We start from the raw sequence: 57,671 nt of genomic DNA on the forward strand, positions 1-57,671 counted from the left end.
CAGACCCGCGGTGGCATTATTGGCCACGGGCGACGAGTTGGTCATGCCCGGTGAAGCCCCGAACGATGACCAAATCATCGCGTCGAACACCTTTGGCCTTGCAGCAATGTTGGAGGCCGCGGGCGCCACCGCCCGTATGTTGCCGATCGCGCGCGATAATGAGGCGTCCTTGCGCCAGTCGTTCGATCTGGCGCGCGGTGCCGATCTGATCGTGACTGTGGGTGGCGCCTCTGTTGGGGATCATGATCTGGTGGCCGCTGTGGCCGCTGACATGGGACTTGAACGTGCGTTTTACAAAGTCGCCATGCGCCCGGGCAAACCACTTATGGCCGGTCAAATAAACGGGTTGGCAATGCTGGGCCTGCCTGGAAACCCCGTGTCAGCCATGGTTTGCGGTGAGATATTTCTTAAGCCATTGATTGATCAGATGCTAGGTCTGCCCGCTACAACACGCGCGACAATCACGGCACCAACCAACAAAATCATTCCTGCAAATGGTCCGCGCGAACACTATATGCGAGGGCGTTACCGTGACGGCACCGTCAAAGTATTTGCTCGCCAAGACAGCAGCTTACTCAAAGTTCTTCACGTCGCGAACTGCCTGATCAAACGCGCGCCACACGCCCCTGAGCTGCCCGTAGGTGCGCCTGTTGAGATCATTTTGATCTAAAGATTGACACAAAACAGGAACATCGATAGAACATCTGTAAACAAAACGATTACAGGGGTGCATTATGCTGACTAAAAAACAGTTGGATTTACTTGAGTTCATTCAAGCACGTGTTCAAAAAGATGGCGTCCCCCCCAGTTTTGATGAGATGAAAGAAGCGCTCGATCTGCGGTCAAAGTCGGGCATTCACCGCTTAATCACCGCTCTTGAAGAGCGCGGTTTTATCCGCCGCTTGGCCCATAAAGCCCGTGCGTTGGAAATTGTGAAACTTCCAGAAAACATGGGCGGCGCCCCTACTGCCGGCTTCACCCCCAAAGTTATTGATGGTGACCGACCTGATCAGACGCCACCACGGGCACAATCTGTGCAAATTCAAGCAGTTGAATTGCCTGTGATGGGTAAAATTGCAGCCGGTGTACCGATTGAAGCGATCCAACATGCCTCACACAACGTGGCTGTTCCCGGAACAATGCTATCGGGAAACTGTCATCACTATGCGCTTGAAGTTAAAGGCGATTCAATGATCGACGCGGGCATTAACGACGGTGACGTAGTCGTGATCCGCGAGACATCTACCGCAGACGACGGAGACATTGTTGTGGCCTTGGTGGAAGATCAAGAAGCAACCCTGAAGCGCCTGCGCAAAAACGGTGCCTCAATCGGACTGGAGGCGGCAAACCCCGCGTATGAAACACGCATTTTGCCCGCTGATCAGGTGAAAATTCAGGGGCGCTTGGTGGGTTTGATCCGCAGCTACTGATCAATTCGCCAAAGGTTCTTGCCGCGTAGGTCGGCTGCAATTTGAGCATACACATTCGCTAGCTCCGCGGGATCGTGCGCGCTCCAAGGCCTATTTCCAGAGACCCCGTTTGCGGTTTGAATGCGCCAGCTTACAGACGCACTTTGTAAAGTGGTTCTGCTGAGTTTCTCCGTTTGGTGCGCATAAATTGCGACACTACCAGTCATTCGCAGCATGTCTTGCCCCCAAATCGCGCAGTCACTGCTCTCAACTGGTTGCACTTTCACAACATAAACAACCTCAGGATCACAGGCTTTCAGCAGGCCGAGTTGTCTTTTCCCAACTAAATTAAGGATTACACTCTTGGGTAGGTTATCTGCCAAGTCGCCGCATCAAACGACAATACCCCATCGTTTTCAAGCCAGTTTTTAGCGGCAAATCCCTCCCCCTTCTCACGGCTTAACCGCCGTGTCCCGTCGTGCATAAAACCCACTAAGCCACCGGAACTCGCGATTAACACATCCGGTCGTTCTGAATTGCCCCACCCAAACAATGCGCAGCACATTGCTACCACCCCTGCCCATTTCCCACGCCCTATCCAAAGCACGGCGATCACCCCACCAATGCCGATCAGCAGCAAGACCCACAACGGCGGCGACGGAACACCAGACACGGCACCGTTCAGTGACGCAAAAAACGCGGCCACCTGCAGGATCCACCAACAGCCAACCGACATTACTTTAAGCCCGATCCACCCCACCCCGATCGGGGCCAAAAGGGCGCTTAGTACCGCGCCAGGGATTACAATGGCGCCCATCACAGGGACGGCGATCAGGTTGGTAAACAGGCCCACATGGACAAATTGATTGAAATGCGCAGCCGCCACCGGCGCTGTGGCCAAGCCCGCCACCGCAGAAGTTATCACCACCCCCGCCACGGATTTCACAAAGCGCGACCGCCGTTCGAGCCATGCAATCGGGCGATCTTTTAGCACCCGAAACGCCACCACAAGGGCAATGGTCGCCGCAAACGACATCTGAAATCCGGGCCCAACCAATGCTTCTGGGCGCAGCACCAACACGATCAGCGCGGCTGTGGCAACGGACCGAAGGCTTAGGACACGTTGGTCCAAAACGACGGCCAACAGCATTACCAACGCCCGTTCTGTCGCGACCGAGCCACCAGAAATTGCCAGATAAACCGCCCCCGCTACCATTGCGACAACTGCCGCGATTTTCTTTGTCGGCAGCCGCAGCGCGAGGCTTGGCACCAAAGCCAGCCCCCCGCGCACCAACGCAAACACAAACCCCGTCAGCAACCCCATATGCACGCAAGAAATCGCCAAAAGATGTGCCAAATTCGTGCGGCGAAGATTTTGCAGAACCTCTTGGGGCATCGCAGAACGGTCACCCGTGGTCACCGCAGTTGCAAAAGCACCCAGCTCTGGCGCCATATCCCGCTGCACGGCTTGGGAAATTTCCTGCCGTAACGAAGACGTAAATAGCGCCACTCCGCTTCGTTTAGCAGGCGACAACGTCAGCACTTCGGTGCGGGTATAGCCAAAGCCGCCCAGCTTCAAAAACCACGCGTGCCGGCGAAAATCAAAACCCTCGGGCTCAACGGGGCCATTGGTGGGCGACATATTTGCAGTCAGCAGAACCGTCTGACCAATCTCTAACGCGCTATGCTCTGTGCCCTGCTGAGCCGCGTCACCGTGCAGACTGACCCGAACGCGGCGTGGTGTGTCCTCAGGGGGCAGTCGCTCCATCACAACCCGGTCCAGTGTCAGCCGCTTGGCATCGGACGCGCTTTTATCCATATGGATAATGCGGCCCTGCACACTGCCGTAGCTACGCCATTCAAGCACGGGGCCCGCCACAAAATGCGACCGCGACGCGGCAGTCAAAAAGCCGGATAAAATGACAACAGTCAGCACAAGAAATGGCGCAAACCTTGGGGTCAATAACGCTGCGCCAGCGAGCGTTACAACAGAAGCCGCCACCAGACCAATCAGCATAGAACCCGGCTCAAACAGCAGGCTAAAATACGCACCGATACCGCCCGCAAAGGCCAGGGGCACCCACAGAAAGACCCGTTCACGCTGAACTGCGAATGCTTCAACCATAAGGGCCGCTGCCGCCACTTGTCACCGCCTTCCCGCCAGATTAGACCGATGCGCAACTGCTCGCCTATTCTCTTGCTCAAAGGTTAATTCCACATGGCCGTCGTGACCCGTTTCGCCCCATCGCCCACTGGTTATCTGCACATTGGTGGCGCGCGGACTGCGCTGTTTAACTGGCTTTACGCGCGTGGCCGTGGTGGCAAATTCTTGCTGCGGATCGAAGACACAGACCGCGCCCGTTCAACACCCGAAGCGACTGCGGCTATCTTGCAAGGGATGGCATGGCTTGGCCTCGACCACGACGGCGACGTCATCAGCCAGTTTGAGCGCGCAGACAGACATGCAGAAATCGCCAATACTCTGCTGGCCGCAGGCAAGGCCTATAGATGCTTTGCCACACAAGATGAAATTTCCGCGTTCCGTGATGCGGCCCGTGCTGAGGGGAAAAGCACGCTGTACCGTAGCCCGTGGCGTGATGCCCCTGCGGATCAGCACCCCGATGCACCCTTTGTGGTCCGCATCAAGGCCCCTCAAGATGGCGCCACAGTAATCCGCGATGAGGTCCAAGGCGACGTCAGCATTCATAACGACCAGCTTGATGACATGATCTTGCTGCGCAGTGATGGCACACCCGTCTACATGTTGGCGGTCGTTGTGGATGACCATGATATGGGCGTGACGCATGTTATTCGCGGGGACGATCACCTTAATAACGCGGCGCGGCAGATGATGATCTATAACGCCATGGGGTGGCCGGTGCCTACATATGCGCACATCCCCCTGATCCACGGTCCCGACGGTAAAAAGCTGTCCAAGCGCCACGGTGCGCTTGGCGTTGAGGAATATCAGGTCATGGGCTACCCGGCCGCCGGTATGCGTAACTATCTCGCCCGTCTGGGATGGAGCCATGGCGATGACGAGGTCTTCACAGACGCCCAAGCGCGCGAGTGGTTCGACCTTAGTGGTATTGGCAAAAGCCCTGCGCGGCTGGACTTTAAGAAACTGGAATCAATCTGTGGCGCGCAGATAGCGATGGGCGATGACGCCGCATTGCGGCAAGAAGCAGAGGCATTTCTGGCCGCAGCAGGGCTTCCCACGCTTACTGACGCGCAGTCAACTACATTTGAGCGGGCGATGTATTGCCTGAAAGAACGTGCTAAGACCTTCCCGCAACTTATTGAAAAAGCACACTTTGGACTTAGTGCGCGGCCCTTGGATATAGAAGAGAAAGCGGCTAAGGCCCTTGATACGGTATCCATTGGTATACTGAAAGAATTGACGCCGCAGTTGCAAGCTGCTAGCTGGGAGCGTGACCAACTGGAGGCCGTGGCCAACGCGCTTGCGGCATCGCACGACATAGGTTTTGGCAAGCTTGCAGCGCCGCTGCGTGCCGCCGTTGCCGGACGTGCGGCCACACCATCGGTCTTTGATATGATGCTGGTTTTGGGCCGCGAAGAAACTCTCGCGCGCTTGGGTGACGCAACACAATAATAGACGGAGTCGTTTACAAATCTGTAACGAAGCCCGCGCAACATACGAAAATGGCGCACCGCGCCGCTGCTGGATAATGAGGGAACATATGGCCGAAACGACAAAGAACGCGACGCTTACTATTGGCGACAAAACAATCGAACTGCCGGTTTACTCGCCTACTGCGGGTCCTGACGTGCTCGATATCCGCAAGCTTTACGCGCAAGGCGACGTGTTCACCTACGATCCCGGCTTCACCTCAACTGCAGCGTGCGACAGCACCATTACATTTATCGATGGCGCCAAGGGCGAGCTGCTGCACCGCGGCTATCCTATTGATCAGCTTGCGGAAAAATCACACTACCTCGAAGTGTGCTATGTACTGTTGTACGGCGAACTTCCTTCTGCAGCCGAGTTGGAAACGTTTGAGAGCATGGTGACAAACCATACCATGCTGCACGAGCAGATGATTAACTTCTTCCGCGGTTTCCGCCGTGACGCGCACCCAATGGCCATCATGACCGGCGTTGTTGGTGCAATGTCTGCGTTCTATCACGACAGTACCGACATCACCGACCCACACCAGCGCGAAGTGGCAACGATCCGTTTGATCGCCAAAATGCCAACAATTGCAGCGATGGCGTTCAAATATACTGTCGGCCAGCCATTCGTGTATCCGCGCAACGATCTGGATTATGCGTCGAACTTCCTGCGCATGTGCTTTGCAGTGCCTGCTGAAGATTACGTAGTGAACCCGATTCTGAGCCGTGCAATGGACCGTATTCTCACATTGCACGCAGACCATGAGCAAAACGCATCAACATCAACTGTGCGTTTGGCATCATCTTCTGGCGCGAACCCGTTTGCCTGTATCGCGGCCGGTATTGCGTGTCTTTGGGGCCCTGCCCACGGTGGTGCGAACCAAGCATGCCTCGAAATGCTGAAGGAAATCGGAAGCGTTGATCGCATTCCTGAATTCATCGCCCGTGCGAAAGACAAAGACGACCCCTTCCGCCTGATGGGCTTTGGTCACCGCGTTTACAAAAACTTTGATCCCCGTGCGAAAGTTCTGAAACAATCTGCGGATGAAGTTCTGGATCTGCTTGGTGTAGAGAACAACCCGATCCTTCAAGTCGCCAAAGAGCTTGAAAAACAAGCGTTGGCCGATCCGTATTTTGCAGACAAGAAACTGTTCCCGAACGTGGATTTCTACTCGGGCATTATTCTTGAAGCGATGGGCTTCCCCACATCGATGTTCACGCCGATCTTCGCACTGGCCCGTACAGTTGGTTGGATTTCACAGTGGAAAGAGCAGATCAGCGATCCGGCGCTCAAGATCGGTCGCCCTCGCCAACTGTACCAAGGCGAAACTCTGCGCGATTACGTCGACATCGAAAAACGCTAAGCTTTCTGGCAGGCAGACACAAAAAAACGCCGCCGAGGGACATCCTTAGGTGGCGTTTTTATTTGAGTATTTTTTACCAAAGCGAAGACAGCCCACAGTCATTTTATCGGACGAACTTGCATTAGAGGGCTGAGTGCATATTCTGTGCAGGTGTTATGTTTCCAGGTTAACTGCCATGTTGGCCCTTGCTCTTTTGCTTCTTATCCCTCTTGCCCTTGATGTGGCGCTTCTTGATCAGTCGCTTGATGCTCTGCGTGGTGATGATGACACGGGCAGCAGATCTGAGGACGAGACCGTTGATGACCCCTCTCAGACGGCAAGCGACACAATTCGTCTTGGCGATCAGCCTAACGATTTTGAAGGCAGCTTTCGGGGTGAGACGATTTTCGGCAATTTAGGTGATGATAAGATCGACGGGCGCGGCGGCGACGACACGCTTTTTGGGGGATCTGGGAACGGTCTCTTTGACGGCGGCGCAGGTGATGACGCCCTAAACAGCAATGTAAACGACGACATCCTAGCTGGTGGTCCGGGGGCAGACACGCTGCGGGGCGGCAACAACGATGACACTCTGTTTGGGGATAGCGGTTCTGACCTGCTGCTCGGTGAAACCGGCGACGACGTGTTGATTGGCGGCGTAAATACCGACGTTCTTAATGGCTGCGGCGGAACAGATGTGCTGTGGGGTGGCGCCATTTTTGACAGTGATACACTTGAGACGGACAACCTTTCAGCGCTGCAATCCGGACCACCGCTAATCACCCGTCCGGAGGGTGAAACACCCACTTGGGGCGGGAATTTCCGTGATGACGGTGTGGAAGACAAGCTGACCGGCGGGGCTGGCACGGACACGCTGTTTTTGGCGCGAGATGATATCGGCACAGGTGGCGGTGACGCGGATGAGTTTGTCTAGCTTCTTGATCCAAGTAGCGATGATGCCATCGCCGGCGAGACAGGCACGCGCGTCACTGATTTTTCAAACGACGATGTTTTGATGATTGCTACGCGAACTGTCGCGCCCAACCCTGAGGTGAGCGTTACCCAAGCAGATACAGTTGTGACTGTATTCGCCGATGATTTCAAAGTTGCGGAGGTGCAGCTTGGACCTCAATTTGACCAAAACGTACAGCCCTTTGAGAACTATATCCAGTTGGTTAAATACAGCACGCCTGTCGTACTTGCGACGCTGGTCTAATCCCTACCGGCCTTCGAACTTTGCAGGACGCTTTTCAAGGAACGACAGCACGCCTTCTTTGAAATCACGCGTTTCACCACAAGCACCCTGAAGCGATGCCTCAAGGCCCAATTGCGTCTCAAGGTCATTGCCAAAACTTGCCCGAAGCGCAGATTTCACATGCTCATAGGCAACTGTCGGACCTTTGGCCAAATGCGCGGCACGGGCGCGCCAATGCGCATCAAATTCTGTATCGGGCACGGCTTCCCAGATCATGCCCCAATCACTGGCTTGCTGCGCAGAAATACTCTCACCAAAAAGTGCGGCTCCCATGGCTTTGGCCAACCCCATTTGGCGCGGCAGATAGTATGTACCACCCGCGTCAGGAATAAGCCCAATACGCGTAAAAGCTTGGACAAAAACAGCCTTTTGCGACGCAATCACCACATCGGCAACCAGTGCCAGATTTGCACCTGCGCCCGCTGCCGCGCCGTTTACAGCCGCAATCGTCGGAACAGGACACTCAATAATCGTGCGAAGCATCGGGACGTATTCATCGCGCAAGGTGCGCTCAAGATCAAGCTGGGCCGCTGAACCGCCGTCGCCCAAATCTTGGCCCGAACAAAACGCATCCCCCGCCCCTGTCAGCACAACAACACGGGCCTCGGTCCCAGCTTTCTTCACGGCATGGGTGATCTCGGCGCGCATCTGACCGTTCAAAGCGTTCTTTACCTTGGGGCGGTTCAAAGTGAGCGTCGCAACACCGTCGTTTAGCTCATAGTCCAGCGCGTCATACATCATGGGAGCATCCTCATTAATCCGTTTGTTAGAAGGCACAATAGGGCCATGTGCCAGAGTTGCCAGCGGAACTGAACACCACGCGCAAGAACGTCACGACACCGCTTTTGTGCCAGCCTATTTATTCAGCAGTTCAGTGAGGCGTTTTGTTTCATCCGCACTCAGCTCATCCGCAGGTACAGGTGCCGCGCGCCCGCGCAAATAGGCCGCGGCCCCAATGCCCCCAATCAAAAGCATCGCAGGCCCCGCCAACCACAAAATCAAGGTTGAGCCTTTTGCAGGTGGGTTGAGCAAAACAAACTCGCCGTACCGCGCAACAATGAACGAGAGCGCCTCGTCGTTGCTATCCCCCGCCGAGACACGTTCACGGACCAGCAGGCGTAGATCACGCGCCACTTCCGCGTGGGATTCATCAATGCTTTCGTTCTGGCACACAGGGCAGCGCAATTCTTTGCTGATAACCCGCGCGCGCGCCTCAAGGGCAGGATCATCCAAGACCTCGTCGGGCTGCACGGCAAACGCAGGCATAGCCATCAAAACGATCAGCCCAACTAATCCGCAAATGCGGGAAGCAACTGCTGTCATGATGTAACCGCCTTTGAACGCTGACCACCCGCAACACGCATCCGCCGATCCGTCAGCGACAACGTACCACCAAGCGCCATGATGATTGCGCCCGCCCAAATCCAGTTAGCGAACGGCTTAATATATGTGCGCACCGCCCAGCCACCGTCATTTTGCGGATCACCAATCACAACGTATAGGTCACGCAAGATACCATTTGAGATTGCCGCCTCAGTTGTGGGCATATTCGCCACCGGGTAGACACGTTTTTCAGGGAACAAATGGGCCACTACACGCCCACCGCGGTACAGCTTCATCTCGGCCATGGTTGATATGTAATTTGGCCCTTCGACCTCATGCACGTCGATTAGCTCAACCTGATGTTGGCCAACTTCAAAGCGGTCACCAATCTGTGCGATACGGATATCCTCGATCTGCCAAGCAAGCATCGCTGCAATCCCGAACGTGGTAATTCCCATGCCTGCGTGAGCCACGGCCTTGCCCCAATCGGCGCGAGGCAAGCCTTTGAGGCGCGCGATCTTATTGGCTTTGCCTGCCCTCTGCCAGATTTCAAACGCAGCCCCCAAGACAAGCCATGCGCCAAGGATCACACCAATTGGCCCCAAAGCAGAACCGCCAGTTTGGACGGCAAAGGCCAACCCACCCAAGGCCACCGACACCACCAAAACAGGCATCAACGAAACAGTAATACGTTTAAGCTTGGCCCGCTTCCACGACATCAGCGCACCGACTGGCAAGATCACGGACAAAGCGACCATGAAGGGCGTAAACGCTGCATCGAAAAACGGAGGACCAACGCTGAGTTTGCGGTCAAAGAACAACTCAGCCACGAGGGGCCAGATGGTACCGATGAAGACGACGAAACATGCAACCGCCAACAAAATGTTATTGGCGACCAACGCGCTTTCACGGCTTACGACAGAAAAGACGCCCTTGGCCGCCATCCGTTCCGCGCGCAGGGCATAGAGCGCCAGCGCGCCACCCATGAAGATACCGGTAATCAGCAATAGGTAAACGCCGCGTTCAGGGTCTGTGGCAAACGCATGGACAGAAGTCAGAACGCCCGAGCGCACGATAAACGCGCCAATCAAGCTGAACCCGAAGGCAAGAATAGCGAGCAGAATGGTCCAGCTTTTAAGCGCCTCGCGTTTTTCAACGACAATGGCGGAATGCAGCAGTGCAGCCGCGATGAGCCACGGCATAAAGCTTGCGTTTTCGACTGGATCCCAGAACCAAAAACCTCCCCAGCCAAGCTCATAATAGGCCCACCATGAGCCTAACGCGATGCCAACTGTCAGAAAAACCCAAGCTGTCAAAGTCCACGGGCGGACCCACCGTCCCCACGCCGCATCGACTTTGCCCTCAATCAGTGCGGCAACTGCAAAGCTAAACGCCATGCTAAGCCCAACGTATCCGACATATAAAAACGGCGGGTGAAACGCGAGACCCGGGTCCTGCAAAAGCGGGTTCAAGTCTTGCCCGTTAAGCGGCGGAAACGCCAAACGCTCAAAGGGGTTAGACGTGAAAATAAGGAAGATAAAGAACGCGACTGCGATGGCTGATTGCACCGATAGGACACGGGCTTTCAACCGTGGCGGCAACCCTTGGCCAAACCAGCCCGCCATCGCACCAAAGAGTGTCAGGATCAAAATCCACAACAGCATAGAACCTTCGTGGTTCCCCCACACACCCGACACTTTATAGATCATCGGCTTGGCTGTGTGACTGTTTAGTGTGACCACTCTGAGACTAAAATCCGAGATCACGAATGCGTAAGTCAGTGCTGCAAAACTGGCCAGAGTCAGCCCAAATTGGACAGTAGCCGCGGGGGTACCCGTTGCCATCCAGCCAGCCCAATTCTTTTGTGCACCAATCATGGGCACGATCATCTGAAAAACGGCGACCATCAGGGCCAAAATTAGGGCGAAATGTCCAAGTTCTGTAATCATACACTTGGTATAGTCTGCCGCAGCCCTCTCGCCAATGGCCTGCGACAACACGGCCACGTCAGACGGCTGATTTACCTAAAGAATTCAAAGATCATTGGGTTTGACGCGTTGTCTGGCCCAATCGCGCAGGGCCGCGTTATGCTCAAAGCTGACAGGGCCAAATCGTATGGGCGACCCTGCCGTAATCCCGCTAACCGCGATAGAAACAGGCGCATCTTCATTGGCCGCAGCATTCTGCCGTGCGACTTCATTCAACGCGGTGAAGTTCTCAATAACACGCGGGACCTGCGCAGTTGTAACTTGGATAGAGCGTTGAAACTCCTGACTTTTCACCTGATGGCGGGCGCCAAAATAAAAACTGACGATGGCACCTAACAGCCACCAAAGCGGTTCAGGCACCAAGGCGATGCCCTGCATTCTGCTGGCAAACCACACAGGATCAACCATCGCCGCCACAAACAGCCCCAGCGTACCAAGCGCCAATGCGGGGCGTGGCAAGCGGTTTAGCCCATCCATCACACGGTCGAACCTGCCTTTACTCGTCACGTTGAACTCGGCGGCATATTGATCAAGGGCGTCGGCTTGGCGTTGCGCTGCGCGTATTGCGCCCGCTTCGCGGTTTTCCCAAAACACCTCGGCGGTCTCACGGACAATATTTCTGCCGCCCCCGAATATCGCCTCGAATACCCGTTCAATCAGCCCCATGACGCCACCCGCGCACGATGTTCCGCGTCCGTTAAGTGATACTTTGAGACGATGAACTCCTCTGCACGCACGATCCAGCCGCCTTTGCCACCATCCTGACGACGAGCATATTTGCGCGAGTGCTTTCGCCGATCCCCCAACGCGTAATAGTAGTTGCGCCGCTCAATACCATACGCGTCACCAATATGATCCGGCGCGCTTTGGGTCGCTTGACGCACGGCCGAAATCGTCTGCGGACCAATCTGACCGTCGACGCCAATGCGAAACCCAAGGCGGCGGACAAGGCGTTGCAAAATCTTAACGGAGTTCGCCCCCGCATTGACGTTCATGTCGAAAACAGGAGCCTGCAAGCCCTGAGGTAGTTGTGCAATTTTCGAGCGATGAAAGTAGTGATCAATGAAAATCTGTGTCGCGCGGTCGCGGCTGAGTTTGCGCACATCAGAAACATCCACATCACCGTCACCGTCTAAATCCAGCCCCAGGCGCCGCATGGTGTGGATCGTCACCCCGTATTTGGTAGCACCTCCGGGATCATCGGGATCGTTCACAAAACCGCCCTCGCGGGCCACAATATCGGACGCTATCTCGTGTATTGATTGCATTAACTTGCCTCACATTAACCATCGTTCACGTTTCGTAATTGATGATCAAAATGAGGGACGGCAGTTAACAAGACAGAAAGGCGGCGGTCGCAACGTTCTGTTAAGGCTTCAACTTTATGCCACAAGCCGTTGAATTAATGTGACTATGTTTCCGGCTCAACGTAGACGCCCTGCTCTTTTAGCGCGTCAATCACTTCGGCTGGCATATAAGTCTCGTCGTGGCGGGCCAAAATTTCAGTCGCTACAAATTGACCGTTCACATAACTTCCTGTGCCTACCATGCCCTCGCCTTCACCAAAAAGATCGGGCAGAATACCGGTATAGACGACGGGCACAGTTGCCCCACCATCTGTGACGCTGAACGAGATTGCAGCGCCCTCGCCACGCTTCAACGACCCCTCTGACACCAGCCCACCAATGCGAAACACTTCGTTTGCGGGCGGTGGTGCGGCGATCACCTCGGATGGTGCGCGAAAGAATTGAAACGCATCTTGGCTCGCGTACCAGATCAAGCCAAACGACACTGCAAGCGCACCAGCAGCGAGTGCAATAATTTGGATACGGCGTTGCTTTTTCAGGCTTTTCATTGCGTCACCTAAGAAAAATTACGGAAAGACAGGAGCCATCGTAAGACCCGCTGTCTCTGGCAAACCTAACATCAGGTTGGCGTTCTGCAATGCTTGGCCACTGCTACCTTTTGTCAGGTTATCCAGAGCGGCAATCACAATCGCGCGCCCTTCTTTACGGTCTGCAACCACCCCAAGGTGGCAAAAGTTAGACCCGCGCACATGACGGACAGATGGGTGTGCGCCGAGGGGTAAAACTTCAATAAATGGCTCGTCTGAATATTGTGAAACAAATGTCTCATGGATCGCAGCTGCATCACCGCTGACGTAACAAGTCGCCAGAATACCGCGGTTGAACGGCGCGAGGTGCGGAGTGAACTGCACTTCAACCTTACGACCTGCAACTGCTGAAAACTCTTGATCGAACTCAGCCAAGTGGCGGTGCACACCACCCACACCATACGCATGAACGCCTTCAGACAGCTCTGCGTGCAGCAAATTTTCCTTCAACGCACGGCCTGCGCCGGACACGCCCACTTTCATATCGATGACGATATCGTCCAAGCTGATTACGCCCGCTGCAATTAACGGACGCAGTGCAAATTGACCCGTTGCCGCATTGCAGCCCGTGCCCGCAACCAAACGGGCTTTGGCAATATCATCGCGGTAAAATTCAGTCAGACCGTAAACCGCGATCTTTTGAAGATCGGGCGCGTCGTGGGGCAGGCCGTACCATTTTGTATACTCAGCCTCATCACGCAGACGGAAATCTGCCGATAAATCAACGACTTTCACAGCGTCCGGCAGCGCACGGATCACCGCCTGTGACGTCGCATGGGGCAGCGCGCAAAAGACCAGATCAACGTTTTCAAACGACAGCTCATCAATCTTAACAAGCTGCGGCAGATCTATGTGGCGCAAATGAGGAAAGACATCGCCCATTTGCTGACCGGCTTTACGTTCAGCCGACAGGCCAACGATATTGATGTCAGGGTGACCTGCAATCAAGCGCACCAATTCCGCACCAGTATACCCAGATGCCCCGAGGATCACGACGTTCTTGCCCATGATGCGCCTTTCTAAATTACTTTGCGCCCTTTAAGCGCAAAGTAGCCAGCGTTTCAATCACACCTGCCCAATCAACGCTATAGCGCCTCAAAGGTGATGCCGCGCTTCATAAATTGGGTTGCACGGTTTGATACGGTTGCGGGGTCACCCGTGGTCAAAAAGCTGCGCGCTTTTGCATCGCCAATCATATCAGGACGGCGTTCAAGATAATCAGTAAGGCTGTCAGCAACCACGCGCGGTTGGCTGAACACTTTGACATTGCCGCCCAAAGCCTTGGCAAAGATATTTTCTAACAAGGGATAATGCGTACACCCCAGAATAGCTGCATCGGGGTTTGGCATTTTGCGTTGAAGTGCGTCCACGTGACTGCGCACCAAGGCTTCGGCCAAGATCAAATCACCGTCTTCAATCGCATCCACCACGCCGCCACAGGCCTGCGCCTCAACATCAACGCCGATCGCACGAAATGCCAACTCGCGCTGGAAGGCGCGGCTTCTAACTGTTGCGGGGGTGGCGAAAAGCGCCACGTGTTTCACATTCACTTCGCGCGGCGGCGAGTTATCGCCCCAGCCCCGCTCGGTCATCGCCTCAATCAAAGGGACGAATACACCAAGAACACGTTTGCCCTGTGGCACGCCCTCTTCCTGCATACGCCGCAGCGCCGCCGCTGACGCAGTGTTGCACGCAAGAATTACAAGATTACAGCCCCGCGACCACAACTCATAAACGGCCTCGCGTGTTAACCGGTAGACATCATCTGCATCGCGCACCCCGTAAGGCGCGTGCTTGTTGTCACCAAGATAGATAAACGGCACATCGGGCAAGCGCTCTTCCAAGGCTTGCAGAACGGTTAATCCGCCCAATCCACTATCAAATACACCTACTGCCATGCGCACCCTCCACGCGGCCTAATCCATTCAAACAACTTGCATCGGATGGGGTTAGTATACACGCCGTTCAATTAATTGCTCTGCTGTTTTGTAATTATTTTCAAACTCATACCCCAAAGTCTCACCAACCGACGGATCCCCAAGGGCGTATGTCTGCGCCCGAAGATATCCCATCATCGCGCGGGGGTCTTTGGCGCGGGCATCCAGTTCGCTCTGCGGCAATGGCGCACCAATGCGTACACCAACGGCACTATCAACGCGCCGGCGGAACTCATTGATCAAAAGTGCCATTCTGAGATTTGGATGAAGATGACTGGCGACCTGAAAGAGCCGGCTGTTTGCCCCTTCAAAGTAAATCGGCAGGACTGTGGCACCGGATTTTGCCACCATTTTGGCCGTAAAGCTGCGCCATACTGGATCAAGCGGGCGACCAAAGGGCCGTGCTGACGTGCTCACAGTGCCGCCCGGGAAAACGCCAACCGCACCGCCCTTTGCTAAATACTCAAGGCTGTACTTTCGCGTCTCAAGATTGATGCGCATAGCTTCTTTGGTTTGATCAAAACTAATCGGCAGCACGATGCGCTGGATATCTTCGGCCTTGTGAAACACCGAGTTCGCCAAAATCCGGAAATCCCCACGCCGCACACGCGACAGGATGTAGCCCATCATCATCCCGTCCAGAATACCGAACGGATGATTTGCGACCACAATCAGCGGCCCTGATTGTGGAATAGCGTCCAAGCTGCCTTCACGCACATCAAGCTTTACCCCGTAGCGTCGCGCAAGAATTTCCCAGAAATCCCCCCCCGCTGCCACATCTGCTTCATACCCACGGGCGCGCTGGATCAAGCCCAGTCGGCCCGTAAAATTTTCAGTGGCACGCACAAGGAGCTTACCGCCGCGAGACACCGCAGAATGGGCATAAGTGATCTCACGAGCGACTTCATGATCGCGCGACAACCGGCGTGGGAGGCGTGAAGATACCATGGTCTGATCCGTTCAAAAGTACGCTTAACAACGCACGCATAGACTGGTTACTGCGCGCAGCATTTTACATCAAGCCGCTCAACTCTTAATCATGTCGCAGCGTAATCCCCGATATTTGCGATTATTGAAACAACTAAACTAAGCTTGCGTTGCATATAAGCCGCTAAGTTCCTATTTTAACACCAAATACCGCTCTATGCTGAGTGGCAAAACACCTATGGCGCGGGGCCTGCGATGGATTGGGATAAATTACGTATTTTTCATGCGGTCGCTGATGCGGGCAGCCTGACACACGCGGGAGACGCACTTCACTTGTCTCAATCGGCCGTAAGCCGCCAAGTTCGCGCGCTTGAGGAATCACTCAATACAACGCTGTTTCACAGACACGCCCGTGGTCTCATTTTGACAGAACAAGGCGAGCTGCTTTTCGACGCGACACAGGCGATGAACAAGCGTCTTGATGCGGCATCGGCCCGTATTCGTGACAGCGAAGAAGAAGTGTTCGGCGACCTGCGCGTCACCACTACATTGGGATTCGGCAGTCTGTGGTTGGCCCCTCGCCTACCCGCACTTTACGAGGATTTTCCCGACCTCAAGATTGATCTAATGCTGGAAGAGCGCGTGCTAGACCTTCCAATGCGTGAGGCGGATGTCGCGATTCGGATGAAAGAGCCATCGCAAGCGGACCTGATCCGCAAAAAACTGATGACCGTGCGCATGGTTTTGTTCGCCAGCAAAAGCTATGTTGAGCAACACGGCGCGCCGCAAGACCTGAGATCTCTCGGGGATCACAGGTTAATTTGCCAGTCGCCTGATTCCATCCAAGTAGGCGCGGGACAACGGCTTGCGGCTGAATTAATGACCCAAGACATCACCAGCTTGCTGACTGTGAACAACTACTTTGGCGTGTTGCAGGGCGTTTTGAATAACCTTGGGATTGGTGTACTGCCTGATTACGTCCAAGTAGACACGCCCGATTTGGTACGCGTTTTGCCAGACGTTCAATCAACGGAAGTCCCTGTTTATTTAGCTTTTCCGGAAGAATTACGCCATTCCAAACGCATCGCCGCATTCCGCGATTTTGTTCAAAAACAGATCGCCCTTGATCGCCAAAAGGTCGCCGCACCGATCATGCGCTAAAAGCGGTACTTTTCAGACGCCTCAATGATCCGTCAGCCATGCAAAAAACGCATAGCAGCATTGCGCCGATTTTAACCACTTAACTCTTGCGGCAATGGGAAACAGCCCCTAATTGGGCGACATAGTTAGGCTTTTGCTTAACTACCTCCCTGTTGGACTTCGCCGGGCCTCCGCAATTTGCGAGCCCGGCTTTTTTTTGCCCCTCGCCCATGTGAGTAGCAGATCTGGGCAAATGCCAACGGTGCCTAAACACCGACACAAAGGCATATGGTTACCTTAGTGTTAAATTGGAACTAATTATTACTTCAATTTTAATTGGTAACCCCCCGTTTACCCGCACACTTTAGTCACGCTAGCTGACCTACCAAATGAATGAGTTAATTGCGCGCCTATGAGTAACTATGTTGCCACAATCACCGGCACCAACGGATCAGACAATATTATCGTATCTGGAAACGGCAATGCCTCCATTTCAGGCGGCGATGGGGATGACTGGATTGAAGGTGGCAACGGAGATGACAGCATTTCTGGTGATCGTGGTAATGACACTCTCGGTGGCAATAATGGTAACGACAACATCCGCGGTGACGACGGCGATGATAAACTGTGGGGGGATTCAGGAAACGATACCCTAAGCGGCGGGCGGGGAAACGATAGTGTTCACGGCGACGAAGGGGATGATCACATATCCCGTGGCGATGGTGACGACAAACTCGATGGCGGTGCAGGCCACGGCACTATTTCTTCAGGCCAAGGTAATGATGACATCTGGGGGTCAGACGGTGACGACACACTCTCTGGTGGCAGCGATCACGACTACATTACCGGCGGGCGCGGTGATGACACGCTTTATGGCGGCGACGGCGATGATATTCTGCTCGGCGGGCGCGGCAACGACACAATTTATGGGGGCGGCCAACAAGATACAATCGAAGGCGAACCGGGCGATGATCGCATGGTTGCCGGCAACCTTTCCACACATGATGTTTTCATCATTCGCGACGGGCACGGTAATGACCAGATTGATGACTTCGATTATACCGAGCCTGATATTATCGCCTTTGATATGGCCGAAATGTCATCGTTTTCGGATGTTCAAAGCAGGCTGAGCCAACGGGGTTCTGACGCAGTCATCACTTACGACAATGCCGACAGCCTTGTCCGTGTTAATGTTGATGCCAGCACCTTAAGCAGTTCAAATTTCCGTTTCTCCGCCGCCCCGCTTTGTCTTGCGGCAGATACATTGATCCGCACCCCCAATGGTCCGCGCCCTATTCAAACGCTCACCAAAGGGCAGCTGATCGCGACCCAAGATGCTGGCCCACAACCGTTGCTGCGGCTTACCTCGGAGAGACTGCGTTTTCACAGCCCCAATGATCCCGCGAAACCCATCCTGATCCGCGCAAATACATTCGGCACCGCACCCAGCACAGACCTTATCACATCACCGCAACACCGTATTGTCATCGATGGCGCACTGGTGCCCGCGACCAAACTGACCAAACGCAAAGGCATCAGGGCGATGCGCGGGCGGCACACTGCACTCTATTACAACCTACTGTTTGAGCGTCATCACATCATCTTTGCCAACGATCTGCCTGTTGAAAGCCTGCTACGTGAAAGCCCAAATCACACGGCTCTAACACCAGTTCTGCCGCTTTTGCGCCATGATCCCGCCTGCTGAAACACTAACCAGAACCAAAGGCGTGGCCCCTTCCCCTTTTCTCAAAGCTGCTCTAAGAGATACCCAACGCCACATAGGGGACTTTTTGAGCCATGACCGAACCCGCACTCACGCCTGATCTGATCGCTGCTCACGGGCTTTCCCCCGACGAATACGACAGCATTCTTGAGATCATCGGCCGTGTTCCAACGTTCACTGAACTGGGTATCTTTTCGGCTATGTGGAACGAGCACTGCTCGTATAAGTCCTCCAAAAAATGGCTTCGCACGCTACCCACGACTGGCCCCCAAGTGATCTGCGGCCCCGGTGAGAACGCAGGTGTGGTGGACATTGGCGATGGTCAAGCCGTTGTTTTCAAAATGGAATCCCACAACCACCCCAGCTATATTGAGCCCTATCAAGGGGCTGCTACTGGTGTAGGTGGTATTTTGCGCGACGTCTTCACAATGGGTGCCCGCCCTATTGCTGCGATGAATTCGCTCTCATTTGGTGAGCCAAGCCACCCTAAAACACCGCAACTGGTTAACGGTGTCGTTGCGGGAGTCGGCGGCTATGGTAATTGTTTTGGTGTTCCAACTGTTGGCGGCGAAGTCCGCTTTCACGCGGCCTACAATGGCAATTGCTTGGTAAATGCGTTTGCCGCAGGCCTCGCTGATGCAGACAAAATCTTTTACTCGGCCGCTTCGGGCCTTGGCATGCCTGTGGTCTATTTGGGGGCAAAAACAGGCCGCGACGGTGTCGGCGGCGCAACAATGGCCTCTGCAGAGTTTGACGAAAATATCGAAGAAAAACGCCCCACTGTTCAGGTTGGTGATCCATTCACCGAAAAACGCTTGATGGAAGCGACGCTTGAGTTGATGGCAACGGGCGCTGTGATCTCGATCCAGGATATGGGCGCCGCGGGGCTGACCTGCTCTGCTGTGGAAATGGGCGACAAAGGTGGCCTTGGCATCAAGCTGAACCTTGAAGACGTGCCCGTGCGTGAAGAGCACATGACCGCCTATGAAATGATGCTCTCCGAGAGCCAAGAACGCATGTTGATGGTGCTCAAACCCGAGCTTGAGGCCGAGGCAAAAGCCGTCTTTGACAAATGGGACCTCGACTTTGCGATCGTCGGCGAAACCATCGCCGAGGACCGTTTCTTGATCATTCTCAACGGCGAGATCAAGGCCGATCTGCCGCTTTCCAAGCTGGCATCAACCGCGCCAGAATATGACCGCCCTTGGGAGCCGACACCAGCTGCCGCCCCCCTCGAAGATGTTCCGCAAATTGATCCGATAGACGGTCTTCGCGCGCTGATCTCAACACCAAACTACGGCGCGAAATCATGGGTATATGAGCAATACGACAGCATGGTGATGGGCGACACAGTACGCATTCCCGGCGCGGGCGCTGGCATCGTGCGGGTACATGGCACCGGCAAAATGTTGGCCTTCACATCAGACGTTACCCCACGCTACGTACGCGCAAACCCTGTTGAGGGCGGCAAACAAGCTGTTGCAGAAGCTTACCGCAACCTGACAGCCGTTGGTGCGACACCGCTAGCAACGACCGACAACATGAACTTCGGCAACCCCGAAAAACCTAGCATCATGGGCCAATTCGTAGGCGCCATTCAGGGCATCTCTGCAGCTGTTGAGGCGCTGGATATGCCCATCGTTTCCGGCAACGTTAGCCTTTACAATGAAACCGATGGTGCTGCTATTTTGCCAACACCAACAATTGGCGCCGTTGGCTTGATCCGGGACGAAGCAGCACTGATTGCCCGCGACGTGCGCGAAGGCCACGTACTGCTACAAGTAGGCGAAGCCGAGGGTCACTTGGGCCAATCCGCCCTTCTGGCTGAGGTCTTCAACCGTGAAGACGGTGACGCGCCCGCGGTTGATCTGGCCGCTGAAAAAGCTAATGGTGACTTCATTCGCGCCAACGCCGAATGGATCGATGCCTGCACAGACATTGCAGACGGCGGCCTCGCGCTCGCCGCGTTTGAAATGGCCGAGACCGCCGGTGTTGGTGTGCTGCTCGACAGTGCAGATACCCCAACCCTGTTTGGTGAAGATCAGGCCCGCTATTTGATTGCGACCTCATTCGACAAAGCCGAAGCATTAATGATTGCAGCAGGTCAAGCAGGCGTCACCATCGCCACAGTGGGCCGTTTTACGGGCGACGCAGTCAAAATGGGCGGATCAGAAGCCCCTCTTGCAGAACTGTCACAGGTCTTCCGCACCAGCTTTGCGGCGTCCGTGGCCTAAACCGGCCCATACATAGACATGGTCCTGCGGCTCGACGACTTGCATAGAGCCGCGGGCCTACCTATCTCTTGTTCCAAGCGAAAAGGACCACCACCATGCCCATCACAGCGACTGACATTGAAAGCCTGATCCGTGCCGAATTTCCCGAAGCGACAATTACCGTCCAAGGGGATGACGGCCAGCATTTCGCCGCTGAGGTCGTGGATGCCAGTTTCAAAGGCAAGAACCGCGTCCAACAACAGCGCGCCGTTTACGCAGCCCTGAAAGGCAAAATGGACGGCAGCCACGGTGAATTACACGCTCTAGCGCTGACCACTCGGGCACCTGAATAAACATTAAGATCACCGCCTAAAGCATTACTTCCGAAAGGTAATTTAAGATGAGCGACGCAAAGACACGCATTTCCGAAACCAACGCGGCCAATGATGTTGTGCTCTACATGAAAGGCACCAAAGAGATGCCGCAATGTGGGTTCTCATCGCGGGTTGCAGGTGTGCTGAACTTCATGGGCGTTGAATACGCTGATGTGAATGTGCTGGCTGATGAAGACATTCGCCAAGGCATCAAAGACTTCAGCGACTGGCCAACAATCCCCCAGCTTTACGTCAAAGGCGAGTTTGTTGGTGGCTGCGATATCATTACAGAAATGACCCTATCAGGTGAGCTGGATACGCTTTTCGCAGAAAACGCTGTGACGTTTGACAAAGAAAAAGCAGAGCAAATTCGCGAAGCAAACGCGTAAGTATGTGATTTTGCCACGCGCCAAACGCTGGCGCTGAAACAATAAAGCCCGCTGCGAATATCCCTCGCGGCGGGCTTTGTTCATAATAGCGGGTGCAAAAGACCTAGCCTGCCGCACGTTCCTCGGCTTTTTGGGCAAGGCTCTCAGCACGGGCCGCAAGCTCTTGCAGGGTGTCTGTGATGGATGGCGGGACAACCGCGACCTCAATCCGCTCGGGCTCAGGCGCCGGCCGGCCCTTCAGCTCAGCTAATTCTGCTTCCAACTCCGCGATTTTGGCATCTTGGGTTTTGGTCTTATCCTCAAGGGCTGCGGTTTTATCCGCCAACATCAGGCCAGCCATCAAAAGCATCCGCGCCTCAGGCAACCGTCCGATCTGTTCGATCAATACGTTCGCCTCAACGTCTAGCATGCCAGCTGCCGCCAACAGATAGCTTTCTTCGCCAACCTGACAGGCCACTTCAAACGTGCGGCCACCAACGGTGATATCAACAGTAGCCATTATGCTGTCTCCTCAATGATCGGGCGCAGATTGGTCAAAATCATATCCAATTCCGCACGGTCAGCTGCACGCGCCGCACGCAGCGCTGTTAACTCGGCCTCGGCGGATTGGTTGATCAGTTCTGCATCAGCCAGCCCCTGCTCATTGGCGGCCCGCAATGCAATGTTATTGTCACGCAATTGCTGGTTCGCCGCTTGCAGCGCTTGCACATCCGCACTGAGCCGCGCCACATCTGCGGTCATGTCCGGATGGGTATCCTGAGGTACCGGTTCGGCTTGCGCCGCCTCAAGTTGGGCAACGTGTGCAGACAGCTGCGTATTTTGCACTTGCGCAGCATCTAGTGCAGATTGAAGTGCGGCAACCTGCGCTTCTGCATCGCGGGCTTGGGCAATCGCGTTATCAAGTGCCGCTTGATCAATGGCGGCCTCGGCTGCAGGCTCAAGTTGAGGCTGCATTTGCGTACCACTTTCAATCGCGCGATCAATACGTTCAAGGGCCGCTTTTAGGCGCCGGTCAAGATCTTCGATGTCGCTCATCTGCTCGCATCCTTGTTTTTCTTATCGCCTCAATATCTTTGCTAAGATCACCGAAATTGCAAGCAATTCGCCAGTTTTTGCGCCCAATGCGGGCCTGCACGCTTGATATTCACCCCTCTGCGGCCTATCGGGAACGGAAATGCCACTATCAACGCCACTTCAAAGGAATTCACCCAGTGCCTGATACAAGCTTTGAGCCCATCGACATTGCAACGCTCGCCAGCGCGAACCCTGACCACTGGAAGAAAGCCGCCGCGATCCGCGCGCTTGCTTTGGACGGTGTTGCAGCAGCGAATTCCGGTCACACAGGCATGCCCATTGGCATGGCAGATGTGGCAACTGTGCTTTTTGAAAAGCACCTAAAGTTTGACGCAAAGAACCCTGATTGGCCGGATCGTGACCGCTTCATTCTGTCGGCGGGCCACGGTTCAATGCTGGTCTATGCGCTGTTGCACCTGACAGGCTACGAGGACATGACCCTTGAGCAGGTAAAAAACTTCCGCCAGTGGGGCGCAATCACCGCAGGTCACCCTGAGTTCGGTCACGCCAAAGGCGTTGAGACAACCACCGGCCCGCTTGGCCAAGGTATCGCAAACTCTGTCGGTTTCGCCATGGCGGAAGAAAGCCTGCGCGCGCATTACGGTAAGAAAGTCGTGGATCACCACACCTATGTTATCGCCGGTGACGGGTGCTTGATGGAAGGTATCAGCCAAGAGGCTATCGCCCTTGCTGGCCGCCAAGAGCTAAGCAGATTGATCGTGTTTTGGGACAACAACAACATCACCATCGATGGCACCGTTGAGTTGTCAGACCGCACAGATCAGGTGATGCGCTTCAAATCTGCCGGCTGGCACGTCCAAGATATCGACGGCCATGACGCAGCTGCCATTGATGCGGCTATTGTTGCGGCTAAGAAATCTGGCAAGCCCTCTATGATTGCCTGCAAAACCCACATCGCGTTGGGCCACGCTGCACAAGACACGTCCAAAGGACACGGCGCGCTTACGGACGCCGCTACAATGGCAGAAGCCAAAGCACGCTATGGCTGGACCACAGGTCCGTTCGAAGTGCCCGCAGATATCAAATCCGCATGGGAAGCCATCGGCAGCCGCGGCAACGCGGACTTCACCTCGTGGCAAGAGCGTTTCGTAACCCTTTCAGGCAGCAAGCAAGCCGAATTCAACCGCGCTTTTGCTGGTGACGCCCCCAAGAAACTATCTGCCACGATCAAGGCGCTGAAAAAGACTATCAGCGAAACAGCCCCAAGTGTTGCGACACGTAAATCGTCCGAGATGGTTCTGGCTGCGGTCAACCCGATCTGCAGCGAGACAATCGGCGGCTCAGCTGATTTGACTGGCTCAAACAACACAAAGACTGCCGATCTGGGAGTATTTGATACGGACAACCGCAAAGGCCGCTACGTGTATTACGGTATCCGCGAGCACGGCATGGCTGCGGCAATGAACGGCATGGCGCTACACGGTGGCATCCGCCCCTACGGCGGGACATTCATGTGCTTCACCGATTATGCGCGCCCCTCTATGCGCTTGTCTGCCTTGATGGGAATTCCGGTGACATACGTCATGACCCACGACAGCATCGGCTTGGGTGAAGACGGTCCAACACACCAACCGGTTGAGCATCTGGCCATGTTGCGCGCAACGCCAAACATGCACGTGTTCCGCCCATGCGACACAGTTGAAACCGCCGAAGCGTGGGAACTTGCGTTGAGCAGCAAAAAGACACCGGCGACCTTGTCGTTGACCCGTCAGAATTTGCCAACCCTGCGCACCGAACACAAAACCAAAAACCTTACATCCCAAGGGGCGTATGTTTTGGCTGATGCAGAGGGCAAGCGCCAAGTTATCTTGATGGCCACAGGTTCAGAAGTTGAGATCGCCATGGCAGCGCGGGATATTTTGCAAGCCGATGGCATCGGCACACGCGTTGTTTCCATGCCCTGCTTGGAGCTTTTCGCAGCCCAAGAGGAAAGCTACCGCAAGCGTGTACTGCCCGGTGGTCCGGTTCGCGTTGCCGTAGAGGCAGGCGTACAATTCGGTTGGGATCAATGGCTGAGCGGTGAGCGCGGCAAAGCAGCAAAAGCTGGCTTTGTGGGTATGGAAGGCTTCGGCGCCTCGGCCCCTGCGGAAGTGCTTTACGAAAAGTTCGGCATCACAGCACAGGCCGTGGCCGACAAAGCAAAATCACTTCTTTGATCGCATGACGATAAGCGCGGCATGTCTTGCGCTTTCGATCACACAACACACCGCGGCGGCCTCATCACGGGGTCGCCGTTTGTGATTCTATCGAACGGCGTAAATCGTATACAAATGCATACAAAACCTACTGCCGCCGTGCTTAACTTCACACACCACCGCATCCGTTAGCGCGACCCGTTAGCGCGAACAGACACCGCCAAGCCACCTTTATCGCTAACATGTTGATGCAAAACGCCTTTTGTCTTGGCCCCTGCCCCCAGACCCCCTAAGCCCATGGTAAGACGAGCCACTAACCAAAGGATCGGGTCATGACAGTTAAAGTAGGCATTAACGGGTTTGGACGTATCGGACGGTGCACCTTAGCGGCCATCCACGAGATGGGCCGTAACGATGTGCAGGTCGTAAAGATCAACGCCACTGGCCCGATTGAGACAAACGCCCACTTGCTTCGTTATGACAGCGTTCACGGACGCTATAACGGCACGATCACTACTGACGCCAATTCTATTGATCTGGGCCGCGGTCCGATTGACGTTCAAAGCACCTACAACCCGGAAGAGCTGGACTGGAGCGGCGTTGACGTCTTGATGGAATGCACAGGCAAATTCAACGACGGCCATAAATCCGCGATCCATCTTGAGCGCGGCGCCAAGAAAGTGCTGCTGTCCGCCCCTGGCAAACATGTAGATCGCACCATCGTCTACGGTGTGAACCACCGCGATCTAAAAGCGGACGAGCGGATGATTTCAAACGGGTCATGCACTACCAACTGCCTCGCCCCGTTGGCCAAAGTGCTGAATGACACTGTTGGGATTGAGCGCGGCATGATGACGACCATTCACAGCTACACAGGCGATCAACCAACTCTAGATCGCCGCCACAAAGACCTTTACCGCGCCCGCGCAGCGGCCATGGCAATGATCCCAACATCCACAGGTGCCGCCAAAGCATTGGGCGAAGTGCTGCCCGAGCTTGCCGGTAAATTAGACGGCACAGCGATGCGCGTTCCCACACCAAACGTATCAGCTGTTGATCTGACGTTTGAGGCGGGCCGCGACGTTACCGAACAAGAGATCAACGACATTATGGCCGACGCCGCAGCCGGACAAATGAGCGCCGTTCTGGCCTATGATGCGGAGCAAAAAGTCTCGATCGACTTTAACCACACGCCCCACTCATGCATTTTTGCGCCTGACCAAACCAAAGTTGTGCGTGGCCGCACTGTGCGCGTTCTGGCATGGTACGATAACGAATGGGCGTTCTCCGTGCGTATGGCCGATGTGGCAGGCATGATGGGACGCTTGGTTCACTAACCAGCGCCTCGGCCTTTTCCGCTTTTTTATAGCATGCCGGAGCGCCTGAATAATTAGGCGGCCGGCACGTGGCAAACGACAAATGACCAACAGGCTGGCGATACTTCTTGGTGCTGTGATCATCGGCGCCATCACATGGGACATCTTGCGTAACGATACTGCCGTCACCGTGTTTATGGCGCAAAAAGGGATCGAGCTTATCGAATACCTCGCTTTTTGGCGCTAATCTTTGCTCACAATTCATCACAAACGGGGTTCAGCCTTGACCTTTGGTCTCAACTCGTTTTGTTAGCGGTAACAAATGTCCGAACAGTAAGGGAATGGGTTCCATGACAATCAAAGTAGCCATCAACGGATTTGGTCGCATCGGTCGCAATGTATTGCGTGCCATCGTCGAGTCTGGCCGCACTGACATCGAAGTTGTTGCCATCAATGACCTCGGCCCTGTTGCGACAAACGCGCATTTGCTGCGTTTTGACAGCGTTCATGGCCGCTTCCCTGCGACCGTAACAACAACCGACACCAGCATTGACGTAGGCCGCGGCCCCATCGCCGTAACAGCAATGCGCAACCCCGCTGATTTGCCATGGGCACACGTCGATGTTGTCATGGAATGCACAGGCATCTTCACCTCAAAAGAAGCCTGCCAAGCGCACCTTGAAAACGGCTCAAGCCGCGTTTTGATCTCGGCCCCTGGTAAAGATGCGGACAAAACAATTGTATACGGCGTAAACGACGGTGAATTGACTGCAGATGACATCATCGTGTCAAACGCGTCCTGCACCACGAACTGCCTGTCCCCCGTTGCAAAAGTGCTGAATGACAGCTTCGGCATCGTCAAAGGCATGATGACAACCGTGCACAGCTACACCGGTGATCAGCCAACGCTTGATACGATGCACTCGGATCTCTACCGCGCGCGCGCAGCGGCGATGTCAATGATCCCTACATCAACAGGTGCGGCCAAAGCAGTTGGCCTTGTGTTGCCAGAGCTTGCAGGCAAGCTTGACGGCGTTGCAATCCGCGTCCCCACACCAAACGTATCGGTTGTGGATCTGACATTTGAAGCGGCCCGCGATGTGACTGCTGAAGAAGTGAACGATGCGATCCGCGCGGCTGCGGCCTCGGGCCCGCTTAAGGGTATTTTGGGCGTAACTGATGATCCGCTGGTAAGCATGGACTTCAATCACGACCCACATTCATCGATTTTCGCGACCGATCAAACCAAAGTCATGGACGGCAACATGGTTCGCATCCTGACATGGTATGACAACGAATGGGGTTTCTCGAACCGCATGAGCGACACAGCAGTTGCGATGGGCAAGTTCCTCTAAGACCACTGCATCGGATCAATGCAAAAAGCGCGTGTCCACCTTTGGATGCGCGCTTTTCTTTGTTTAAACGCGGTCTAGGCCAGCTTTTGGGACAGAGCCTCTGCAACAGTTGGTGTGACGAATTTGTTCACGTCCCCACCAAGACGCGCGATCTCTTTGACAAGCTTGCTTGCGATCGCTTGGTGCTGTGCCTCGGCCATCAGAAATACCGTTTCAATACTATCATCAAGCTGCCGGTTCATACCAACCATTTGATATTCATACTCAAAATCCGCAACAGCGCGTAGCCCGCGAATGATGATACCTGCTCCAACATCGTGGGCACAATCAATCAGGAGGTTCTCAAAAGGATGGGCGATAATCTCAACACCCGCTGCTTGCGCCAAGGGTGAGGTTTCCGCCTCGACCATCGCGACACGTTCCTCAAGGCTGAACATCGGTCCTTTATCACGGTTGATAGCAACCCCAATAACCAACCGATCCACAAGCGCCGCCGCGCGCCGGATAATGTCCATATGGCCCAATGTGATGGGATCAAAAGTGCCGGGGTAAAGTCCGATGCGCATAGGGGCCGCCTTGTCGTCAATTGTGAACCACATCTGCACCAAGCCGCCCCACATCCGCAAGCGGTTTATTGAGCAGCCTCGTTTGGGTATTGGCGGGGTCAGCTGGGTGCGGAACGGGGCTGCAACATAGGCTTTAAGTAGCGACCTGTGTGCGACGCTTCGACTTCCGCCACATCCTCGGGCGTGCCGGTGGCAACGACCGTGCCGCCACCGTCCCCACCCTCGGGGCCAATATCAATGATCCAATCCGCAGTCTTTACAACGTCCAGATTGTGTTCGATCACAACGACAGTATTCCCCGCCTCCACCAACTCGTGCAGCACTTCGAGCAGCTTGCGTACGTCTTCAAAATGCAGACCTGTTGTAGGCTCATCAAGAATATAGAGTGTCCGGCCCGTGGAGCGTTTCGCCAGCTCTTTAGACAGCTTCACGCGCTGCGCTTCACCCCCTGACAGGGTCGTCGCTTGCTGCCCAACTTTGATATAGCCAAGACCAACCCGCATAAGCGCGTCCATCTTCTCACGAATTGACGGCACCGCCTTAAAGAACGTCTGCGCATCTTCGACTGTCATGTTCAAAACATCTGCAATCGACTGGCCCTTAAACTTAATCTCAAGAGTTTCGCGGTTATAGCGGGCCCCACGGCACGTCTCACATTCCACGTAAACGTCAGGTAAAAAATGCATTTCGATTTTGATGACACCGTCACCTTGGCACGCCTCACAGCGTCCTCCCTTCACGTTGAAGCTAAAGCGCCCTGGTTTATAGCCACGCGCCTTGGCCTCGGGCAGTCCAGCAAACCAATCGCGGATTGGCGTGAAAGCACCTGTGTAAGTGGCCGGGTTACTGCGCGGGGTGCGCCCGATCGCCCGTTGATCAATATCGATCACCTTATCTAGGTGTTCGAGGCCACGAATGGTTTCACACGGTGCCGGCGTTTGCCGCGCACCATTTAGCTGCATGGAGGCCGTCTTGAACAACGTCTCAATCGTCAGCGTAGATTTACCGCCCCCCGACACACCCGTAACGCAGACAAACTTCCCAAGCGGGAAATCGACCGTCACATCTTTGAGGTTGTTGCCCGTCGCCTTGCGAACGGTAATTTTCTTTTTATTCCCCTTGCGCCGATCCGTGCTGTACGGAATTTCGCGCACACCCGTAAGGTACTGACCTGTCACAGATTTTTTGTTCTTCGCAATCTGCGCTGGCGTGCCTTTGGCAACAACTTGTCCACCGTGGACACCGGCCCCGGGCCCAATGTCAAAGACATAATCCGCTTCACGGATCGCTTCTTCGTCGTGCTCAACAACAATAACCGTATTGCCCTGATCGCGCAGGTTTTTCAGGGTCGTCAAAAGCCGGTCGTTGTCCCGTTGGTGAAGCCCGATAGAAGGCTCATCAAGCACGTAAAGAACCCCCGTCAGGCCCGATCCAATCTGACTGGCCAAACGGATCCGCTGACTTTCCCCGCCAGAAAGCGTACCTGCATTGCGCGACAGCGTCAGATACTCAAGGCCAACGTTGTTAAGGAACCCAAGACGCTCGCTGATCTCTTTCAGGATCGCTTTTGCAATCTCGTTCTTCTGTTTGCTCAACTCAGAAGGCACACTCTGGCACCATTCGAAGGCCTCACGGATGGACATCTGAACGACTTGCCCCACCTGCAGCCCTGCAATTTTGACTGCTAGCGCCTCTTCACGCAGACGGTATCCGCCACACGCGCCACACGGGCGATTGTTCTGGTAACGCTCGAATTCTTCGCGGACCCAAGAGCTATCTGTCTCGCGGTAGCGGCGCTCCATGTTAGGGATCACACCTTCAAACGTGCGGCTGACCTGATAGACGCGGCCGCCTTCATCATAACGAAAGCTAATCTCTTCCTCGCCAGACCCGCGCAAGAAAACCTGCTGCACTTTGGCAGATAGGTCTTTCCAGCGGGTGTTCTTGTCAAACTCGTAATGCTTGGCAATGGCCTCAATTGTTTGGAGAAAATACGGTGATTTACCTTTGCGCCACGGCGCCAGCGCACCATCATAAATTTTGAGCGTCGCATCAGGGACCACTAAGCGTTCGTCAAAAAAGAGCTCGTGCCCCAAACCATCACAGGCAGGACACGCACCAAACGGCGCATTGAATGAAAACAGACGCGGCTCAATCTCAGGGATCATAAAACCCGAAACAGGACACGCGAATTTTTCAGAAAACGTAAACCGTTCGGGCTCCTGCCCTTCGACAACGGCGGTTTCAAGAATGGTGATGCCATCAGCAAGATCAAGAGCGGTCCGAAAACTATCCGCGAGCCGCGTTTCAAGCCCTCCGCGGACAACAATACGGTCAACGACCACGTCAATGTCATGGCGGAACTTTTTATCCAATGTCGGAGGCTCATCGAGTTCATAAAACGTGCCGTCTACTTTGACGCGCTGAAAACCTTGCTTGCGCAGCTCCAGAAATTCTTTGCGGTACTCGCCTTTTCGGTCGCGAATAATCGGCGCCAGAAGATAACCACGGGTGCCCTCTTCCATCGCCATGACGCGGTCGACCATGTCTTGAACTTGCTGGGCTTCAATGGGCAGTCCTGTCGCAGGTGAATACGGCGTCCCGACACGGGCGAACAACAGCCGCATGTAGTCGTAAATCTCGGTCACCGTACCAACAGTAGAGCGCGGATTTTTAGACGTTGTTTTCTGCTCAATCGAAATGGCGGGGCTCAGACCTGAGATGTGATCAACATCAGGTTTTTCCATCATATCAAGGAATTGGCGGGCATAAGCACTTAGGCTTTCCACATAGCGCCGTTGCCCTTCCGCGTAGATCGTATCAAACGCCAAGCTAGATTTACCAGAGCCAGACAGACCCGTGATTACCACCAATTGGTCGCGCGGAATATCAACATCAATGTTCTTGAGATTGTGCTCACGCGCGCCGCGTACTTCGATATTTTTCAGCTCTGGCATATCGCCCCCTTAAGTCTGAATTAATACATAGGCGGCGTGGTCAAAACGGCCAAGGGAAAAATGTGAACGAAAAGTGAACGTCAGTTCTGCGGGGCAACAATCTTTGCAGTCATCCAATAGATTAGACCCAAACCAATCGCGCAGGCCCCCATGATGACGACCCATAGGCCCGACATTCCTGCGCTCAGCATTGTAAACGCAAACACCGGCGTGCCCAGTGTGGTGCCGATATTTCCCATCTGTGACAACGCCCCCGCGGCCATTGATCGGTCACTTGCAGAGGGGTTCAACGACGGGATCGCAGCAAAACACGCAGCAGGCACAATGCCCAAACCGAACGCCAGCAGATAAATCATCCAATCTACGCCCGACCACACCGCCAGCCCCGCAAAAACGATCCAAACATACCCTACGGCCGCCAAAGTATACGGGGCAACACGGCGGGCGACCCAGCCTGTGGTGAACGTGGCAACAAGGCTAATCAGCGGAATAATTTGAAACAACTCAGGACGTTCAAGCATGACAGGGAAAAACGTGATGATGGCCAAATATATGAACGTGTACGCCCCGAAAGCCAGCGCAGGGGCCATGACGGGCGGGCTGCTGTAAATGGCAACATGAGTGCCCCAAAACGCAATTTTTCCCGGTGTTGCGGGAACAACCGGCAAACTCCAAATCAATACCCCACAAATCACCGCAAAACCCAGACCGTGGGCTGCAAAGACCAATCCCACACCACCGGCTTGCATCAGTGGCGGCACCACGAGTGCTACAGCCGCAAAAGATGCTCCAAAAAACATGGCCCATAAGCTCATCGCGATTGGGCGATCACGGCCATTGGTCACCGCCGCCATCAGCGTTGGACCTGCAACCACTATGCCCAAATGGGTGAGCCCTTCGAGCAGTCGCAACACGATCATGCCCGCAAACGGCGGCAACAACGCCTGAAGGATAGATATAATCGCGGCAATACCTGCCGACCAGATGAACACGCGCGTCGGGCCGGCCCTCGCAACAACGGCCCCGCTTATCACGCCCAAAAAGATGCCCAAAAAACCAACGAGCGAGACAAAAAACGAAACGCCAGCAATGTCAGTGCCGTAGAGTTCAGCCAATGGGGCAAGGGTCAGAGAAATTTTGCCAAACTGAGCCGCGGCAAAAAGCCCTGTGACAAACACAAGTGCTACCAACGTCCAATCACTTTGCTCGGAGGGCGCGCTTGCCTGCGCAATGTTCATTTTCATGACGTTGAAATGACAGGGGCGGCTGCAAACTGCAACCGCCCATCAGACGTCTCAAACGAAAGGGTCAGACTTTAAAAATGGATCGCACGACCATAGGCGTCCAGCACGCTTTCATGCATCATTTCGGACAGCGTTGGATGCGGGAAAACTGTTTCCATCAGGTCTTCTTCAGTGGTCTCCAACTTGCGGCCCACTACATAGCCTTGGATCAGTTCAGTGACTTCTGCACCGATCATATGTGCGCCCAACAACTCGCCCGTTTTTGCATCAAACACGGTTTTGACCATGCCTTCTGGTTCTCCGAGTGCGATGGCTTTGCCGTTGCCCATAAACGGAAAACGTCCCACTTTGATATCATAACCAAGCTCTTTTGCTTTGGCCTCAGAATAACCAACTGATGCGACTTGCGGGTGACAATAGGTACATCCGGCAATTGTTTCAGGCTTAATTGAGTGAACTTTTTTGCCCGCAATCATTTCCGCGACCATAACGCCTTCATGGCTGGCCTTGTGCGCAAGCCATGGGGCACCTGCGATATCACCAATCGCAAAGACGCCCTCAACACCCGTGCGGCAGAATTCATCCGTAACGACATGGGTGCGGTCGATCTTTACGCCCAACTTCTCAAGGCCAAGGCCTCCCACATTTCCAACAATTCCGACTGCAGAAATGACCGTATCGAACTCTTCAGTTGTAACTTTCCCACTATTCTCTATATGGGCAACAACTTTTCCTTTGCCGCGGTCAAGTTGTTTGACGATGGTCTTTTCACGGATTTTCATCCCCTGTTTCTCAAATTGGTTCTTCGCAAAAGCGCTGATTTCGGCATCCTCAACGGGCAATACGCGGTCCATCACTTCTACTACAGTCGTGTCCGCGCCAAGCGTGTTATAAAAACTCGCAAATTCGATACCTATCGCGCCAGATCCGATGACCAACAATTTCTTTGGCATGCGCGGTGGTGTCAGTGCCGTTTTATATGTCCAAACGAGATCACCATCCCCCTCGAGACCCGGCAATTCACGCGCCCGTGCACCAGTCGCAAGGATGATGTTCTTGGCCGTTAGGTCTTGCACACCTTTGTCAGTCTTGACTGTCACTTTGCCTTTCGCAGGAACTGACGCCTCGCCCATGATGACAGTTACTTTATTTTTCTTCAGCAGGTGACCAACGCCACCAGCCAACTGCTCCGCAACACCGCGGCTGCGCTTTACGACCGCATCAAGATCATAATCGATGTTGCCCGCAGACAGCCCAAACTCTTTGGCGCGGTGCATCAAATGGAAAACCTCGGACGAGCGAAGCATCGCTTTTGTCGGGATACACCCCCAGTTCAGGCAAATGCCGCCCAGGTGCTCGCGCTCAACAACTGCGACGGACAACCCAAGCTGCGCGCCGCGGATAGCAGCCACATACCCGCCCGGGCCAGCACCAATTACGATTAAATCAAAGGACGTCGCTGCCATAATAATGTCTCCGGCAAATATAGTTTAACGCTAAACTATATTTATTCGCCAGAAATCGCAACACTCTCACGCGGATTGTGAATGAGGACTTAAGCCACTGAATTTCCGTGATTATCCAGCGATTGCGCGGACAGCCGCACCATATCCGCCCTCCGCCTCAAACGCTTCTTCGTGAACTGAGTAAGCTCTATCAAGGGCTGCGTTGCGGAAGGGGAAGCGACCAAAGCGGCGGATAACGTCGCGGTGCGCCCGCGCGTGCAGTAAATTATCTGCACCAGTCTCTGGCATCCGCGTCATGATCAATCGCACAGACCGCTCCTGATCGCACAGGTTTTCCGAATGCATCAAAGGCAGGTAGAAAAACTGGCGCGCTGGCTCGTCGATTTTCATATCCCAGCCTTTGTTCAAAGCGGCCTTTGCAGCGGCTAAGGCCATACGGTCACTGGCAAATGCCGGGGCAGTATCGCGAAACATATTTCTGGAAAATTGATCCGCAAGAATAATATAAGCAAGTGCCCCACTGGGATAGGTCAGCCACATAGACATCCCACCAGCCATCATTTCATCCCACGCGGGTTTGAATTTCAGGCGAACTTTGGCATCAAGTGCCTCTCCCCCCGCGTACCAGCCCTTTTCGCCAATTTCATCAAGCCAAAAAGAAAGAACGGTCTCTGGTGAGGTCATGACGCTACTCCTATGCATGCCTGTTACCAAACCGTTACTGTAATAAAAGAACCGCACAACCCCCTTGTGCGCAATCTTTCTACTAATCTCCACTACAGTGATGCATTTAGGCCGCAGGAGTTTCCGTTGCGGCACTTTCCGCCTCTTCCAGCTCTGCTTCGATGTAGATTTCTTGGGCGACCTCAACGGCCACGGGACTGGCCGTGGCCAAAATGGGCGAGTAAGGCGTCGCTTCGTCCACATCGAACGTTGATGCGCGTTGGGTCATTCGGAAACCTGCGTAGGCCGCGAGCCCGAGCAACAGAACTGCCACAAACAAGAAGAACCCTTCAGGTCCAACCAGCCCCATCATCCAACCCGTGATCAGCGGCCCCGCGATGGCGCCAATACCGTTAATGAAGATCAAACCACCACTAGCAGCCGCCATGTCTTCATGCTCCAGAAAGTCGTTCGTGTAAGCAATCAACAACGCATAAAGTGGGTTAGACATGCCCCCAATAATGAAGCCGGCCCCCAGAAGAAGGACAAACACATCATCATAAAGAAAGCCCGCAAAACCGCCCAGACCACCGAAAACAGAGACAGCAAGGATCAAAACCCGCCGATCCATCCGGTCAGAAAGCCAGCCAATTGGGTACTGCAACAACAGGGCCCCTAGATAAATCGCCGTCACAAAAATTGAAATTTCAGCAACCGTCAGCCCCCGCTCGGTGCCGTAAACCGCGGCCATCCCAAACTGTGCGGAGAACACGCCCCCCATCAAGAACATGCCGACACAGCCCAATGGCGAAATGCGCGTCAGCTCACGTAAAGTCATAGGTTTGGTCGTTTCAAATGCAGGCGTCGGGCTAACTGACAGCAAAATTGGCGCAAAGCTAATGGAAACCAACACAGACGGAATGATGAACAAAACAAAACCCGATGGATCGCCAGTCAGCAAAATACCTTGTGCGGCCACAATGCCGAACATCTGCACGATCATATAAAGCGACAGTGCTTTGCCGCGGTGCGCGTTATCTGCGGAATTATTCAGCCAGCTTTCCGCAGTCACATACACACCAGAAAAGCAAAACCCGATCACAATGCGGCCAAGCGCCCACGCAACGGGATGCGGAAAAGCCGGATAAAGGATCAAAACCGCCGAGATAAAACTTGCAAGTGCAGCAAAGACCCGAACGTGCCCCACACGGCGGATCATCTCGGGCGCCATTTTGGAGCCGCCCAGAAAACCAACGAAATAGCACGACATCACGATGGACATTTCGAACGTGCCAAAACCCTCAAGGCCGCCGCGCACACCAAGAAGCGTTCCCTGAAGGCCGTTGCCCACCATCAGCAGCATCATTCCGAGCAAAAGTGCCCACGACCCTTTAAAAACTTGTAGCATGACGCCCCTCTCTTTACACAGTGCTGCCTTTGAGGTTCGCCCTATCTGAGTCGCGTCAACAATCAACAATCAAAATAGACATTTAGTGTCGTTTTAGAAGCTTCGTTGCATGCAAGCAGCGCCGTTCTAACCGTTCGGCAATAAAAGCGAGCTGTCACCGTAACTGAAAAATCGATATCCCGTGCGCACTGCGTGGTCGTAAATTTCTACGATCCGCTCTTGCCCCATCAGAGCTGATACAAGCATCATCAGCGTAGACTTTGGCAGATGGAAGTTTGTCATCAAGCCATCGGTGATCTGAAACTCAAAACCGGGCGTGATAAAAATGTCCGTCTCGCCCCGCCATTCCGCCAAAGTGCCGTTTTTTGCTGCACTTTCGATTAGCCGAAGCGCTGTGGTTCCAACGGGAATGACGCGGCCGCCCTTTGCCTTTGTCTGATTGATCTCGGCTGCAGCACTTTTGGTAATTTCGCCCCACTCCGCGTGCATTTTATGATCTGAAATGTCGTCAACTTTGACGGGCAAGAACGTGCCCGCCCCCACGTGAAGCGTTACTTCGGTAAATGTAACGCCCTGTGCGGCCAGCGCTTCCAACAAAGGTTTATCAAAGTGAAGCGAGGCCGTCGGGGCCGCAACGGCGCCGGTATGGCGCGCAAACACCGTTTGATAATCCGTCTTGTCCTGTGCATCTGCCTTCCGCTTTGCCTCAATATAAGGCGGTAAAGGCATGGCACCGGCAGCGTTCAGCGCCGCGTCAAAGTCATCGCCAGTAAGATTAAACTCCAAAATCCCCTGACCGTCGGCCTTAGCGGTAAGTGTCGCGGTGAGATCATTAGTAAATACGACAACTTCGCCTACCGCAACTTTGCGCAAAGGCTTAATTAGCGCCGACCATCCACCATCGGGCTGTGGTGTCAACAATGTCACCTCAATCTTAGCACTCACTGGCCCCTGCTCAGCATCCCGCGTCCGTGTCCCCGTCAAACGCGCTGGAATGACTTTGGTGTTGTTCAAAACCAAGCGGTCACCTTTGCGCAGGTATTTGGTCAAATCTGAGACCCGCGCATCCGTAATGGTGCCTGTGTTTGGGCCGCTGGCCACCAACAACCGCGCGCTTGTTCGAGGCACCGCAGGACGTGTTGCAATCAAATTGTCCGGCAAGTCAAAGTCGAAATCAGAAAGTTTCAATTTGTCTCAATCCTTTAGTCGTTTTCACGTTGCGGCGGTGGTCGGCGAAATATCTCACGAAACATTCCAGGCGTGAATATCGACAATGGTTGGACTTGCACAGAGGGGTTCGGTGCCTTGCCAGACAAATCGAAGTTGAAGCCCAACAGCCCCTCGCCACGTCTAGTGAAGACCTGGCCAATCCCATTCAAAACATAGAGCGGCGATGCCACGCCCTGCATATCAATCGCACGATCGGAGAAGCGGTAAACACCGTCCATGGACAGCCCAATCGACGGACCTGTTGCTGCACTAGAATAAAGCGTGAGCCCCGAGGATGAGAGCTGAAATGATGCCTCGACATTGCTAAAATAGATGCCGCCCTGCGCCATTTGATCCAGCAATCCGACGACCGAAATCGCGTTCAAAAGTCCTGCGAGCGTGGGCGTTTCCAAAATGCGTGTGTCCGTCACCAAGAGCGTGCCGTCATACACCCCAAACGTCGGCGTTGGCTTCAGTATCAGATCAAGCGCACCGCCTTTAGCGGTCCCTATTAACTTCGCCGCGGCACCGACGCTGCCCGCATCATCACTGCGCAGCCGAATAGCTGTTCCATTGGCGACCGTCACCAAAGTTCCCGTAACCACAGCGCCGCCATTCACGCGTGCCCTGAAGCGTCCATTAAGTCCCCCACGGGGAGTTATTTCGCCCCGTAGATCTGTAAACGAAAGGCTGTTACTCACGATCACTCGGTCAAGGGCAATGTTCAACGCGCCACCACTCGCCCCGTTCACACCACCGCCATCAACAGCCTGACGGGCACGGCGCAAATCCAGCCGTCCTCCGGTCACATTAACCTTTGGAGGCTGACCAACTCCTTGCCCAACCAGCTCAACTGCACCCGCGAACCAATCACCTACCTCAACACTTGAAAACGATGCCATAGCAAGCGCTCCGCTTTGATCAAGAGTAATCTGCCCTGCTACACGAAGTCCGCTACCAGACAGTTCAAACCTCTCCACAATTGCGGGATTGTCTGGCGTTCCAAGCCTACCGCTCATGACCAAGCTGCCTGTTGACTCTACGTCTTTTTGCCAGCCCAATTCAGGGATAGAGAGTTTCGCGCCTTGCAAATCGGAGCGCAGCGTAAAACTGCCCCCGTTTTCGTCTAACGCCACTTCAATATCTGCTTGAGTGGCCCCAACAAAAAGCCCATCCGGCAATACGATCCCGAACTCCGCCAACGCGTCGCCCGTAAGATCAATGACAGCACGCAAACTAGGTTGGGAAGCGACTACACCCTCTTGTGGCTTCCCAATGGGTTGCTGCCAAACTCCGCTCAGGTTTACACCGTCAACACTAGCTTTCCCCTTTATTTCAATACTTTGCGGGGAGACTTTAATGTTTAACTGATCTGTAGAAAGACTACGCCCCGCAACAATAGCATCACTAGTAACATTCGTCAGGACACCCTCAGCATCAAAGATGGTTGAGTCGCTCCTACGGTCTTTTATAAGCGGGACGTCGAGCCTGACATCTACGTCTGCACGTCCGTCAGCAAATGTGACAGGCAAAGCCCCATCCTTCAATATCTCCAGCGGCTTTTGGTTTAATAAGGCCAGCCCTGCGGTAATTGTGCTGTCTGATTTCAGATCTAGCGAAAGCAAAGCTCTGCCTTCTTTCGGACCTACCCACAGGGTAGATCCACCAGCATTAATGGCCCCACCTTGGGGCGCTAAAACAGCACCGCTACTAAGCGCTAATGCGAACGCAGCACCTTCGAAACTCGCGACACCGACGCCATTCTTGATCGGCGCCATCGGACGCAGATAGTGCACAGTAGCATCTGAAAAATCAAAGCCCCCTTGCACAATTGGCTTGTGGTTCGGCAAAATTCGAACAGCCGCACGGCCATTTTTAAGCGTGCCCCCATCGAGATTGTTCACCAACCAATCGCGGGTAGGTCGAAGGGCCGTCAATGGCCAAAGGCTTAGGGCCGTAGCAACATCCGTTCGGTCCCCTTCAAGGTTAAGCGCCACAGACCAACCGTCCATGTTTGATGCAACCCGACCATCACTTCGCACCATTGGTGCCACAGCGGCATTATTGCCCAATGGTTGTGGCCTGCCGTAGAGTTGCCCGATATCAATTGCAAACGGATCAATCTCCATGCGGAAATCAATCCCCGCGTCTCGAATTTCAATGGGCACATCAAACGCGTCAGGCGGATCAATCAACAATGTAGAGATTGCAAATTGTCCCAGAAGCGTTTCAGGCACACCATTAGTTTGATCCTGCAAATATGCCGTTCCAGAAGCGACGGCTGTGACCAAATCACTAGAAACGCGCACCTCATCAAACGTGAGCTTTTCAGCAGGGGCATCATACTGAAAATACGCCCGCGCTGAGTTGAAGGGCAAAGGTTCGCTACCCGCCACAGGCGCCAGCGCCCCCGCACCCAAATCAAGTGTGCCAAACACATCCGCTGCCTCGCCCCCTGACGTAATTGCAAAGCGAAGCGCACCTGAAATTGGTGCGTCCAGAACACCAAGCCACGCAAGGCTTGGCACCTGCCCCGCAACAAGGCTGGCCCGCGCGTCAGTCAAGCTCAACCCGACAGTGCCAAGTGGCAAAGGTGTCTCTGTTTCCGCCTCCGTAGCCCGCCTTGGCACGTCATATGTGGCAGTAAACGTGGTGACGTCAGCCCCCCCTGTCAGGACCGCTGCATCCGCACGCATTCGAACACCAGTCCGATCTTGCTCAAGCAAGACGCGTGCCCCATCCACGGTCAGCACTTGGCCGCTGACCCCGTCCTCATATCGAACACTCAGCGAAGTCGCCTCGATCGCATCAATCGTTGTTAGCCCGGGCTGTTCAAACACAGTCGCAAGATCAAGCATAAGGCCACCGAAAGAGGCATCCGAGATACTTTGCGAACCAAAATTAAGGTTAAAGCGACCGTCGAGGTTACGGCTGACCCGTGCGCGCAAACCGCTTACCTCAAGACGTTTCGCCGCCAACTCCCCTCGTGCTAATGCCCGCCGCAAAAGATCAATACGAACATCCGCCAACACAGCAAGGCGCGCGCCGTCGTCTGATGTCAACTCCATATCTTGAAGCGTTATGTGCGTATGTAACTGCCGATCAAGTGTCACTTGCAGACCACGTACAGCGACGTTCGCGCGCGGCAATATCTGGGACAATCGGGCCTCGACGTCCTTGCGAACCCAATCAGGCGCGGTAATCGCACGGTCCAGATTGGCCCCAACCGCGATCCCTAAACCCACGACGAACAAGAACGATATCGCTGCAATTACGCGCATAATCCCCAAGAACGGGACACGTCGCTTGGACGCACCAACGGCGGCAGTGTCGGTCAAATCAGGATCGGAAGAAGTGTTCATATCGAAAAGACGGCCGCTGCGCTGTGACGTGGCCTTTATATTCGCCGCTGATGGCCTAAAACAAAAGACCAGAATCGCATTGCACGCGGCTAAGCGTCATCCGCGGCATCCGCACCCGCGAGTACAAACAAACATAGGACCGAAATCATGACACAAAAAGAACTCAACATCGGCGACATCGCACCTCCGTTCACTCTGCCCCGCGATGGCGGTGGGCAAGTCTCTTTAACTGATTATGCGGGCCAATCTGTCGTGCTTTATTTTTATCCGCGCGATGACACTCCGGGGTGTACAAAAGAAGCGATTGGATTCACCGAAATGGCCGCTGAGTTTGCGGCCGCGAACACGGCGGTGATCGGCGCATCAAAGGATAGCGTGAAAAAGCATGACAAGTTTCGCGAGAAGCACAGCCTTGGCGTTGTGTTGGTGTCTGACGAAGAAAGCGATTTGTGTGAGACATATGGCGTTTGGGTCGAGAAAAACATGTACGGCAAGACCTACATGGGAATTGAACGTGCAACATTCTTGATTGGGCCCGATGGAAAAATCGCGCAAATCTGGCGGAAAGTGAAAGTGCCGGGGCACGTCGAAGCGGTGCTTGAGGCCGTGCGCGCCCTAGACGTCGCATAACCCTCACGCTAAACGGCAAAAACCACCTAAACGGAGCGCCCATGATCTCTCTCACGCAAATGGCGACAGATGTTTTGCAAACAGCAGATGGCGCGGAAAAAACGGCCCTCTCCCGTAAATACGCGGCGGAGTGGTTTGCCTCACGCGAAGCGGGCGCACCCTTTGAAATTGGCACGGCAGTGCCGCCGTTGCGCCCCGCGCGCCCACAAAAACCCGCGCTGCTTGATCCGCGTGATGTGCCCCGCCGCAAACCTGGCACACCCGAGGGCCGCGTGGCCATGTTGCACGCCGTTGCCCACATCGAGCTTAACGCCGTTGATCTGCACTGGGACATCATTGCGCGCTTTGGCGGACGGGTCGATTTCCCAATCAGTTTTTACGATGATTGGGTGAAATCTGCCGATGAGGAGAGTAAACATTTCAGCCTCATGAGCGATTGTTTGGCCAATTACGGCGCGCATTACGGTAGTCTTGATGCGCACGCTGGCATGTGGTCCGCCGCCGAAGATACAGCCGATGATATTCTGGGCCGTCTCGCCGTGGTTCCTATGGTGCTTGAGGCGCGCGGTCTCGACGTCACACCTGGTATGATTAAGCTATTCAAACAGGCAAAAGACACCGCCGCCGTTGGAGCGATGGAAGTGATCTACGCCGAAGAAGTGCATCATGTCAGCTACGGCTCAAAGTGGTTTCACTTTCTATGTGGCCGCCAAAATCTTGATCCGACACCAACATTCCACCGCCTTGTCCGAAAATATTTCCACAGCGCGCTAAAGCCGCCGTTCAACGAAGAGAAGCGCGCAGAAGCGGGTATTCCACCAGATTTTTACTGGCCACTCAGCGAAAGTGCTGCTGTGCGCTAAGTATCTGCGTGCCCACTTAAATATTCGGCAAGAACCCGCCAGTTTTGAACCATTGCATGCCCACGCACCTTTGCCCGGGGCCAAAATTGTTTGCGGTCCATTAACCACCGCCTTAAACCATTGTGAAGGATGTACTTTGCAGTCAGGTCGCAGAGCCATCGTGACGTAACAAACCGAAACGGAACAGTTTTTTGGCACTACCTTGGATGAACCGTTTGAACCACCGCCTTGAAAACGTCTTCCCCGAGCGGCGGTTGTTTTTGCGTTCAGACAATGAGACCCGCTATATTCTGCTCAAACCCGTGACCCAATTAGTTGGCATCGTTGGCAGTACGGCCGTTATCGCTTGGTCGATCATCGCTACCTCAATTTTGATCATGGATAGCATCGGCGCTGGCAATTTCCGCGAGCAGGCGAAACGTGATCAAGCGTTCTATCTTGAACGACTGAACGCGCTGGCGGATGAACGTGACGCCCGCGCGGCCGAAGCATTGGCCTCTCAAGAACGGTTCAACACTGCCCTGAGCCAGATTTCTGTGATGCAGACGCAATTGTTGGAAACCCAAGAAAGGCGCCGCGAGCTTGAAATTGGGATGGAAGCTTTCCAAGAAACTCTGCGCCGCGTGAGCGGAGAGCGCGAAGACGCCCGTGAAAAGCTGCAAGAGTTGAACGCGTCCCTCGAGGGTGAAACTGAAACCGGACAGAATCCGCTGAGCGCCGCGCGTGACCTTGAAACCACCGTCGATTACCTGGCCGGTGCCCTGTCGGAAACCGCAGGCGAGCGGGACACAGTTGTGGCAGACGCTCAGGCCGCGCTGATTGCCGCCGATGAAATGGCCGCAGAGCTCAAAATCCTTGGAGACCGCAACAACGAAATTTTCCGCGCCCTAGAGGAAGCGATGACAGTTTCAGTCGAGCCGCTGGACAAGATGTTCCGCAAGGCAGGTTTGTCGACGGATAATCTTCTCAAGCAAGTGCGCCGTGGGTATTCTGGACAAGGCGGCCCCCTCGCCCCTTTGTCCTTCTCGACCCGCGGGGAGATTGATCCAAGTGCCGAACGTGCCAACAGCATCATCAGTAAACTCGATGAGCTGAACCTCTATCGAATCGCTGCCCAAAAAGCACCGTTCACAATGCCGGTGACGAACAATTATCGTTTCACCTCTGGGTTTGGTCCCCGCTGGGGCCGTATGCACAACGGCACAGATTTTGCGGCACCGATCGGCACACCGATCTATGCACCAGCGGACGGTGTAGTAACTTTTGCTGGCTGGTCGTCAGGATATGGACGTTTGGTGAAGATCAAACACGACTTCGGCATCGAAACAAGATATGCCCACCAATCCAGAATTCGCGTAAAAGTAGGCCAAAGGGTCTCGCGCGGGGACCGGATCGGTGATATTGGCAACACTGGCCGGTCCACTGGACCGCACTTACACTACGAGATCCGCGTTGGCGGGCGTCCCATCAACCCAATGATCTATATCAAGGCTGGTCAAAATGTTTTCTAAAAGCAAAATCAACGATCCTGCACCCAAAAGCGATGACACAACTGCGGCCCCCGCTCCTGCGGCAGCCAAAGCGTCGACACCCGAATTCAAGCGATCTGCGCCTAAACCCAAAGCGCCAGCATCGCTGATCTCTAGCGATCTGCACGTCAAAGGCAACCTGCGCACCGCGGGCGATATTCAAGTTGAAGGCGAAGTAGAAGGCGACATCCGCGCCCATTTGCTGACCATCGGCGAAAGCGCAACGATCCGAGGCGAAGTTATTGCTGACGACGTTGTCATTCACGGTCACATCGTTGGGCGCGTACGCGGTCTGAAAGTGCGCCTGACATCAACTGCACGCGTTGAGGGTGACATCATCCACAAGACAATCGCAATTGAGAGTGGCGCGCATTTCGAGGGGTCCGTTCAACGTCAGGACGACCCACTGGCAGCCGGTGCTAAATCAGCGCCTGCACCAAAGCCTGCGCCAACCAAGCCTGCATAACAGGCGAAGGCATACAATTTTAAAAGGCGTCCTTCGGGGCGCCTTTTTTATTATCTTGCACCGACATCAGCCGGACTTTTGTGGGCGGGAGTGATCCGGAATTTGTTGAATTTTATACAGATGCCATGTGGCGTGCCCAAAGAGCGGCAGCACAATAAACATCCCCAGAAATGCGGGAATAATTGCCGCAATTGAGGCAAGACCAATCACCGCCCCCCAGATCATATAGGGCACGGGATAGGCCATCACCTGAGCAATTGATGCAAGACCCGCAGTCATAAAATCAACATCACGATCAATAAGCATCGGCAATCCGAAAAGCGTCATTGAGAATATCAGCGTCAAAAAGCCAGCGCCGACGCCTGTGCCAATTGCCAGCATGGTAAGGCCGTTGGCGCTTAGAAACACCTCTGCACTGGACGAAATATTGACCATCGGCTGTCGACCTAAAAACAGCGCAAAAAGCATATGTCCAAGGAAAAACCAAAACAGCAGTATCACCACAACAATCACCGCAAGCCACGGCACTTGTCCATTTTTAAGCGCCCAGATGGCTCACAAAATATCCCACATTGTGATGGGCCGCCCACGATGATGTTGCCAACTGATCAAATAAAACCCAAGTGCCGCAAGTGAGCCAACCATCAGCAATCCCATAACCGCAAGCACAAACCAATAGCTGTGCCCAGAGGCATATTTCAGCGTGGCAATTGCAAGGCCGATGATTACAAAGGCACCCGCAAGCACCAGTGCAAACGCTGGGTAGCGCACCAAATCAACCGCCCCTGCCCGAAGCGCACGCGTAAAATCACTGCGCTTAGGGGCACGAAATTTTGTCACGCCATGCGGTCTATCTTTGAGGTAGTCACTCTACGAGCGTAGCGCGCAGCGGATCAAGCGGTCAATCTTTGCTACAGATCAGCGCTTATTGGCAAGCTAACTGCAGGGCTACGTTAGTCTTCCGCATTAGCTTCTGCGCGCGATTTACCGGAAACATTCATCGCCAGCGTCGCGCCCATCAAGCCATCAAGATCACCGTCGAGAACACCTTTGGTATCGGACGTCTCAAAGCTGGTGCGCAGGTCTTTCACCATCTGGTAAGGTTGCAGCACATACGAGCGGATTTGGTTGCCCCAACCAGCATCACCTTTGTTTTCGTGCGCTTCGTTGATGGCCGCGTTACGGCGGTCCAACTCCATTTGATACAAGCGCGATTTCAACGCTTTCATCGCAATATCGCGGTTCTGATGCTGAGATTTCTCAGAACTGGTCACAACAATGCCTGTTGGGTTGTGTGTAATCCGGACGGCCGAGTCAGTCGTGTTCACGTGCTGTCCGCCCGCCCCAGATGAACGATACGTATCAATCCGGATATCAGCGGGGTTCACCTCAATGTCGATGTTGTCATCGACGACTGGATAAACCCAGACTGACGTGAAGGACGTGTGTCGCTTGGCGGCGCTATCGAACGGGCTGATACGCACCAAACGGTGCACGCCGCTTTCGGACTTCAACCAGCCATAGGCGTTTGGACCACTGATCTTGTACGCCGCAGACTTGATGCCCGCTTCGTCACCAGCCGATTCCGATTGCAGCTCAACTTTATAGCCCTTCTTTTCGGCCCAGCGGACATACATCCGCGCAAGCATGCTTGCCCAATCACACGACTCTGTTCCGCCGGCACCGGCGTTAATTTCAAGGAAGGTATCATTGCCGTCGGCCTCGCCATTCAGCAATGCCTCAAGCTCTTTCGCAGCGGCCGTTTCTTTCAGGTCACGCAGGGCTTGCTCGGCTTCTGCCACCACATCCGCGTCGTCTTCCATTTCACCCAATTCGATCAACTCAATATTGTCCGCCAAGGCTTGGGTCAGGTTTTTCTCAACGGCCATGGCATCAACCAGAACCTGTCGCTCGCGCATCAATTTTTGCGCGTTGTCCGGATCATTCCAAAGGTCAGGATCTTCTGCGCGGGCATTAAACTCTTCAAGGCGGTACGGCGCAGTCTCGATATCCATACGCTGGCGGACCAACTCAAGGGACTTTTCGATCTCGGTAACGATGTTCTGGATTTCTGCGCGCATAGAATTACAGGCCTTCAACTTATCTACACCTGCTCTAGCCTAGGGGCGCGCGCCCCACAAGCCAGACCCGCAGAGGCGCCGCCTACAGGTAGCAGTCATTTGTCTAATACAGACCACCAGATGAGAGTGATCCAAAACTCGCTTTGGGCGCAACACGGGCCTTTTTGCCGCTGGATGTGGTCACCTCACGGCTGGTGGCCTCTGCCACATCATCAAAAAGCGGAAGATCACTGCCCATTGCAAAACCACCATCAAACGTCACCCCAAAGAGCGGCTCTTCGCCCTCGCGGAAACATTCCGAGACGATACCCTCACCAGACGCATCTTGGGGCAAGCGCGCACCTGTAATCCGGTCGATATTGAGAAACTGACAGCTGCTTGGCACGTCAAAAGCACCGCCGCCGTATTTCTCAACCGCTTTTGTCATGAACTGATTGAAAACCGGCCCGCACATACCGCCGCCGGATGCCCCACGGCCAAGGCCGCGCGGTGTGTCATGCCCGATGTAGCACCCCGCAACGATGTTCGACGTGAACCCCACGAACCAGACGTCTTTGGCGTCATTTGTCGTGCCCGTCTTACCTGCAACAGGCACCGACAAATTTACCGTTGAGCGCGCTGTACCCCGCTCAACCACACCGCTCAGCATCGATGTCAGCTGATAGGCCGTGATAGGATCTAGCACCCGCTCGCGGTTTGAAGTGATCCGCGGCGCAAAGCCCGCCTCAAGGCTTGCAAATTGGCAATCTTCACAGACGCGCTGGTCATGCTTATAAACTGTGCGCCCGAAACGGTCCTGCACGCGGTCAACCAATGTAGGCTCAACACGTTCACCGCCGTTAGCAAACATTGCATAGGACGCGACCACGTTGAACAGAGTGGTTTCCTGACTGCCCAGAGAGTTTGCCAAAAAGCGGCGCATCTCATCGGGGCCGTAGATGCCAAAACGTTCCGCATAATCACCCACAACATCCATGCCGGTTTCTTGAGCCAGACGGATCGTCATCAAGTTACGCGACTGCTCAATCCCTGTGCGCACGGGCGTTGGGCCATAGAACTCTTTCGAGGCATTCTGCGGACGCCACAGGCCTTGGGGCGTATCAATTTCAATTGGCGCATCCACCACGATTGTTGCGGGCGTGTAGCCACTATCCAAGGCTGCTGCATAGACAAACGGCTTAAATGACGAACCTGGCTGGCGTTTGGCTTGGGTGGCACGATTGAACACGGAATGCTGGTATGAAAAGCCGCCCTGCATGGCCAAAACGCGGCCCGTGTTGACGTCCATGGCCATAAAGCCGCCCTGTACTTCGGGGACTTGGCGCAGGGTCCAGCGGATAAAACTGCCATCTGCATCTGCGGTAATTCGGCGGACGTGCACAACTTCACCCACTTTCAGCAGGTCTGCAGGCACGCGGGCTTGGCGGCTGGTGCTGCCATCGGCATTTTGGCGGCGCGCCCAGGTCACGTCATTGGCCGCAATCACACCGCCAGCCTCGGGGTCTGTCACCCCTTCGATCCCAAGGCGTGCACTGTCACCAGACACACTAAGGACGACCGCCGGATACCATTTGTTTTCAAGCAAAATATCGCGCGAAATATCAACGTTGCTTAGCGCCTCGCGCCACGCCGCCTCATCCCCCAGTACTTCTTCGGGCAGTGTTTTACCCGTAGGTCGCCAGATGCCGATGTTGCGATCATAGGCTTCCAAACCGCGTTGCAGTGCATCAGCGGCCTCGACCTGCATCTCGGGGTCGACTGTGGCGCGGACTGACATGCCACCACTGAAAAACTCGTCCTCACCAAAATCGCGGCTCAATTGGCGGCGAATTTCGTCTGTAAAATAATCGCGGTCCGGAAGCTGCGCCTTAAAGCCTTCGTAATCGCCAGTTTGCACCGTGCGAAGGGGCTCTTCTTTGGCCAACTCATATTGATCGCGGGTGATATAGCCGTTCTCCATCATCTCGCGCAGGACGAAATTGCGACGCGTCACAGCGCGCTCCACCTGCCGCACCGGATGATAGCGCGACGGCGCTTTTGGCAGTACCGCAAGATAGGCCGCCTCACTGACGGTCAGTTCAGAAAGACCCTTGTTGAAATAGGTCTGCGCCGCAGCGGCAACGCCATAGGAGTTTTGCCCAAGGAAAATCTCGTTCAGGTAAAGCTCAAGAATTTTATCTTTGCTGAGTGTGTCTTCGATGCGCGTGGCAAGGATCAACTCTTTGATCTTGCGCTCAGCCGACCTGTCACCCGACAGCAGAAAGTTTTTCATCACCTGCTGCGTGATCGTCGAAGCCCCGCGCACATCAGAGCCGCGCGATTTCACCGCATCAACCGCAGCCGCGGCCATCCCGCGCGCATCATAGCCTGCATGGGTGTAGAAGTTCTTATCTTCAGCAGAAATAAACGCACCCTTTACCAGCTCAGGGATCTCATCTGCGGGCGAGAACAACCGCCGCTCGCGCGCAAATTCATCAATTACGCGGCCCTCACCGGAATAAATCCGGCTAATCGTCGGCGGCGTGTATTGCGCCAGACTTTCGTGGCTGGGCAGATCACGGCCGTACATCCAAAAGACGGCCCCAATGGTCAGCGCCCCAAAGAAAAGCGCCAAAGTTACGCTGCTAAAAATCGCACCGAAGAAAGAAAAAATCGACCGCAGCATTTAATCCACCCGAATGCCCTGAACTTTGAATAGGTTATATAGTGGGGGCGCAGGCGCGTCAAAACAACCCGCATCACGGTTGTGCGAAAGACCGCCGCTCATTGACGTGTCCGTTTGGCCAATTCTGCGTCCTCAGCCGCCCAAAGGCGAACCCCATCCACCAGCCCCAAAATTGCTTGGGCGCGCCATTCGGGGTTGGTTAAGTTTGCAAGATCTTGGGCGTCCGACATAAATCCCAACTCGACCAAGACCGAGGGGATATCTGGCGCTTTGAGCACCGCAAAGCCCGCCTGTCTGCGCGGGCGCGAGTTGATGCCATCAACGCTGGCTTTGATGCCGCCCACTAATAATTCGGCCAACCGATCAGCGCGCGGTTGTGTTTCACGCCGCGCTAAATCAATCAAAACACCGGCTACGGTGTCGTCTTGCCCCACAAGGTCCACGCCGCCCAGAATATCACTGCGGTCATGACCGCGGGCCAACTGTGCGCTGGCCGCATCGGTCGCCTCATCCGCAAGGGTGTAAACCGTAGCACCCCGCGCCCCACCGCCACTTAGCGCGTCTGCATGCAACGATATTAACACATCTGCGTGCGTTTTATGGGCAATCGAGACCCGTTCGCGCAGGGACACAAACACATCATCGTTGCGAGTCAAAATAACGCGGTGCCCATCGCGGATCAGCGCCTCGCCCAAAGCCCGTGCAAAACTCAGCATCAATGCCGCTTCTTGGTAGGGGCGCACTTCGGCGCCCGGATCAATGCCGCCGTGCCCGGGGTCCAAAACAATGGTCAGGCCCTGTTCGGGCACATTCGCAGCGCTGTCTTGGACACCAGACGTGCCCTCAATTGCCAACGCAACGCCGCGCCCATCTGCCTCAACAGCCGCGGCAAAACCCGCCTCATCCGTCTGGCGCAGCACAAAGCTAAGCATCGCGCCGCTGCCGTCTTGTTTGATCCGCATCTGCGATTTGCCAACGGTCATCGGCCCATCCAGCGTGAGCACCATCCGCGACCATCCAGCCCTAATTTGACCGAACCCAATATCCGTTACACGTTGTGAGCGGATCATATCATCAACATTAGCTTCTCCAGACAGCCCATTGAAATCAATGATTACTCTATGGGGGGCATTTACATGTTTGATACGAAACGGGACACCTTGGGTCAGTGACAATTGCACATCAACACCGCGCCAGATGGGGGAAATAGAGCTGTCCTGCAGCCGCAAATCGGCCCGTGCCGTCAACGTTTGCGCCGACAGGCCGAATGGCTGCACAACCAAAGCGATACAAAAAGTAATAGCCAAAAAGAGACAGTTTGAAAAACGGGGCATGACTAACCGTGCTGGTGTTTCATGAACAGTAGCGGACAAGCAGCGTAGGCGCAAAGCTTAGCCCGTACGCGCGGACATAAAGGCAGTCAGTCGCGCCAACCCTTCGATGATGTCGGCCGTGCCGCGCGCATATGAAAACCGCAAGGTCGTCGCTCCGCGCACAGGATCGAAATCCAAACCGGGGGTCACGGCAACGCCAGCCTCATTCAAAATTTCTGATGCAAACGCACGACTGTCATCTGTGTACTCACTGACATCCGCATAAACATAAAATGCCCCATCCGGCGGTGCGATCTTGTCAAAGCCAGCCTTGGGCAACCCTTCCAACATCAAGCGACGGTTTTCGCGGTACACATCCATATTCGTCTGCAGTTCTTCGTCGCAATCCATCGCAGCCAGTGCAGCAACTTGGGCCACATGAGGCGCACAAATGAACATGTTTTGAGCCAAGCGTTCAACGCGGCGAACCTGATCTTGGGGCACAACCATCCAACCCACGCGCCAGCCGGTCATGCTGAAGTATTTGGAAAACGAGTTGATGACCCACGCGTCATCACTGATCTCCAACGCCGTCACCGCTTTGGCCTCATATTCAATGCCGTGATAAATCTCATCACTGATAAAGGCAGCACGTTCAGCCGCGCAGGCCTCGATGAGCGCGCGCATCGCATCATGGTCCAACATGGTGCCAGACGGGTTGGCCGGTGAGGCCACCAACATGCCATCAAACTTGCGCCCACCGTCTTTGGCAGCGTCTAAAATATCCTGCGCCACCGGCTGCAGGCGGTTTTCCGCACGCGTTTGCAGATCAACAGGCTCCACGTTGAGGGCTTTAAAAATCTGGCGGTAGCTTGGATAACCCGGCGCGCCAATCGCCACGCGGTCACCTGCATCAAAAAGCGCTGTAAACGCCAGGACAAACGCGCCGCTGCTACCCGGGGTGATGATGATGCGTTCTGGATCTACTGCAACACCGTACCAATCCATGTATAGCTGACTGATACGCGCACGAAGCGCGGGCAAACCTTTGGCGACAGTATAGCCAAGCGCGTCGTCTTCCATCGCTTTTGCCGCTGCAACGCGTGCGCCCGCAGGTGCACCTGTGCCCGGCTGACCTACTTCCATGTGGATAATGGTTCGGCCCTCGGCCTCAAGGCGCGCGGCTTCTGCCATCACGTCCATCACAATAAAGGGATCAACCGTGCCTCGCACCGATCCTTGCCTTGAAGTTCCCATGAAGCCCTCCGATACTGATTGTGAGTTCAAGACCAAACCCATACGCGAAGGTCAATCATCATGTGGGCGAAAGTTATCTTGGCGTGTGCGTTGTGTATTGCCGCCATCCCCAGTTACGCCGTAACATTGCTGCGCGACGCAGAAGTTGAACGCGGCCTGCGGTCGATTGCGCAACCCATTTTCCAAGCCGCCGGCCTAAGCGCGTCGCGGACCAAAATTCTGCTGGTCGACAATCAATCGCTCAATGCATTTGTGATTGATGGCTCGGCTATTTTCATCCACTCAGGCCTGATCATGCGCATGGGCCGCGTCGAGGAATTGCAGGCCGTTATCGCCCATGAAGCGGCCCACATTGCCAACGGGCATCTGGCACGCCGCGCCGCTAACTTTCAAAATGCGCGCACCGCTGCAGGCATCGGAACGGCTTTGTCGTTGATCATCGGGGCCGCAGCAGGCAGTCCAGAGGCAGGTGCCGCCGCCGCTGTCGGTTCATCTGGCTCCGCACTTCGCCGCTTTTTCGGTCACACCCGCGCCGAAGAAAGCAGCGCCGATCAATCCGGAGGCCGCTATATGGTGCGCGCAGGGATTGACCCAAGTGCTGCCGTTGATGTGATGCGCCTTTTTCGCGGGCAAGAGGCGCTAAACATTGGGCGTCAGGACCCTTATGTGCGCACCCATCCGCTGACCCGTGACCGTATTCGGGCCCTTGAAGCATTTGCCGCAGGCAACGCGGGCGACTACCCAACCCCAGCATTAAACGCCGCATGGTTCGAGATCATCCAAGGCAAGATCAGCGCCTATTCCCGCGCACCAAGCTGGACACTGCGCCGTACCCGTGGCCAAAACGACCACGTCGCGCTGATGCGCCAAGCAATTGCGCACCACCGCAAACCCGACCGCGACAAAACCCGCGCCACACTAAAGCGGCTTGTCGCCAACGCACCGGATAATCCTTACGTGCACGAACTTGACGGGCAACTGAAACTGGAAGGTCGTGACTTTGATGCGGCTGTTGCTGCCTACGGCCGCGCTGTCCGCCTTGCACCAAATGAGCCGCTTATTCGGGGCGGCTATGGGCGCGCTCTGTTGGCGGTGGGTCAAAATGCGAAGGCCCGCGACACACTTGAACGAGCGCGCGCACGCGATTCTCTTGATGGGCGCATCCTGCGCGACCTTGGCACCGCTTACGCCAAAACCGGAAACAACGGGATGGCGTCCCTTAGCATTGCCGAACGCTATGCGTTGCGGGGCCGTTTGAAAGACGCCGCCATACATGCAAACCGCGCCGCAGGGTTGTTGCCCCGTGGCTCTGCCCCTTGGCAACGGGCCAATGATGTGCTTGCTGCTGCCAAGACCTCAGAAAAAGGAAAACGTTGATGATCAGTCAAACTGCCAAAGCCCTCGCCTTTACGGTGGGAACCGCCCTGCTGGGAACTGCCGCACAGGCAACTGATTTATCTGCGTTAACCCCCGCTGAACGGGCTGATTTTCGGGCCGAAGTTCGCGCCTACCTACTCGAGAACCCAGACGTGTTGATGGAAGCCTTTGCAGTTCTGGAACAACGCCAAGCGCAACAAGCCGCCCAAAACGATGCGCAGCTTTTGGCCGTAAACGCCAAGGCGCTTTATGAAGATCCCAACGCATGGGTCGGGGGCAACCCTGAGGGCGATGTGACGATTGTTGAATTTATCGACTACCGCTGTGGCTACTGCCGCAAAGCGCACTCGGAAGTTGAGCAGCTAATCCAATCGGACAAAAACATCCGCCTCATCGTGAAAGAATTCCCGATCTTGGGCCAAGACAGTTTACGCAGTTCGCAATTTGCGATTGCCGTAAAGCTGCTGCATGGAAATGACGCCTACAAACTGGCCCATGATGCGCTGATTAGCTTGAAACAAGGCACGTCTGACACCACATTGGGCCGTCTTGCAAGCAGCCTTGGCTTCAACGGTGATGAGGTGTTGGCAAAGATGAACGGCGTGGAGGTGAAGGCGATCATCGATAACAACCGTCTGCTGGGCCAGCGTCTATCCATCACGGGCACGCCGACTTTTGTGATGGGTGATCAAATGGTACGCGGTTATGTCTCCTTGGACGGGATGCGCGATATCGTGGGCCAAAAACGCAGCTAAGCGGCGAACACGGGCATTGGAAGTTCATCACCGGTGTAGACGGGGAAATGCAGGCCTACGCGGGTACCCTCGCCCACTGTACTGACCAAATCGAGGCGGCCATTTGACTGTTCCATAAAGCCATGGGCCATGGACAGACCTAAACCGGACCCCTCGCCGACTGGCTTGGTTGTGAAATACGGCTCGAACACTTTTTCCAGCAAATGCGGCTCAATCCCGTTGCCAGTATCACTGATCCAAAGGCTGAGTGTTTCTTGAGCAAGCAGGCGGGTCGCACTTGCATCAATCATGATGTGCCCTCCGTCTTTCATGGCATCGCGGGCATTAAGAATTAGGTTTAGCACGATCGTTTCAAGCTTACCTGCATCCACATAAATCGCAGGCAGTCCCGTAAAGATGCCACGTACAATGTGATGTCGGTCGCCCAACAAACGTGTCGCAAAAGTAATAACCGTATCACAAATCTCGCTAACGGAGGCCTTGCGCGGCAAAAGGGTTGGGCGGTGCGAGAAGGCCAGTAACTGGCTTGTCAGATCTGCCCCGCGCCACGCCGCGTCCTCTGCCTCACGTAACAGTATTTCCAACTCCCCCGGGTTCTTGGCCGTATTGCGCAACTCAAGGTTACCCACAATCACTGCGAGCAAATTATTGAAATCATGGGCAACACCACCCGTCAGCTGCCCTACCGCACGCAAACGGTCCGCGTCACGCTCACCTTCCTAAACGTTGGTGATGGTGACTCGAAATTTCGACAATCTAAGCACTGCATATGCAAGATACATCCCAAAGCCAGCCACTGAAACCACCATAATAAGACCATTTGGGTAGAACCCAACCCGCGCTGAATGCACAGCTCCCATGCCAGCCGCACAGAAAATCAAAAGCATCAGTTCAAGACGCAAAAACGTCGTTGTCATCGTCCTAATGGATACTAAGCGCGCAGTCTCACCCGCAAACAACAGCATCCCCAACACCTGTGCCGTGGGTTGCGGATAGGCGAACAGATACAAGATCAGGCCAAGCATTATGATGACCGTGACCGCAAACAAAAGGCCAACCCACAAAAACATCCCAAAGCTGACATACCGCCGCATCAAACTCACCGTGGTCGCATATACAACAACCGCAATCCCGTAGGCCCCGAACATCAGCATAAACGCCGCATCATCCAACCGCAAAGACAACATAATTGAGGCCGTCTCCATGATCAGAAGGCGCAGCCACATCTCGGGATTACTAAAATTATCGTTGGACTTTACGCCGCGCAAATCAAAGCGACGCTGCACTAAATTAACTACCATCACGCAGCAGTTTATACACCGCTTTGACGGCTGTCAGATGTTAATTACGCGCAATTTGAAAGTTATTCAGCGGCAGGTTGCTCCGCTTCAATCGCCTCTGCACGCTTTTCAACTTGCTCAACGATATGATCGACCATTTCCGCGTTGTTCATCTTATGGCTGGCCTTACCCGCCAGATAAACCATACCGCTGCCCGCGCCGCCGCCGGTAAACCCAACATCGGTCATCAGCGCTTCGCCGGGACCGTTCACAACACACCCAATAATCGACAGCGACATCGGCGTTTTGATATGTTCAAGGCGGCGCTCAAGGGTCTCAACGGTTTCAATCACGTCAAAGCCTTGGCGGGCACAACTGGGGCACGAGATGATGTTGACGCCGCGGTGGCGCAGACCCAATGATTTTAGAATTTCGAAGCCGACTTTTACTTCCTCGACAGGATCGGCAGACAGGCTGACCCGAATGGTGTCACCTATGCCCATCCACAACAGATTGCCCAAGCCAATCGCAGATTTGATGGTGCCGCTGACCAAGCCACCTGCCTCAGTAATGCCAAGGTGGATCGGCGCATCCGTTGCATCCGCCAGCTTTTGGTAGGCTGCAGCAGACATAAAGACGTCGCTGGCTTTGCAGCTGATCTTAAACTCATGAAAATCATTGTCTTGCAGAATTTTGATATGATCGAGACCACTTTCAACCATCGCATCGGGGCACGGCTCGCCGTATTTTTCAAGCAAATGCTTTTCAAGACTACCCGCGTTAACGCCAATCCTGATTGAACAACTGTGGTTGCGTGCCGCTTTGATAACTTCTTTCACCCGCTTTTCGTCGCCAATGTTGCCCGGGTTAATCCGCAGGCACGCAGCACCGGCCTCAGCCGCCTCAATGCCGCGTTTGTAATGAAAATGAATGTCCGCAACGATCGGTACGGGGCTTTCGCGACAAATCTCTTTCAGCGCTTTTGACGACGCCTCATCAGGCACCGAAACGCGCACAATATCAGCGCCCGCCTCAGCCGCCGCCTGTACCTGTGCGATGGTACCTTTGATATCTGTGGTCAGCGTGTTCGTCATGGTCTGCACAGCAATCGGAGCATCGCCCCCCACCGGAACCGAGCCCACCATAATCTGGCGGCTCTTACGACGGTAAATGTTTTTCCATGGACGAACGTGATTGATGGACATCTGGCGGCCTTCTTTAAGTGTCAACCGTACCTTACAGTGCCGCGTGGGCAAGCGCCACGTCTGAGTTCACCGCAAGCGGATTTCTTACACAGTGATACGAAATTTCACGCCAGAGAAAAGTGGAATTTGGCACTTTCGTCAGCGGCCTATTGATCAAGCAGCGCTTTCAATGACGGTGATGCGTCCGTGTCCACAACCGAATACTTCGCACTGATATCTGACGCCGTAAGCGACACATTGCGCGCCGTTGCCGAACCCGACCCAACGGGACCAACCAGCGCATCACCAAGCTTGAGGTAGAGCGCGCCTGAATTACCCGCCCGCAATAGCGGAGCGTCCACATCCGCAGGAAGAGTGTATTGCTCACCGGGCTGCAGAGTCTTCTCGAAAACGCGCGTACCTTTTGCGTCCGTAATCCGCACCCATGAAGGTTTCGATGCAATAAGGCTTACACTGCCTTTTGCCGCCGCGATGCTCTCAATAGAGCGGGTGCGCGGGCGCGGCAAAACATCAGGCGCATCAAGATTTTCGAGCAGCGAGAACAGCTCACTATCTTCCAGAGGGTCGGCAACAGAATAGGCTGCACTCAGGTCAGCAGACGCAAGTTGCACGTTGTTTACAGTCGTTGCGCCCTGCCCTGCGGGCCCAACGATTTGCCCGTTAACCTTGAAATAAAGAGATCCCGAATTGCCTGCCCGCAAAACGGGCGTCTCTTCGGTTACTGGCAGCGCATAGTTTTCACCTTTTTCGAGAACTTTCTCAAACAAGATAGACCCATCGGCGCTTCGCACGCGCACCCATGTCGGGTTCACGGCAAACAGAACCACTTCCGGTGCGGGGCCGTCTACCACTTGCACCTGCGACGCATCCGCAGGAACATTCAAGGCGGCAAAATCACCGCCACTTGTGGCGAATGTGCCGACTGTGCCTGGATCAATAGTAGCAATCGGCGCATCACGCGGGGTGAAGACCGGCACATCAAGCGCCTCAGGGCGGTATAAACGGTCTAGCGCATCGTTGTTGCGCGCAGGCGCAAGTGCAGCGGTTTGGATCCCAGAACCCGACGCGCCAGTATTTAGCTGCGGCGCAGGCGAAAGTGGGTCGATGCTTGAGGCGACCACAGGGATCTGCTCAACCGGTGTGAATTCAACTTGCTGGACTTGGCGCAAAATGGATATGCCACCAAAACCCATGCCACCGATTAGCGCAATCATGACAGAGACAGTACCAATGGCCCCCGCATCAATGCGCGCAAAAAACGGGTCGGCTTTGGGCACGAACGGCGTAGAAGAGTCGTCGAATACATTACGGTGTGCGGAGGCTGCCAAAGGTGCTACGGGGCGCGGGCTCGAGGCCTCAGACGACATGCCATGTGCCGTGACAAAACCGCTTTCTTCACAGAACTTCTGAAAGGCGAACTCAGGGTCCATCTGTAAATAACGTGCGTAGGAGCGCACATAGCCTGCGATGAAACCGGGGCCGTCGAACTCTGTGGGATCACAGTTTTCGATGGCCGAAATATACCCTGCTTTGATCTTAAGCTCACGCTGTACATCAAGAAGGGATTTTCCAAGGGTAGCACGCTCGCCGCGCATCATGTCGCCAAGTTTCAGCTCAAAATCATCGAACCCTTTGGGTGCGACGATTTCTTCTTCTACCTCCTGCGGTGCAAAAATGCGCCCGATCATAGCCTGCCCTACCACAATTACCGAAATCGCACACGCGATTCGAGGTGCCCCCACGCTAACTAACACTTTATTAACACATAACAAACAGGAGTACAGCAGTATGATTCTAACCGGTTAAGTCAGCGCGATTCAGCGCACAATGGGACCACAGACTGTCCAATGCGCTTACTAATGCATCAATTTCTGAACGTCCATGAACCGGTGACGGCGTAAAGCGCAGACGCTCGGTACCGCGCGG

52 protein-coding genes (1 of these 52 running past the window's edge) are annotated in these 57,671 nt (G+C 54.7%); 21 read left to right on the forward strand and 31 right to left on the reverse strand.

What is annotated here, in order from left to right; all coding sequences use genetic code 11:
* Together ACTF5M_RS04940 and lexA are read left to right on the forward strand one after the other, a co-directional pair.
* Window positions 1-670: molybdopterin molybdotransferase MoeA (locus ACTF5M_RS04940; protein WP_438959962.1), on the forward strand; the 670-nt coding region annotated here is incomplete at its 5' end.
* 64 nt (window positions 671-734) lie between these two features.
* On the forward strand, window positions 735-1,430 hold the full coding sequence (gene lexA / locus ACTF5M_RS04945) for a transcriptional repressor LexA (RefSeq protein WP_438959963.1): 696 nt from the start codon (window positions 735-737) through the stop codon (window positions 1,428-1,430).
* 334 nt (window positions 1,431-1,764) lie between these two features.
* On the opposite strand, the gene ACTF5M_RS04950 is transcribed toward lexA, so the two are convergent.
* Complete coding sequence (locus ACTF5M_RS04950; protein WP_438959964.1) at window positions 1,765-3,552, reverse strand: ComEC/Rec2 family competence protein; 1,788 nt, start codon at window positions 3,550-3,552, stop codon at window positions 1,765-1,767.
* 75 nt (window positions 3,553-3,627) lie between these two features.
* Between ACTF5M_RS04950 and gltX the strand changes: the two genes are divergently transcribed.
* From gltX to ACTF5M_RS04970, 4 genes are all read left to right on the forward strand, one after another.
* The gene (gene gltX, locus ACTF5M_RS04955) at window positions 3,628-5,022 is read left to right on the forward strand and encodes a glutamate--tRNA ligase (RefSeq protein ID WP_438959965.1); all 1,395 of its coding nucleotides are present in this window, start codon (window positions 3,628-3,630) and stop codon (window positions 5,020-5,022) included.
* An 88-nt stretch (window positions 5,023-5,110) separates the two neighbouring features.
* Window positions 5,111-6,406 (forward strand): citrate synthase, encoded by a 1,296-nt coding sequence (locus tag ACTF5M_RS04960; protein WP_438959966.1) that lies wholly within the window; start codon window positions 5,111-5,113, stop codon window positions 6,404-6,406.
* A 175-nt stretch (window positions 6,407-6,581) separates the two neighbouring features.
* On the forward strand, window positions 6,582-7,319 hold the full coding sequence (locus ACTF5M_RS04965) for a calcium-binding protein (protein WP_438959967.1): 738 nt from the start codon (window positions 6,582-6,584) through the stop codon (window positions 7,317-7,319).
* A gap of 81 nt (window positions 7,320-7,400) precedes the next feature.
* On the forward strand, window positions 7,401-7,601 hold the full coding sequence (locus tag ACTF5M_RS04970) for a hypothetical protein (RefSeq protein ID WP_438959968.1): 201 nt from the start codon (window positions 7,401-7,403) through the stop codon (window positions 7,599-7,601).
* Window positions 7,602-7,604: 3 nt separating this feature from the next.
* Here ACTF5M_RS04970 and ACTF5M_RS04975 read toward each other — a convergent pair whose 3' ends face one another.
* The 9 genes from ACTF5M_RS04975 to ACTF5M_RS05015 form a co-directional block, all read right to left on the reverse strand.
* A complete protein-coding gene (locus tag ACTF5M_RS04975) occupies window positions 7,605-8,381 on the reverse strand; it encodes an enoyl-CoA hydratase-related protein (RefSeq protein WP_438959969.1) in 777 nt (258 codons plus the stop codon).
* Between the two features lie 114 nt (window positions 8,382-8,495).
* A complete protein-coding gene (locus ACTF5M_RS04980; protein ID WP_438959970.1) occupies window positions 8,496-8,963 on the reverse strand; it encodes a cytochrome c-type biogenesis protein in 468 nt (155 codons plus the stop codon).
* Window positions 8,960-10,912 carry a heme lyase CcmF/NrfE family subunit gene (locus ACTF5M_RS04985; protein WP_438959971.1) on the reverse strand — a complete coding sequence of 651 codons (1,953 nt, stop codon included), beginning with the start codon at window positions 10,910-10,912 and terminating at the stop codon, window positions 8,960-8,962. Before ACTF5M_RS04985 ends, ACTF5M_RS04980 begins: the two co-directional genes overlap by 4 nt.
* Before the next feature lie 84 nt (window positions 10,913-10,996).
* On the reverse strand, window positions 10,997-11,617 hold the full coding sequence (locus ACTF5M_RS04990; protein ID WP_438959972.1) for a holin family protein: 621 nt from the start codon (window positions 11,615-11,617) through the stop codon (window positions 10,997-10,999).
* Window positions 11,608-12,219, reverse strand: coding sequence for a holin-associated N-acetylmuramidase (locus ACTF5M_RS04995; RefSeq protein ID WP_438959973.1), 612 nt, complete (start codon window positions 12,217-12,219; stop codon window positions 11,608-11,610). The genes ACTF5M_RS04990 and ACTF5M_RS04995 overlap by 10 nt, the downstream gene beginning before the upstream one ends.
* Before the next feature lie 143 nt (window positions 12,220-12,362).
* Window positions 12,363-12,806 (reverse strand): cytochrome c maturation protein CcmE, encoded by a 444-nt coding sequence (ccmE, locus tag ACTF5M_RS05000; protein ID WP_438959974.1) that lies wholly within the window; start codon window positions 12,804-12,806, stop codon window positions 12,363-12,365.
* Window positions 12,807-12,824: 18 nt separating this feature from the next.
* On the reverse strand, window positions 12,825-13,853 hold the full coding sequence (gene argC / locus ACTF5M_RS05005) for an N-acetyl-gamma-glutamyl-phosphate reductase (RefSeq protein WP_438959975.1): 1,029 nt from the start codon (window positions 13,851-13,853) through the stop codon (window positions 12,825-12,827).
* Between the two features lie 77 nt (window positions 13,854-13,930).
* Window positions 13,931-14,743, reverse strand: coding sequence for a glutamate racemase (locus ACTF5M_RS05010; RefSeq protein ID WP_438959976.1), 813 nt, complete (start codon window positions 14,741-14,743; stop codon window positions 13,931-13,933).
* 51 nt (window positions 14,744-14,794) lie between these two features.
* A complete protein-coding gene (locus ACTF5M_RS05015; protein ID WP_438959977.1) occupies window positions 14,795-15,730 on the reverse strand; it encodes a lysophospholipid acyltransferase family protein in 936 nt (311 codons plus the stop codon).
* A 234-nt stretch (window positions 15,731-15,964) separates the two neighbouring features.
* On the opposite strand from ACTF5M_RS05015, the gene ACTF5M_RS05020 reads away from it, so the two are divergent.
* From ACTF5M_RS05020 to grxD, 5 genes are all read left to right on the forward strand, one after another.
* Window positions 15,965-16,870, forward strand: a complete 906-nt coding sequence (locus ACTF5M_RS05020) for a LysR family transcriptional regulator (RefSeq protein ID WP_438959978.1) — start codon at window positions 15,965-15,967, stop codon at window positions 16,868-16,870.
* A 391-nt stretch (window positions 16,871-17,261) separates the two neighbouring features.
* Window positions 17,262-18,554 carry a Hint domain-containing protein gene (locus tag ACTF5M_RS05025; RefSeq protein ID WP_438959979.1) on the forward strand — a complete coding sequence of 431 codons (1,293 nt, stop codon included), beginning with the start codon at window positions 17,262-17,264 and terminating at the stop codon, window positions 18,552-18,554.
* A gap of 92 nt (window positions 18,555-18,646) precedes the next feature.
* On the forward strand, window positions 18,647-20,806 hold the full coding sequence (purL, locus tag ACTF5M_RS05030) for a phosphoribosylformylglycinamidine synthase subunit PurL (RefSeq protein ID WP_438959980.1): 2,160 nt from the start codon (window positions 18,647-18,649) through the stop codon (window positions 20,804-20,806).
* 95 nt (window positions 20,807-20,901) lie between these two features.
* Window positions 20,902-21,138 (forward strand): BolA/IbaG family iron-sulfur metabolism protein, encoded by a 237-nt coding sequence (locus tag ACTF5M_RS05035; RefSeq protein ID WP_341246582.1) that lies wholly within the window; start codon window positions 20,902-20,904, stop codon window positions 21,136-21,138.
* Window positions 21,139-21,185: 47 nt separating this feature from the next.
* Window positions 21,186-21,548, forward strand: a complete 363-nt coding sequence (gene grxD / locus ACTF5M_RS05040) for a Grx4 family monothiol glutaredoxin (RefSeq protein WP_438959981.1) — start codon at window positions 21,186-21,188, stop codon at window positions 21,546-21,548.
* 103 nt (window positions 21,549-21,651) lie between these two features.
* Here grxD and ACTF5M_RS05045 read toward each other — a convergent pair whose 3' ends face one another.
* Together ACTF5M_RS05045 and ACTF5M_RS05050 are read right to left on the reverse strand one after the other, a co-directional pair.
* Entirely contained in the window at window positions 21,652-22,047 is a 396-nt protein-coding gene (locus ACTF5M_RS05045) for a cell division protein ZapA (protein ID WP_048599080.1), read from the reverse strand.
* Window positions 22,047-22,583: a hypothetical protein gene (locus tag ACTF5M_RS05050; protein WP_438959982.1), complete on the reverse strand. Its 537-nt coding sequence runs from the start codon at window positions 22,581-22,583 to the stop codon at window positions 22,047-22,049. Before ACTF5M_RS05050 ends, ACTF5M_RS05045 begins: the two co-directional genes overlap by 1 nt.
* Window positions 22,584-22,783: 200 nt before the next feature.
* On the opposite strand from ACTF5M_RS05050, the gene tkt reads away from it, so the two are divergent.
* The 4 genes from tkt (at window position 22,784) to gap (ACTF5M_RS05070) (ending at window position 27,449) form a co-directional block, all read left to right on the forward strand.
* A complete protein-coding gene (tkt, locus tag ACTF5M_RS05055; RefSeq protein WP_438960018.1) occupies window positions 22,784-24,799 on the forward strand; it encodes a transketolase in 2,016 nt (671 codons plus the stop codon).
* Window positions 24,800-25,110: 311 nt separating this feature from the next.
* Window positions 25,111-26,115 carry a type I glyceraldehyde-3-phosphate dehydrogenase gene (gene gap / locus ACTF5M_RS05060; RefSeq protein WP_438959983.1) on the forward strand — a complete coding sequence of 335 codons (1,005 nt, stop codon included), beginning with the start codon at window positions 25,111-25,113 and terminating at the stop codon, window positions 26,113-26,115.
* 82 nt (window positions 26,116-26,197) lie between these two features.
* The gene (locus ACTF5M_RS05065; RefSeq protein WP_438959984.1) at window positions 26,198-26,341 is read left to right on the forward strand and encodes a hypothetical protein; all 144 of its coding nucleotides are present in this window, start codon (window positions 26,198-26,200) and stop codon (window positions 26,339-26,341) included.
* A 103-nt stretch (window positions 26,342-26,444) separates the two neighbouring features.
* Window positions 26,445-27,449, forward strand: a complete 1,005-nt coding sequence (gap, locus tag ACTF5M_RS05070; RefSeq protein WP_438959985.1) for a type I glyceraldehyde-3-phosphate dehydrogenase — start codon at window positions 26,445-26,447, stop codon at window positions 27,447-27,449.
* 74 nt (window positions 27,450-27,523) lie between these two features.
* On the opposite strand, the gene coaD is transcribed toward gap (ACTF5M_RS05070), so the two are convergent.
* The 8 genes from coaD to ACTF5M_RS05110 all read right to left on the reverse strand — a co-directional run bounded on the left by coaD (window position 27,524) and on the right by ACTF5M_RS05110 (window position 40,324).
* Window positions 27,524-28,015: a pantetheine-phosphate adenylyltransferase gene (coaD, locus tag ACTF5M_RS05075; protein ID WP_438959986.1), complete on the reverse strand. Its 492-nt coding sequence runs from the start codon at window positions 28,013-28,015 to the stop codon at window positions 27,524-27,526.
* 98 nt (window positions 28,016-28,113) lie between these two features.
* Entirely contained in the window at window positions 28,114-30,972 is a 2,859-nt protein-coding gene (uvrA, locus tag ACTF5M_RS05080) for an excinuclease ABC subunit UvrA (protein WP_438959987.1), read from the reverse strand.
* 80 nt (window positions 30,973-31,052) lie between these two features.
* Complete coding sequence (locus ACTF5M_RS05085; RefSeq protein ID WP_438959988.1) at window positions 31,053-32,216, reverse strand: MFS transporter; 1,164 nt, start codon at window positions 32,214-32,216, stop codon at window positions 31,053-31,055.
* Window positions 32,217-32,287: 71 nt separating this feature from the next.
* On the reverse strand, window positions 32,288-33,682 hold the full coding sequence (gene lpdA, locus ACTF5M_RS05090; protein ID WP_438959989.1) for a dihydrolipoyl dehydrogenase: 1,395 nt from the start codon (window positions 33,680-33,682) through the stop codon (window positions 32,288-32,290).
* Window positions 33,683-33,793: 111 nt separating this feature from the next.
* The gene (locus ACTF5M_RS05095; RefSeq protein WP_438959990.1) at window positions 33,794-34,366 is read right to left on the reverse strand and encodes a DUF924 family protein; all 573 of its coding nucleotides are present in this window, start codon (window positions 34,364-34,366) and stop codon (window positions 33,794-33,796) included.
* A gap of 106 nt (window positions 34,367-34,472) precedes the next feature.
* A complete protein-coding gene (locus ACTF5M_RS05100) occupies window positions 34,473-35,753 on the reverse strand; it encodes an MFS transporter (RefSeq protein WP_438959991.1) in 1,281 nt (426 codons plus the stop codon).
* 126 nt (window positions 35,754-35,879) lie between these two features.
* Window positions 35,880-36,941: a tRNA preQ1(34) S-adenosylmethionine ribosyltransferase-isomerase QueA gene (gene queA / locus ACTF5M_RS05105; protein ID WP_438959992.1), complete on the reverse strand. Its 1,062-nt coding sequence runs from the start codon at window positions 36,939-36,941 to the stop codon at window positions 35,880-35,882.
* A gap of 14 nt (window positions 36,942-36,955) precedes the next feature.
* Window positions 36,956-40,324 carry a hypothetical protein gene (locus ACTF5M_RS05110; protein WP_438959993.1) on the reverse strand — a complete coding sequence of 1,123 codons (3,369 nt, stop codon included), beginning with the start codon at window positions 40,322-40,324 and terminating at the stop codon, window positions 36,956-36,958.
* A 147-nt stretch (window positions 40,325-40,471) separates the two neighbouring features.
* Between ACTF5M_RS05110 and bcp the strand changes: the two genes are divergently transcribed.
* The 4 genes from bcp to ACTF5M_RS05130 all read left to right on the forward strand — a co-directional run bounded on the left by bcp (window position 40,472) and on the right by ACTF5M_RS05130 (window position 43,812).
* Window positions 40,472-40,954, forward strand: a complete 483-nt coding sequence (gene bcp, locus ACTF5M_RS05115) for a thioredoxin-dependent thiol peroxidase (RefSeq protein WP_438959994.1) — start codon at window positions 40,472-40,474, stop codon at window positions 40,952-40,954.
* Window positions 40,955-40,995: 41 nt separating this feature from the next.
* A complete protein-coding gene (locus tag ACTF5M_RS05120) occupies window positions 40,996-41,817 on the forward strand; it encodes a ferritin-like domain-containing protein (protein ID WP_438959995.1) in 822 nt (273 codons plus the stop codon).
* A 206-nt stretch (window positions 41,818-42,023) separates the two neighbouring features.
* Complete coding sequence (locus ACTF5M_RS05125; RefSeq protein ID WP_438959996.1) at window positions 42,024-43,328, forward strand: DUF5930 domain-containing protein; 1,305 nt, start codon at window positions 42,024-42,026, stop codon at window positions 43,326-43,328.
* A complete protein-coding gene (locus ACTF5M_RS05130) occupies window positions 43,318-43,812 on the forward strand; it encodes a bactofilin family protein (RefSeq protein ID WP_438959997.1) in 495 nt (164 codons plus the stop codon). Before ACTF5M_RS05125 ends, ACTF5M_RS05130 begins: the two co-directional genes overlap by 11 nt.
* A 66-nt stretch (window positions 43,813-43,878) precedes the next feature.
* Here ACTF5M_RS05130 and ACTF5M_RS05135 read toward each other — a convergent pair whose 3' ends face one another.
* From ACTF5M_RS05135 to ACTF5M_RS05160, 6 genes are all read right to left on the reverse strand, one after another.
* Window positions 43,879-44,364 (reverse strand): DUF2189 domain-containing protein, encoded by a 486-nt coding sequence (locus ACTF5M_RS05135; protein ID WP_438960019.1) that lies wholly within the window; start codon window positions 44,362-44,364, stop codon window positions 43,879-43,881.
* A 3-nt stretch (window positions 44,365-44,367) separates the two neighbouring features.
* A complete protein-coding gene (locus ACTF5M_RS05140) occupies window positions 44,368-44,652 on the reverse strand; it encodes a hypothetical protein (RefSeq protein WP_438959998.1) in 285 nt (94 codons plus the stop codon).
* Window positions 44,653-44,765: 113 nt separating this feature from the next.
* Window positions 44,766-45,893, reverse strand: a complete 1,128-nt coding sequence (gene prfB, locus ACTF5M_RS05145; protein WP_438959999.1) for a peptide chain release factor 2 — start codon at window positions 45,891-45,893, stop codon at window positions 44,766-44,768.
* Between the two features lie 103 nt (window positions 45,894-45,996).
* Entirely contained in the window at window positions 45,997-48,558 is a 2,562-nt protein-coding gene (locus tag ACTF5M_RS05150) for a penicillin-binding protein 1A (protein ID WP_438960000.1), read from the reverse strand.
* A 98-nt stretch (window positions 48,559-48,656) separates the two neighbouring features.
* Window positions 48,657-49,931, reverse strand: a complete 1,275-nt coding sequence (locus ACTF5M_RS05155) for an N-acetylmuramoyl-L-alanine amidase (protein WP_438960001.1) — start codon at window positions 49,929-49,931, stop codon at window positions 48,657-48,659.
* 18 nt (window positions 49,932-49,949) lie between these two features.
* Entirely contained in the window at window positions 49,950-51,128 is a 1,179-nt protein-coding gene (locus ACTF5M_RS05160) for a pyridoxal phosphate-dependent aminotransferase (RefSeq protein WP_438960002.1), read from the reverse strand.
* A 60-nt stretch (window positions 51,129-51,188) separates the two neighbouring features.
* Here ACTF5M_RS05160 and ACTF5M_RS05165 point away from each other — a divergent pair, with 60 nt between their 5' ends.
* Both ACTF5M_RS05165 and ACTF5M_RS05170 read left to right on the forward strand, forming a co-directional pair.
* Window positions 51,189-52,505, forward strand: coding sequence for a M48 family metalloprotease (locus ACTF5M_RS05165; protein WP_438960003.1), 1,317 nt, complete (start codon window positions 51,189-51,191; stop codon window positions 52,503-52,505).
* Window positions 52,505-53,260, forward strand: coding sequence for a DsbA family protein (locus ACTF5M_RS05170; protein ID WP_438960004.1), 756 nt, complete (start codon window positions 52,505-52,507; stop codon window positions 53,258-53,260). Before ACTF5M_RS05165 ends, ACTF5M_RS05170 begins: the two co-directional genes overlap by 1 nt.
* Here ACTF5M_RS05170 and ACTF5M_RS05175 read toward each other — a convergent pair.
* From ACTF5M_RS05175 to hemA, 5 genes are all read right to left on the reverse strand, one after another.
* Window positions 53,257-53,955: a sensor histidine kinase gene (locus ACTF5M_RS05175; RefSeq protein ID WP_438960005.1), complete on the reverse strand. Its 699-nt coding sequence runs from the start codon at window positions 53,953-53,955 to the stop codon at window positions 53,257-53,259. The two genes, ACTF5M_RS05170 and ACTF5M_RS05175, sit on opposite strands and share 4 nt — an antisense overlap.
* Before the next feature lie 24 nt (window positions 53,956-53,979).
* Window positions 53,980-54,561: a hypothetical protein gene (locus tag ACTF5M_RS05180; protein WP_438960006.1), complete on the reverse strand. Its 582-nt coding sequence runs from the start codon at window positions 54,559-54,561 to the stop codon at window positions 53,980-53,982.
* Window positions 54,562-54,623: 62 nt separating this feature from the next.
* Window positions 54,624-55,745, reverse strand: coding sequence for a flavodoxin-dependent (E)-4-hydroxy-3-methylbut-2-enyl-diphosphate synthase (gene ispG, locus ACTF5M_RS05185; RefSeq protein WP_438960007.1), 1,122 nt, complete (start codon window positions 55,743-55,745; stop codon window positions 54,624-54,626).
* A 146-nt stretch (window positions 55,746-55,891) separates the two neighbouring features.
* On the reverse strand, window positions 55,892-57,433 hold the full coding sequence (locus ACTF5M_RS05190) for a helix-turn-helix domain-containing protein (protein WP_438960008.1): 1,542 nt from the start codon (window positions 57,431-57,433) through the stop codon (window positions 55,892-55,894).
* Between the two features lie 106 nt (window positions 57,434-57,539).
* On the reverse strand, window positions 57,540-57,671 hold the end of the coding sequence (gene hemA, locus ACTF5M_RS05195; RefSeq protein ID WP_438960009.1) for a 5-aminolevulinate synthase. 1,092 nt of this gene lie beyond the right edge of the window; only the last 132 of its 1,224 coding nucleotides appear in the window; the start codon falls outside the window, past its right edge — the gene reads right to left on this strand; the stop codon is at window positions 57,540-57,542.

Origin of the sequence: Nereida sp. (assembly GCF_965655635.1) — a bacterium.
Lineage (GTDB): Bacteria > Pseudomonadota > Alphaproteobacteria > Rhodobacterales > Rhodobacteraceae > Nereida.

Bases quoted from the DNA above. Each gene is read 5' to 3' on its own strand.
- lexA (WP_438959963.1), top strand. From the start codon at position 735: ATGCTGACTAAAAAACAGTTGGATTTACTTGAGTTCATTCAAGCACGT.
- gltX (WP_438959965.1), top strand. From the start codon at position 3,628: ATGGCCGTCGTGACCCGTTTCGCCCCATCGCCCACTGGTTATCTGCAC.
- ACTF5M_RS04960 (WP_438959966.1), top strand. From the start codon at position 5,111: ATGGCCGAAACGACAAAGAACGCGACGCTTACTATTGGCGACAAAACA.
- ACTF5M_RS04965 (WP_438959967.1), top strand. From the start codon at position 6,582: ATGTTGGCCCTTGCTCTTTTGCTTCTTATCCCTCTTGCCCTTGATGTG.
- ACTF5M_RS04970 (WP_438959968.1), top strand. From the start codon at position 7,401: ATGATTGCTACGCGAACTGTCGCGCCCAACCCTGAGGTGAGCGTTACC.
- ACTF5M_RS04975 (WP_438959969.1), bottom strand. From the start codon at position 8,381: ATGATGTATGACGCGCTGGACTATGAGCTAAACGACGGTGTTGCGACG.
- ACTF5M_RS04980 (WP_438959970.1), bottom strand. From the start codon at position 8,963: ATGACAGCAGTTGCTTCCCGCATTTGCGGATTAGTTGGGCTGATCGTT.
- ACTF5M_RS04985 (WP_438959971.1), bottom strand. From the start codon at position 10,912: ATGATTACAGAACTTGGACATTTCGCCCTAATTTTGGCCCTGATGGTC.
- ACTF5M_RS04990 (WP_438959972.1), bottom strand. From the start codon at position 11,617: ATGGGGCTGATTGAACGGGTATTCGAGGCGATATTCGGGGGCGGCAGA.
- ACTF5M_RS04995 (WP_438959973.1), bottom strand. From the start codon at position 12,219: ATGCAATCAATACACGAGATAGCGTCCGATATTGTGGCCCGCGAGGGC.
- ccmE (WP_438959974.1), bottom strand. From the start codon at position 12,806: ATGAAAAGCCTGAAAAAGCAACGCCGTATCCAAATTATTGCACTCGCT.
- argC (WP_438959975.1), bottom strand. From the start codon at position 13,853: ATGGGCAAGAACGTCGTGATCCTCGGGGCATCTGGGTATACTGGTGCG.
- ACTF5M_RS05010 (WP_438959976.1), bottom strand. From the start codon at position 14,743: ATGGCAGTAGGTGTATTTGATAGTGGATTGGGCGGATTAACCGTTCTG.
- ACTF5M_RS05015 (WP_438959977.1), bottom strand. From the start codon at position 15,730: ATGGTATCTTCACGCCTCCCACGCCGGTTGTCGCGCGATCATGAAGTC.
- ACTF5M_RS05020 (WP_438959978.1), top strand. From the start codon at position 15,965: ATGGATTGGGATAAATTACGTATTTTTCATGCGGTCGCTGATGCGGGC.
- ACTF5M_RS05025 (WP_438959979.1), top strand. From the start codon at position 17,262: ATGAGTAACTATGTTGCCACAATCACCGGCACCAACGGATCAGACAAT.
- purL (WP_438959980.1), top strand. From the start codon at position 18,647: ATGACCGAACCCGCACTCACGCCTGATCTGATCGCTGCTCACGGGCTT.
- ACTF5M_RS05035 (WP_341246582.1), top strand. From the start codon at position 20,902: ATGCCCATCACAGCGACTGACATTGAAAGCCTGATCCGTGCCGAATTT.
- grxD (WP_438959981.1), top strand. From the start codon at position 21,186: ATGAGCGACGCAAAGACACGCATTTCCGAAACCAACGCGGCCAATGAT.
- ACTF5M_RS05045 (WP_048599080.1), bottom strand. From the start codon at position 22,047: ATGGCTACTGTTGATATCACCGTTGGTGGCCGCACGTTTGAAGTGGCC.
- ACTF5M_RS05050 (WP_438959982.1), bottom strand. From the start codon at position 22,583: ATGAGCGACATCGAAGATCTTGACCGGCGCCTAAAAGCGGCCCTTGAA.
- gap (WP_438959983.1), top strand. From the start codon at position 25,111: ATGACAGTTAAAGTAGGCATTAACGGGTTTGGACGTATCGGACGGTGC.
- ACTF5M_RS05065 (WP_438959984.1), top strand. From the start codon at position 26,198: ATGACCAACAGGCTGGCGATACTTCTTGGTGCTGTGATCATCGGCGCC.
- gap (WP_438959985.1), top strand. From the start codon at position 26,445: ATGACAATCAAAGTAGCCATCAACGGATTTGGTCGCATCGGTCGCAAT.
- coaD (WP_438959986.1), bottom strand. From the start codon at position 28,015: ATGCGCATCGGACTTTACCCCGGCACTTTTGATCCCATCACATTGGGC.
- uvrA (WP_438959987.1), bottom strand. From the start codon at position 30,972: ATGCCAGAGCTGAAAAATATCGAAGTACGCGGCGCGCGTGAGCACAAT.
- ACTF5M_RS05085 (WP_438959988.1), bottom strand. From the start codon at position 32,216: ATGAAAATGAACATTGCGCAGGCAAGCGCGCCCTCCGAGCAAAGTGAT.
- lpdA (WP_438959989.1), bottom strand. From the start codon at position 33,682: ATGGCAGCGACGTCCTTTGATTTAATCGTAATTGGTGCTGGCCCGGGC.
- ACTF5M_RS05095 (WP_438959990.1), bottom strand. From the start codon at position 34,366: ATGACCTCACCAGAGACCGTTCTTTCTTTTTGGCTTGATGAAATTGGC.
- ACTF5M_RS05100 (WP_438959991.1), bottom strand. From the start codon at position 35,753: ATGCTACAAGTTTTTAAAGGGTCGTGGGCACTTTTGCTCGGAATGATG.
- ACTF5M_RS05110 (WP_438959993.1), bottom strand. From the start codon at position 40,324: ATGAACACTTCTTCCGATCCTGATTTGACCGACACTGCCGCCGTTGGT.
- bcp (WP_438959994.1), top strand. From the start codon at position 40,472: ATGACACAAAAAGAACTCAACATCGGCGACATCGCACCTCCGTTCACT.
- ACTF5M_RS05120 (WP_438959995.1), top strand. From the start codon at position 40,996: ATGATCTCTCTCACGCAAATGGCGACAGATGTTTTGCAAACAGCAGAT.
- ACTF5M_RS05125 (WP_438959996.1), top strand. From the start codon at position 42,024: ATGAACCGTTTGAACCACCGCCTTGAAAACGTCTTCCCCGAGCGGCGG.
- ACTF5M_RS05130 (WP_438959997.1), top strand. From the start codon at position 43,318: ATGTTTTCTAAAAGCAAAATCAACGATCCTGCACCCAAAAGCGATGAC.
- prfB (WP_438959999.1), bottom strand. From the start codon at position 45,893: ATGCGCGCAGAAATCCAGAACATCGTTACCGAGATCGAAAAGTCCCTT.
- ACTF5M_RS05150 (WP_438960000.1), bottom strand. From the start codon at position 48,558: ATGCTGCGGTCGATTTTTTCTTTCTTCGGTGCGATTTTTAGCAGCGTA.
- ACTF5M_RS05160 (WP_438960002.1), bottom strand. From the start codon at position 51,128: ATGGGAACTTCAAGGCAAGGATCGGTGCGAGGCACGGTTGATCCCTTT.
- ACTF5M_RS05165 (WP_438960003.1), top strand. From the start codon at position 51,189: ATGTGGGCGAAAGTTATCTTGGCGTGTGCGTTGTGTATTGCCGCCATC.
- ACTF5M_RS05170 (WP_438960004.1), top strand. From the start codon at position 52,505: ATGATCAGTCAAACTGCCAAAGCCCTCGCCTTTACGGTGGGAACCGCC.
- ACTF5M_RS05180 (WP_438960006.1), bottom strand. From the start codon at position 54,561: ATGGTAGTTAATTTAGTGCAGCGTCGCTTTGATTTGCGCGGCGTAAAG.
- ispG (WP_438960007.1), bottom strand. From the start codon at position 55,745: ATGTCCATCAATCACGTTCGTCCATGGAAAAACATTTACCGTCGTAAG.
- ACTF5M_RS05190 (WP_438960008.1), bottom strand. From the start codon at position 57,433: ATGATCGGGCGCATTTTTGCACCGCAGGAGGTAGAAGAAGAAATCGTC.